Raw genomic sequence first — 57,671 nt, 5'->3', positions numbered from 1 at the left:
ACGTACTCGTCGCCGACCAGCACCGTCACCTCGGCCACCGGTTCGAGGAGATGGATCTTCGCGTCGGCCGCGGCCTCCCGCAGGGCGAGCGCGCCGGCCGTCTGGAACGCGGCGTCCGAGGAGTCCACCGAGTGCGCCTTGCCGTCCAGGAGTGTGACCCGGACGTCGATGAGCGGATAGCCGGCCGCGACTCCCCTGGCGGCCTGGGCCCGGATGCCCTTCTCCACGGACGGGATGAACTGCCGGGGCACCGCGCCGCCGACGACCTTGTCCACGAACTCGATGCCCGAGCCGCCCGGCAGCGGTTCGACCTCGATCTCGCAGATCGCGTACTGCCCGTGCCCGCCGGACTGCTTCACATGCCGGCCGCGCCCGCCGGACCTGGCCGCGAACGTCTCCCGTAGGGAGACCTTGTGCGCCACGACGTCGACCTGGACGCCGTACCGGCTGCGCAGCCGCTCCAGGGCGACGTCCGCGTGCGCGTCGCCCAGGCACCACAGGACGACCTGGTGGGTGTCCGGGTTCTGTTCGAGCCGCATGGTCGGGTCCTCGGCGACCAGCCGCGACAGGCCCTGCGAGAGCTTGTCCTCGTCCGCCTTGCTGTGCGCCTGGATGGCGAGCGGCAGCAAGGGGTCGGGCATCTCCCACGGCTCCATGAGCAGCGGGTCGTCCTTGCCCGAGAGCGTGTCGCCCGTCTCCGCGCGGTTGAGTTTGGCCACGCACGCGAGGTCGCCCGCGATGCAGTGGGTGAGCGTGCGCTGCTGCTTGCCGAAGGGGGCGGACAGGGCGCCGATCCGCTCGTCGACATCGTGGTCCTCGTGTCCGCGGTCGGCGAGGCCGTGTCCGGAGACATGGACGGTCTCGTCGGGTTTCAGCGTGCCGGAGAAGACGCGGACCAGCGAGACCCGGCCGACGTACGGGTCGGACGCGGTCTTCACGACCTCCGCGACCAGCGGGCCGTCCGGGTCGCACAGCTTCAGCGTGCGGGGCTTGCCGTCCGGGGTGGTGACCGAGGGGGCCTCACGCTCCAGGGGGGTGGGGAACCCGCGCGTGACCAGTTCGAGGAGTTCGACCGTGCCGAGGCCCTGGCGTGCGCCCTCGGCCGCGGGAGCGGCGGCCAGGACGGGGAAGAACACCCCGCGCGCGACGGCCCGCTCCAGGTCCTCCACGAGCGTCTTGAAGTCGATCGGTTCGCCGCCCAGATAGCGGTCCATGAGGGTCTCGTCCTCGCTCTCGGCGATGATCCCCTCGATCAGCCGGTTGCGGGCCTCCTCGATGCGCGGCAGTTGGTCGGGACCGGGCTCGGACTCCTTGCGCTCCCCGGAGGCGTAGTCGAAGAGCTTCTGCGACAGCAGCCCGACCAGACCGGACACGCTCGCGTGCCCGTCGGGTCCCCGCGCGCCGTGCAACGGCAGATACAGCGGCAGTACGGCGTCGGGGTCGTCCGAGCCGAAGGCCTCCGCGCAGGTCCGCGTCATCTCCTCGAAGTCCGACCGGGCGGACTCCAGGTGCGTGACGACGATCGCCCGCGGCATGCCGACGGCCGCGCACTCCTCCCACACCATGCGGGTCGAGCCGTCCACGCCGTCCGAGGCGGAGACAACGAAAAGGGCCGCGTCCGCCGCTCGCAGACCGGCCCTGAGTTCCCCGACGAAGTCGGCGTATCCGGGGGTGTCGAGGAGGTTGATCTTGAACCCGTCCCATTCGACGGGCACCAGGGAGAGCTGTACCGACCGTTGCTGCCGGTGCTCGATCTCGTCGTAGTCGGAGACGGTGCCGCCGTCCTCCACACGGCCCGCCCGGTTCACGGCCCCCGCGGTCAGCGCGAGAGCCTCCACCAATGTCGTCTTGCCCGATCCGGAGTGGCCGACCAGCACCACATTCCGTACGGACGCGGGGTGGTCGACCGTGGCTGCCCTGCCGGCGGCCCCGGGGTGTGCGTTCGCCTTGTCGCCCATGGCCTTGCCTCCCGTGCACGGTGAGGTCACTGTGGGCGCGGACACACGGATCCGCGTGCCGTGGCGGCTCCTATGACGCCCGCGGTTCTTCGAGCTTTCCACTCCCGTCACGGTGCGTCCATACAACGGACGCGATCCCGCCGCCCACCGTCGGTTGCCGCCCATCCGCCGGATCCAGGGCCTGCCCCCACGGGTGCCCGGCCGTCGCACACACGCGCGCGTGGCTACGATGGGCCAGCCGGTGGCCAGCAGGGGCCGCACGGCGACACCGACCCTCGGGAAGGCCATGCTGAACAAGTACGCGCGTGCATTCTTCACGCGTGTCCTCACACCGTTCGCCGCGTTTCTGATCAGGCGGGGCGTCAGCCCCGACACGGTCACGCTCCTCGGCACCGCAGGAGTGGTCGCGGGCGCGCTGGTCTTCTACCCCCGGGGGGAGTTCTTCTGGGGCACGGTCGTCATCACGCTGTTCGTGTTCTCGGACCTCGTCGACGGCAACATGGCCCGCCAGCTCGGCCGCTCCAGCCGCTGGGGCGCCTTCCTGGACTCCACGCTCGACCGGGTGGCCGACGGTGCGATCTTCGGCGGCCTCGCCCTCTGGTACGCGGGCAACGGCAACGACAACGTCCTGTGCGCCGTCTCGATCTTCTGCCTGGCCAGCGGCCAGGTGGTCTCGTACACCAAGGCCCGTGGCGAATCGATCGGTCTGCCCGTCGCGGTCAACGGGCTGATCGAGCGCGCCGAGCGCCTTGTGATCTCCCTCGTCGCCGCCGGTCTCGCGGGCCTGCACACGTTCGGGGTACCCGGCATCCAGTACCTGCTGCCCGTCGCCCTGTGGATCGTGGCCGTCGGCAGCCTGGTCACGCTGATCCAGCGGGTCGTCACGGTCCGTCGGGAGTCGGCGGAGGCGGACGCGGCGGCCGCTCAGGAGAGCGGCCGGCAGGAGAACACCCAGCAGGGGAGTGAGGCGGCGAAGTGACCGCGCAGGAGTGGCTGACCGACGCGCTCTACGGCGTGGGCTGGGGCACGGTGAAGAAGCTCCCCGAGCCGGTCGCCGTGCGCCTGGGCAACACGATCGCCGACCTCGCCTGGAAGCGACGCGGCAAGGGCGTCCAGCGGCTGGAGAGCAACTACGCGCGCGTGGTGCCCGACGCGAGCCCGGAGCGCCTCGCGGAGCTGTCCCGGGCGGGCATGCGGTCGTATCTGCGCTACTGGATGGAGTCCTTCCGGCTGCCCGCGTGGAGCGAGGAGCGCGTGAAGACGGGCTTCGACTGCAAGGACGTGCACCACCTCACGGACGGCATCGCCTCCGACCGCGGCGTGATCCTGGCGCTGCCGCACCTGGGCAACTGGGATCTGGCCGGAGCCTGGGTCACCACCAAGCTGGAGACCCCCTTCACGACGGTCGCCGAGCGCCTCAAGCCGGAGAGCCTCTACGACCGCTTCGTCGCCTACCGCGAGGGCCTCGGCATGGAGGTCCTGCCGCACAGCGGCGGCACCGCCTTCGGCACCCTGGCCCGGCGACTGCGCGACGGCGGCCTGGTCTGCCTGGTCGCCGACCGCGATCTGTCCGAGTCCGGTGTCGAGGTCAAGTTCTTCGGCGACACGGCCCGGATGCCGGCCGGACCGGCACTGCTCGCCCAGCAGACGGGTGCGCTTCTGCTGCCGGTGACACTCTGGTACGACGACTCACCCATCATGCAGGGGCGAGTGCATCCCCCGATCGAGGTACCCGAGACAGGTACACGGGCCGAGAAGACGTCTGTCATGACACAGGCGCTGGCCGACGCCTACGCCACGGGTATCGCCGAACATCCGGAGGACTGGCACATGTTGCAGCGCTTGTGGCTCGCAGATCTGGAACCCCGCCCCTCGGACGGGGAGCGCCCGTGAGGATCGGCATCGTCTGCCCGTACTCCTGGGACGTACCGGGTGGCGTCCAGTTCCACATCCGCGATCTCGCCGAGTACTTCATCCGTCTGGGACACGAGGTCTCCGTCCTGGCCCCCGCCGACGACGACACTCCTCTGCCGCCGTACGTAGTCTCCGCGGGCCGCGCGGTGCCGGTGCCGTACAACGGCTCGGTGGCCCGCCTCAACTTCGGCTTCCTGTCCGCGGCACGCGTGCGTCGCTGGCTGCACGACGGCGAGTTCGACGTGGTCCACATCCACGAGCCGTCCTCGCCCTCGCTCGGCCTGCTGGCCTGCTGGGCGGCGCAGGGCCCGATCGTGGCCACCTTCCACACGTCCAACCCGCGTTCCCGGGCCATGGTCGCCGCCTACTCGATCCTCCAGGCCGCCCTGGAGAAGATCAGCGCCCGGATCGCCGTGAGCGAGTACGCCCGCCGCACCCTCGTCGAACACCTCGGCGGCGACGCGGTGGTGATCCCGAACGGCGTCGACGTCGACTTCTTCGCCAAGGCCGAGCCCAAGCCCGAGTGGCAGGGAGAGACGATCGGCTTCATAGGGCGCATCGACGAGCCCCGCAAGGGCCTGCCCGTCCTGATGAAGGCCCTGCCGAAGATCCTCGCCGAGCGCCCCCAGGCCCGGCTCCTGGTCGCCGGACGCGGCGACGAGGAAGAGGCCGTGGAATCCCTCCCCGAGGAACTACGCCCGCGCGTCGAGTTCCTCGGCATGATCAGCGACGAGGACAAGGCCCGCTTCCTGCGCAGCATCGACCTCTACGTCGCCCCCAACACCGGCGGCGAGAGCTTCGGCATCATCCTCGTCGAGGCCATGTCGGCAGGCGCCCCCGTACTCGCCTCCGACCTGGACGCCTTCGCCCAGGTCCTCGACCAGGGCGCCGCGGGAGAACTGTTCGCCAACGAGGACGCGGACGCACTGGCCGAGGCGGCGGTACGGCTCCTGGGGGACCCGAAGCGCAGGGCCGAACTGCATGCGCGCGGCAGCGCCCACGTACGGCGCTTCGACTGGTCGACGGTCGGCGCGGACATCATGTCCGTCTACGAGACGGTGACGGACGGCGCGGCGGCGGTGGCGGCGGACGAACGGACGTCCACGGGGTTGCGGGCACGGTTCGGGTTGGCGCGGGACTGAGGGCGCGCCTCTTCAGCTGACGCTCGGTAAACCCAGCCCGTCCGGCGTTTGAGGACGAGGCCCCTTCAGGGCCGAAGGGGGGTCACGGGCCGCAGCCCCCAGGGACGACAACGCCGGTCACCCCGAGGGCCACGGCTGAACGAGCGTTGCGCCCCCGTAGGCTGCGGCCCGTGACCGCAACCTTGATCTGGATCCTCGTCGGCCTCCTGGCGATCGGGCTCTACCTGAGCTGGACCGCGGGCCGGCTGGACCGCCTGCACGTGAGGATCGACGCGGCCCGGGCCGCCCTGGACGCACAGCTGCTGCGCCGCGCCTCGGTGGCCCAGGAGTTGGCGACGGCCGGCGTCCTCGACCCGGCCGCCTCGATGGTCCTGTACGAGGCCGCACACGCGGCCCGGCAGGCCGAGGAGGAACAGCGGGAGGTCGCCGAGAGCGACCTGAGCCAGGCACTGAGGGCGGTGTTCGGGGAGGCCCCGCAGGTGGAGGCGGTACGCGAGGCCCCCGGCGGCGAGGCGGCCACGCGGGAGCTCACCGAGGCGGTCCGCAGGGTGCCGATGGCCCGGCGCTTCCACAACGACTCGGTGCGGGCGGCACGGGCTCTGCGCCGGCACCGCAAGGTCCGCTGGTTCCGCCTGGCGGGACACGCGCCGTTCCCGATGGCCTTCGAGATGGACGACGAGCCCCCGACGGCCCTGGTGGATCGGGCCGCGTAGGCAGCCGCTCCGCAAAACGAGCCACCGCCTTCCCATTGGCCCTTGCTGTGGCCTGGTCCTCTCGCGTTTCCTCGGTGTCTGCAGAAACCCTCTTTCACCGAGTGAGGTCACCCCGTGTCCAGCACGCTTCCCAACTCCGCCCAGACTCCCGAGACCGGCACCGCGCGCGTGAAGCGCGGCATGGCCGAGCAGCTCAAGGGCGGCGTGATCATGGACGTGGTCGACGCCGAGCAGGCGAAGATCGCGGAGGACGCCGGCGCTGTCGCCGTGATGGCCCTGGAGCGGGTCCCGGCCGACATCCGCAAGGACGGCGGCGTGGCCCGTATGTCGGACCCGAACATGATCGAGGAGATCATCGACGCGGTCTCCATCCCCGTGATGGCCAAGTCCCGCATCGGCCACTTCGTCGAGGCCCAGGTGCTGCAGTCCCTCGGCGTCGACTACATCGACGAGTCCGAGGTCCTCACCCCGGCCGACGAGGTCAACCACTCGGACAAGTGGGCCTTCACGACCCCCTTCGTCTGCGGTGCCACCAACCTGGGCGAGGCCCTGCGCCGTATCGCCGAGGGCGCCGCGATGATCCGCTCCAAGGGCGAGGCCGGCACCGGCAACGTCGTCGAGGCCGTGCGCCACCTGCGCCAGATCAAGAATGAGATCGCCAGGCTGCGCGGCTTCGACAACAACGAGCTGTACGCCGCCGCCAAGGAGCTGCGCGCCCCGTACGAGATCGTGCGCGAGGTCGCCGAGCTCGGCAAGCTGCCGGTCGTCCTGTTCTCCGCCGGCGGCGTCGCCACCCCCGCCGACGCCGCGCTGATGCGCCAGCTCGGCGCCGAGGGCGTCTTCGTCGGCTCCGGCATCTTCAAGTCCGGCGACCCGGCCAAGCGCGCCGCCGCCATCGTGAAGGCGACCACCTTCTACGACGACCCGAAGATCATCGCGGACGCGTCCCGCAACCTCGGCGAGGCCATGGTCGGCATCAACTGCGACACCCTCCCCGAGGCCGAGCGCTACGCGAACCGTGGCTGGTAGTCACCCATGAGCACCCCTGTCATAGGCGTCCTGGCCCTCCAGGGCGACGTACGGGAGCACCTCATCGCCCTGGCCGAGGCGGATGCCCTGGCCAGGCCGGTGCGGCGCCCCGAAGAGCTCGCCGAGGTGGACGGCCTCGTCATCCCCGGCGGCGAGTCCACGACCATCTCCAAGCTGGCCGTCCTCTTCGGCGTGATGGAACCGCTGCGCGCACGCGTGCGTGACGGCATGCCCGTCTACGGCACCTGCGCGGGCATGATCATGCTCGCCGACAAGATCCTCGACCCGCGCTCGGGCCAGGAGACGGTCGGCGGCATCGACATGATCGTGCGCCGTAACGCCTTCGGACGTCAGAACGAGTCCTTCGAAGCGACCGTCGACGTCAAGGGCGTCGAGGGGGATCCTGTGGAGGGCGTCTTCATCAGGGCCCCCTGGGTCGAGTCCGTCGGTGCCGACGTCGAAGTGCTCGCGGAACACGACGGTCACATCGTCGCCGTCCGTGAGGGCAACGCGCTCGCCACGTCGTTCCACCCGGAGCTGACCGGCGACCACCGCGTGCACGGCCTCTTTGTCGACATGGTCCGCGCGAACGGGGTGGCGTAGTCCTTGTAGGATCTCTGGGGTTCGTACAGAGTTGGGTAACGCGAAGGAGACAGGCAGATGTCCGGCCACTCTAAATGGGCTACGACGAAGCACAAGAAGGCCGTGATCGACGCCAAGCGCGGCAAGCTCTTCGCGAAGATGATCAAGAACATCGAGGTGGCCGCCCGCACGGGCGGCGCCGACCCGGCCGGCAACCCCACGCTGTTCGACGCCATCCAGAAGGCCAAGAAGAGCTCGGTCCCGAACAAGAACATCGACTCCGCGGTCAAGCGCGGCGCCGGCCTTGAGGCCGGTGGCGCCGACTACGAGACGATCATGTACGAGGGTTACGGCCCGAACGGCGTCGCGGTGCTCATCGAGTGCCTCACCGACAACCGCAACCGCGCAGCCTCGGACGTCCGCGTCGCCATGACGCGCAACGGCGGCAACATGGCCGACCCGGGCTCCGTCTCGTACCTCTTCAACCGCAAGGGCGTCGTCATCGTCCCCAAGGGCGAGCTGACCGAGGACGACGTCCTGGGTGCCGTCCTTGAGGCGGGCGCCGAGGAGGTCAACGACCTCGGCGAGTCCTTCGAGGTGCTCAGCGAGGCCACCGACCTGGTCGCGGTCCGCACCGCCCTCCAGGACGCCGGGATCGACTACGACTCCGCCGACGCCAACTTCGTCCCGACCATGCAGGTCGAGCTGGACGAAGAGGGCGCCCGGAAGATCTTCAAGCTGATCGACGCCCTGGAGGACAGCGACGACGTGCAGAACGTCTTCGCCAACTTCGACGTGAGCGACGAGGTCATGGAGAAGGTCGACGCGTAACGCTCCGCGTGTGCCGAGATTTCGGCGGGCCGGTGGGACACGTCCCACCGGCCCGCCGTCGTTGTCGGTGGCAGCGGATAGCCTGGCGTGAACCAAAGATCACCGTCCAAGGGCCGCAACCAATAATTGAGGTACCCCGACGGTGCTCAGCCAGATCCGCGAGAGCGGCGGCGGTTTAGCCGCAAAGAGGGGAGGGGCGGTGCGCGTACTCGGGGTGGACCCCGGTCTCACGCGATGTGGTGTCGGAGTCGTCGAAGGCGTCGCCGGGCGGCCGCTCACCATGGTCGGCGTCGGTGTCGTACGTACGCCCACGGACGCCGAGTTGGGGCAGCGCCTCGTCGTCATCGAGCAGGGCATCGACCAGTGGCTGGACGAGCACCGGCCCGAATTCGTCGCGGTGGAGCGGGTGTTCAGCCAGCACAACGTCCGTACGGTGATGGGCACGGCCCAGGCCAGCGCCGTCGCCATGCTCTGCGCCGCCCGCCGCGGCATCCCCGTAGCCCTGCACACCCCCAGCGAGGTCAAGGCCGCCGTCACCGGCAGCGGGCGCGCCGACAAGGCCCAGGTCGGCGCGATGGTCACGCGTCTGCTGCGGCTCGACGCCCCGCCCAAGCCGGCCGACGCCGCCGACGCCCTCGCGCTCGCCATCTGCCACATCTGGCGCGCCCCCGCGCAGAACAGGCTCCAGCAGGCCGTGGCCCTGCACGCATCGAAAGGCCGTACGGCATGATCGCCTTTGTCAGCGGCACGGTCGCCGCACTCGCTCCCGACGCCGCGGTGGTGGAGGTCGGCGGTGTCGGCATGGCCCTCCAGTGCACGCCGAACACGCTGTCCACGCTCCGTCTCGGCAAGCCGGCCAAGCTCGCCACCTCTCTCGTCGTACGCGAGGACTCACTGACCCTGTACGGCTTCGTGGACGACGACGAGCGCCAGATCTTCGAGCTGCTGCAGACCGCGACCGGTGTGGGCCCCCGACTGGCCCAGGCCATGCTGGCCGTCCACACGCCGGACGCCCTGCGCCGAGCCGTGACCGCGGGAGACGAGAAGGCGCTGATGGCCGTTCCGGGCATCGGCAAGAAGGGCGCGCAGAAGCTGTTGCTGGAGTTCAAGGACCGGCTCGGCGCTCCGATCGGCACCGCGGCGGTCGGCGCCCCGGTCACCAGCGGCTGGCGCGATCAGCTGCACGCCGCCCTGATCGGCCTCGGCTACGCCACGCGCGAGGCCGACGAGGCGGTCGCCGCGGTGACTCCGCAGGCCGAGGCCGCCGAGGGCACGCCACAGGTGGGCCAGCTGCTGAAGGCAGCCCTCCAGACCTTGAACCGCGCTCGCTAGGAGAACGTCAGTGAACTGGGACGACACGACCGAAGAGACCGCCCCCGAGCGGCTCGTCGGTGCGTCCGCCGACCGTGAGGACCAGGCCGTCGAGGCCGCCCTGCGCCCCAAGGACCTGGACGAGTTCATCGGCCAGGAGAAGGTCCGCGAGCAGCTCGACCTGGTCCTGCGCGCCGCACGCGCGCGTGGCGCCACCGCCGACCACGTGCTGCTCTCCGGCGCCCCAGGCCTCGGCAAGACCACCCTGTCGATGATCATCGCGGCCGAGATGAACGCCCCGATCCGCATCACCAGCGGCCCCGCCATCCAGCACGCCGGCGATCTCGCGGCGATCCTCTCCTCCCTCCAGGAGGGCGAGGTCCTCTTCCTCGACGAGATCCACCGCATGTCCCGGCCCGCCGAGGAGATGCTCTACATGGCGATGGAGGACTTCCGGGTCGACGTCATCGTCGGCAAGGGCCCCGGCGCCACCGCCATCCCCCTCGAACTGCCGCCCTTCACCCTGGTCGGCGCCACCACGCGCGCGGGCCTGCTGCCGCCCCCACTGCGCGACCGCTTCGGCTTCACCGCGCACATGGAGTTCTACGAACCCGTCGAGCTGGAGCGCGTCATCCACCGCTCAGCGAACCTCCTCGACGTCGAGATCCAGGCCGAGGGCGCCGCCGAGATCGCCGGCCGCTCCCGCGGCACGCCCCGTATCGCCAACCGTCTGCTGCGCCGCGTGCGGGACTACGCGCAGGTCAAGGCCGACGGCTTCATCACGCGCGAGATCGCGTCGGCTGCGCTGAAGGTCTACGAGGTCGACGCCCGCGGCCTCGACCGCCTCGACCGCGGCGTCCTCGAAGCCCTGCTCAAGCTGTTCGGCGGCGGCCCCGTCGGCCTGTCCACGCTCGCCGTCGCGGTGGGGGAGGAGCGCGAGACCGTGGAGGAGGTCGCCGAGCCGTTCCTCGTACGGGAGGGCCTGCTGGCCCGTACCCCGCGCGGCCGCGTCGCCACCCCCGCCGCATGGGCGCACCTCGGCCTCACCCCGCCCCGCTCGTCGACCGGTGGAAACGGACAAGGGGACCTGTTCGGGGCGTGACGGCGAGGGCACTGGCTGGGTCAGGAACCCCGGTGCCATGCTGAGCGTTGTTCCATCAGTGCGGACTCGCTTAGACTCCGCCGATGCCGCCTTTGTGGGCGGCGCCGACCACCCCCATCCACCAGGCCGCTCACCACCGCGGTTGTGCGAAGGAAACCCCGTCCCGTGAATATCCTGACCCTCCTCCCGTTCATCGTGCTCATCGGGGCCATGTTCCTGATGACCCGCTCGGCCAAGCGCAAGCAGACGCAGGCCGCGGAGATGCGGAACCAGATGCAGCCCGGTACCGGCGTCCGCACGATCGGAGGCATGTACGCGACGGTCAAGGAGGTCAACGAGGAGACGGTCCTCCTCGACGCCGGCCCCGGCGTCGATCTCCTCTTCGCGAAGAACGCCATCGGCGCCGTCCTCGGTGACGACGAGTACAACCGCATCGTCCACGGCGTCGAGCACGACCTGAAGTCCGACTCCGACATCGTCCCGGACGACGCCTCCTCCCTCACCGAGACCGACGAGCCCGCCGCCGACGCTTCCGACGCTTCCGACGACAAGCCCATCGACCTCGGCAAGAAGGACGCGGCCGAGGAGCAGGCGGACGAGCCCACCGAGGCCGACGAGCCCGCCGAGGCGAAGACGGACGAAGAGCCGAAGAAGACCGACGGCGACACCGACGCGAAGTAGTCACGTCCCGGGAGCACGGCGCGAACGCAACCCGCTCGCGCCCCGCGTCTCCCGGGCACGTGTGTTTCTCGCACGGGGTCCCGACACCATGTCATGGCCGCCGGCCGCGCTGACCCGGCGTGGGGCGGCCCGAGAGGGAGTACGAGAAGGTGGCAGCACCTAAGAAGGGCCGGAGCGCGAGCGCCCAGAGCAAGCCGGGGCGCTCGCTGGCCCTGATCCTGATCGCCATCGTGGCGCTCACCGGAGGCATGTTCGCCTCCGGGCACACCACTCCGCGTCTCGGCATCGACCTTGCCGGTGGTACGAGCATCACGCTCCGGGCGGTCCCCGAGGCCGGCCAGGAATCCGCGATCAACAAGACCAACATGGACACCGCGGTCGACATCATGAACCGCCGTGTCAACGGTCTTGGCGTCTCGGAGGCCGAGGTTCAGACCCAGGGCACCAAGAACATCATCGTCAACATCCCCAAGGGCACGAACTCCGAAGAGGCGCGGCAGCAGGTCGGCACCACCGCCAAGCTCTACTTCCGCCCGGTGCTCGCCACCGAGGTCTCCGGAGCCGCCGCGACGGCCAGCCCGTCGGCGAGCGCCTCCAGCAGCGCTTCCAGCAGTCCTTCGAGTGACTCCTCCGAGAAGGCGACCTCGTCCTCGACCCCGTCGGCGACCTCCACCACGCAGGGCCGCTCGGTCACGGACTCGCTGAAGGCCGACTCGACCCCGTCCGCGAGCAGCTCGGCCTCCGCGAGCGCTTCCGCCAGCGCCTCCGCGTCCGCGAGCAGCACCGCCAGCGCCGAGACAAGCAAGCTCGAAGCGGCGTACGCCGCGCTCGACTGCACCGACAAGGAAGCCCGGTCGACGGCCGGCAAGGGCGCCAAGGCCACCGACTCGACCGTGGCCTGCGGCCAGAACTCGTCGGGCCAGTGGCAGAAGTACGTCCTCGGCCCGGCCGAGGTCGACGGCACGGACGTCAAGAAGGCCGCGGCCGTCTTCAACACCACGACCGCCGCGGGCTGGACGGTCACCATGGACTTCACGTCCTCCGGCACCAAGAAGTTCGCCGACATCACCGGCAAGCTCGCCCAGAACACCACCCCGCAGAACCAGTTCGCCATCGTCCTGGACGGTGAGGTCGTCTCCGACCCGTACGTCAGCCAGGCGCTGACCGGCGGCAACGCGGAGATCTCCGGCAACTTCAACCAGGAGTCGGCCCAGAGCCTCGCCAACATGCTGTCGTACGGCGCCCTGCCGCTGACCTTCAAGGAGGACAGCGTCACCACGGTGACCGCCGCGCTCGGCGGCGAGCAGCTGCACGCCGGTCTGATCGCGGGCGCGATCGGCCTGGCGCTGGTCATGATCTACCTGCTGATCTTCTACCGCGGTCTGTCGGTCATCGCGATCCCCTCGCTGCTGGTCTCCGCGATCCTCACCTACGTGATCATGGCGCTGCTCGGCCCGGCCATCGGCTTCGCGCTGAACCTCCCGGCCGTCTGCGGTGCGATCGTCGCGATCGGTATCACGGCGGACTCGTTCATCGTGTTCTTCGAGCGCATCCGGGACGAGATCCGCGAGGGCCGCTCACTGCGTCCGGCCGTCGAGCGTGCCTGGCCGCGCGCCCGGCGCACCATCCTGGTCTCCGACTTCGTGACGTTCCTCGCCGCCGCGGTGCTGTTCATCGTCACCGTCGGCAAGGTCCAGGGCTTCGCGTTCACCCTCGGCCTGACCACCGTCCTCGACGTGGTCGTGGTCTTCTTCTTCACCAAGCCGCTGATGACGATCCTCGCCCGCAGGAAGTTCTTCGCGAACGGCCACAAGTATTCGGGCCTCGACCCGAAGGCTCTGGGCGCCAAGCCCCCACTGCGCCGTACGCGCCGTCCCTCCGGTCTTGCCGCCGGCCCTGTCGACACGAAGGAGGCGTGAGATGTCGAAGCTCGGCAACCTCGGCGCCCGACTGCACCGTGGCGAAGTCGGCTACGACTTCGTCGGCAACCGCAAGATCTGGTACGGCATCTCGATCCTGATCACCATCACGGCCATCGTCGGCCTGGCGGTGCGCGGCCTGACCATGGGCATCGAGTTCCAGGGCGGTGCCGTCTTCACCACCGAGAAGACCAGCGTCTCGGTCTCCCAGGCCGAGACGTTCGCGGAAGAGGCGTCCGGCCACGACGCGATCGTCCAGAAGCTCGGCAACGGCGGCCTGCGCATCCAGATCGCCGGCATCGACACCGACAAGTCCTCCCAGATCAAGGATGAGCTGGCCAAGGACCTGAGCGTCGACTCGGAGAAGATCAACGCGGACCTGGTCGGACCCAGCTGGGGTGACCAGGTCGCCAACAAGGCCTGGCAGGGTCTGGCGATCTTCATGGTCCTGGTCGCGATCTACCTGGCGATCGCGTTCGAGTGGCGCATGGCCGTCGCGGCGCTCGTCGCCCTGATCCACGACATCACCATCACGGTCGGTATCTACGCCCTCGTCGGCTTCGAGGTGACGCCGGGCACGGTGATCGGTCTGCTGACGATCCTCGGTTACTCGCTCTACGACACGGTCGTCGTCTTCGACAGCCTCAAGGAGCAGACGAAGGACCTCACCAAGCAGACCCGCTGGACCTACAGCGACGTCGCCAACCGCTCGATCAACAGCACCCTGGTCCGCTCCATCAACACCACGGTCGTCGCGCTGCTGCCGGTCGCGGGCCTGCTGTTCATCGGTGGCGGTGTCCTCGGCGCCGGCATGCTCAACGACATCTCGCTGTCGCTGTTCGTCGGCCTCGCGGCCGGTGCGTACTCCTCGATCTTCATCGCCACGCCGCTCGTCGCCGACCTCAAGGAGGCCGAGCCGCAGATGAAGGCGCTCAGGAAGCGCGTCCTCGCCAAGCGTGCCCAGGCCGCCGCGAAGGGCGACTCCCTGGATGCGCCGGAGTTCGCCGACGAGGCGCACGACCACGAGTCGGAGGAGGCCACCCACGCGGTGGTCGGCCCGCGCAACCAGCCCGCGTCCCGCACCCGGGGCCGCGGCCGACCGTCGGGCAAGCGCCGATGACCGGCATCGAGGAGTTGCTGCTCAGCCGTATCCGCGATGTGGCCGACTACCCGGAGCCGGGCGTGATGTTCAAGGACATCACCCCGCTCCTGGCGGACCCGGCGGCGTTCACCGCGCTCACCGACGCCCTGGCCGAGATCGCCGGGCGCCACGGTGCCACGAAGGTCGTCGGCCTGGAGGCCCGCGGCTTCATCCTGGGCGCCCCGGTCGCCGTCCGCGCCGGCCTCGGCTTCATCCCCGTACGCAAGGCGGGCAAGCTCCCCGGAGCCACCCTCAGCCAGGCGTACGACCTGGAGTACGGCTCGGCCGAGATCGAAGTGCACGCCGAGGACCTGAGCGCGGGCGACCGCGTCCTGGTCGTCGACGACGTCCTCGCCACCGGCGGCACAGCCGAGGCCTCGATCCAGCTGATCCAGCGGGCGGGCGCCGAGGTCGCGGGCGTGGCGGTCCTCATGGAGCTCGGCTTCCTCGGCGGCCGGGCCCGTCTGGAACCGGCCCTCGGAGGGGCCCCGCTGGAGGCACTGCTCAAGATCTGAGACACCGGGGCGCAAGCCCCCGGGCACCCGGGCAAAAGCCCCGGGAAACCCGTACGTCACCGCGCAGGCGGGCCCGGAGGAATCCGGCGCCCGCCTCTCGCGTTTCCCTGGTAGACGGCCCTCACAGTGGCCTGAAGGCGATCCCCGAGCTCAGGATCGCTACCATGGGGTCTCCGGAGCCTGACCGGGGGACCCGGATCGCGCACGAGGAGTCCTCTTGCCAGACGAGGCCCAGCCCCTTATCGCCGCCAAGCCCGAGCCCGCCTCGGACGCCGCGGCCAAGCCCGCGCCGAGCGTGTCGAACGCGAAGAACGACAGCCGCGGGCCGGTCGAGCACGCCCAGTCCGCGCCCGTCGAGAAGTCGGCCGAGCAGTCGCGCCCCAAGCCGGCACCGCCCGAGAGCTCCGAGAACCCCCCTGCCGGCCGCCCCAACGCCGGCCAGCCCGCCCGCACCGGCTCCTCCAACCGCGTCCGCGCCCGCCTCGCCCGCCTCGGCGTCCAGCGCTCCAACCCGTACAACCCGGTCCTGGAGCCCCTGCTGCGGATAGTGCGCAGCAACGACCCGAAGATCGAGACGGCCACGCTCCGCCAGATCGAGAAGGCCTACCAGGTCGCCGAGCGCTGGCACCGCGGCCAGAAGCGCAAGAGCGGCGACCCGTACATCACGCACCCGCTCGCCGTCACCACGATCCTCGCCGAGCTGGGCATGGATCCGGCCACCCTGATGGCGGGCCTGCTGCACGACACCGTCGAGGACACCGAGTACGGCCTCGACCAGCTCCGCCGTGACTTCGGCGACTCCGTCGCCCTGCTCGTCGACGGCGTCACCAAGCTCGACAAGGTCAAGTTCGGCGAGGCCGCGCAGGCCGAGACCGTGCGCAAGATGGTCGTAGCGATGGCCAAGGACCCGCGCGTCCTGGTCATCAAGCTCGCCGACCGGCTGCACAACATGCGCACCATGCGCTACCTCAAGCGCGAGAAGCAGGAGAAGAAGGCGCGCGAGACGCTGGAGATCTACGCGCCGCTCGCCCATCGCCTGGGCATGAACACCATCAAGTGGGAGCTGGAGGACCTCGCGTTCGCGATCCTCTATCCCAAGATGTACGACGAGATCGTACGGCTGGTGGCCGAGAGGGCGCCGAAGCGTGACGAGTATCTGGCCATAGTGACCGACGAGGTCCAGTCCGACCTGCGCGCGGCCCGCATCAAGGCGACCGTCACCGGCCGCCCGAAGCACTACTACAGCGTCTACCAGAAGATGATCGTCCGCGGCCGTGACTTCGCGGAGATCTACGACCTGGTCGGCATCCGAGTCCTGGTGGACACCGTCCGCGACTGCTACGCGGCCCTCGGCACGGTCCACGCCCGCTGGAACCCGGTTCCGGGGCGGTTCAAGGACTACATCGCGATGCCCAAGTTCAACATGTACCAGTCGCTGCACACGACGGTCATCGGCCCCAACGGCAAGCCGGTCGAACTCCAGATCCGTACGTTCGACATGCACCGCCGCGCCGAGTACGGCATCGCCGCGCACTGGAAGTACAAGCAGGAGGCCGTCGCCGGTACCTCCAAGGTGCGCTCGGACCAGCCGAGGACCACCGGCAAGGACGACCACCTCAACGACATGGCGTGGCTGCGCCAGCTCCTCGACTGGCAGAAGGAGACCGAGGACCCCGGCGAGTTCCTGGAGTCCCTGCGCTTCGACCTCTCGCGCAACGAGGTCTTCGTCTTCACGCCCAAGGGCGACGTCATAGCGCTGCCCGCGGGATCGACGCCGGTCGACTTCTCGTACGCGGTCCACACCGAGGTCGGCCACCGGACCATAGGGGCACGGGTCAACGGCCGTCTCGTACCGCTCGAATCCACCCTGGACAACGGCGACTTGGTCGAGGTCTTCACCTCCAAGGCGCCCGGCGCGGGCCCCTCCCGCGACTGGCTCGGCTTCGTGAAGTCGCCGCGCGCCCGCAACAAGATCCGGGCCTGGTTCTCCAAGGAGCGCCGCGACGAGGCGATCGAGCAGGGCAAGGACGCCATCGCCCGCGCGATGCGCAAGCAGAACCTGCCGATCCAGCGCATCCTCACCGGAGACTCCCTGGTGACGCTGGCGCACGAGATGCGCTACCCGGACATCTCCTCGCTCTACGCCGCGATCGGCGAGGGCCATGTCGCCGCGCAGAACGTCGTACAGAAGCTCGTCCAGGCCCTCGGCGGCGAGGAGGCCGCGACCGAGGAGGACGAGGCCGTACCGCCGTCCCACGGCCGCGGCCGCAAGCGGCGCAGCAACAACGACCCCGGTGTCGTCGTCAAGGGCGTCGACGACGTGTGGGTCAAGCTGGCCCGCTGTTGTACGCCCGTCCCCGGCGACCCGATCATCGGCTTCGTCACCCGCGGTAGCGGCGTATCGGTTCACCGCAGCGACTGTGTCAACGTGGAGTCACTGTCCCGCGAGCCCGAGCGCATCCTGGAAGTCGAGTGGGCGCCGACCCAGTCCTCGGTCTTCCTGGTCGCCATCCAGGTCGAGGCCCTGGACCGCTCCCGGCTCCTCTCGGACGTCACCCGGGTCCTGTCCGACCAGCACGTCAACATCCTCTCCGCGGCCGTCCAGACCTCCCGCGACCGCGTCGCCACCTCCCGCTTCACCTTCGAGATGGGCGACCCGAAGCACCTCGGGCACGTCCTGAAGGCGGTCAGGGGAGTGGAGGGCGTCTACGACGTCTACCGGGTGACGTCGGCGCGCAGCCGGTCGTAGGGCAGACGTCGTAGGGCAGACAAGGCATACGACGAGAAGGGCCCCGTACGCGATGTACGGGGCCCTTCTCGTCGTAGGAGTACCGGTGGCTAGCCGCCGAACTCCTGGAGGCCCTTGAGGGCCTGGTCCAGGAGTGCCTGGCGGCCCTCCAGCTCCTTCTGCAGCTTGTCGGCCCTGGCGTTGTTGCCCTGCGTCCGCGCCGACTCGATCTGGCCCTTCAGCTTGTCCACCGCCGCCTGGAGCTGGCCGGTCAGACCCTCGGCACGCGCGCGTGCCTCCGGGTTCGTCCGGCGCCACTCGGCCTCCTCGGACTCCTGCAGGGCCCGCTCGACCGTGTGCATCCGGCCCTCGACCTTCGGCCGCGCGTCGCGCGGCACATGGCCGATGGCCTCCCAGCGCTCGTTGATCGAACGGAAGGCGGCCCGCGCCGCCTTCAGGTCCGTGATCGGCAGGAGCTTCTCGGCCTCCTCGGCCAGCTCCTCCTTGAGCTTAAGGTTCTCGGTCTGCTCGGCGTCCCGCTCGGCGAAGACCGAGCTGCGGGCGGCGAAGAAGACGTCCTGGGCGCCGCGGAAGCGGTTCCACAGATCGTCCTCGTGCTCGCGCTGGGCACGGCCCGCGGCCTTCCACTCCGCCATCAGCTCGCGGTAGCGGGCCGCCGTCGGACCCCAGTCCGCCGAAGCGGACAGCGACTCGGCCTCCGCGACCAGCTTCTCCTTGGTCTTGCGGGCATCCTCGCGCTGCGCGTCCAGCGAGGCGAAGTGCGCCTTGCGGCGCTTGGAGAACGCCGACCGGGCGTGGGAGAAGCGGTGCCACAGCTCGTCGTCGGACTTGCGGTCAAGCCGGGGCAGACCCTTCCAGGTGTCCACCAGCGCGCGCAGCCGCTCACCGGCCGCCCGCCACTGGTCGGACTGCGCCAGCTCCTCGGCCTCGACGACCAGCGCCTCCTTGGCGTGTCGCGCCTCGTCGGACTGCTTGGCCCGCTGCTGCTTGCGCTCCTCACGGCGCGACTCGACCGTCTCCACGAGCTTGTCCAGCCGCTGCCGCAGCGAGTCCAGATCACCGACCGCGTGGTGGGCGTCCACCTGCTCGCGGATATGGCCGATGGCGGTCTGCGCGTCCTTCGCGGACAGGTCGGTGGTCTTCACTCGCTTCTCGAGGAGGCCGATCTCGACAACCAGGCCCTCGTACTTGCGCTCGAAGTAGGCCAACGCTTCCTCAGGGGAGCCGGCCTGCCAGGAACCGACGACCTGCTCGCCGTCGGCCGTACGCACGTACACGGTCCCCGTCTCGTCGACGCGGCCCCACGGGTCGCTGCTCACAGCGCCTCCTCCACATGATGCCTGCGGGGGGCCTCAGCACCCCCGGGCATCGTCCACAGTTTCGTCACGGCCAACATAGGCGACCGGCGGGTTGCCTGTCCGCATCCCGCGCGACCGAAGTTTCCCTGCTGGGGGTCAGGATTTGGTGACAGTTGCCTTGTTGATCACGACGGTCGCGTTGGGGGCTCCGTCACCCGCGCCGGTGCTCTCCCCGGCCGCCGCGATTTTCTTCAGAACCTTCATACCCGATGCGGAAACGGTACCGAACGGGGTGTAGCTGGGGGGCAGCTGACTGTCCTGGTAGACGAGGAAGAACTGGCTGCCGCCGGTGTGCGCCGTGCCGGTGTTCGCCATCGCGATCGTGCCCGCCGGATAGATGTTGTCCTTGAGGGTTTTGTCCTTCAGGTTCTCGTCCGGGATCGTGTAGCCGGGACCGCCGCTGCCACTGCCGGTCGGGTCGCCGCACTGCAGCACATAGATGCCGCTGGTGGTGAGCCGGTGGCACTTGGTGTGGTCGAAGTAGCCCTTGGCGGCGAGGAAGTTGAAGGAGTTCACGGTGTGCGGTGCGGCCGACGCCTTCAGATCGATGTCTATGTCGCCGCACGTCGTCGCGAGCTTCATCGTGTACTTCGCCGACTTGTCGATGGTGACCGCCGGCTCCTTCTTCCACGTCAGCGTCTTGACCTCGCCCGCGGCGGCCTTCTCGCACGGGTCGGGCGCCTTGCTGGTCGCCTCCGCGCTCGGGGTCGCCTCCGCACTGGCGTTGGCCTTGTCGTCGTCCTTGAGAACCCCGGTCGTGTACAAAGCCACGCTGCCGATAATGATCACGCCGAGCACCGACGCGATCACTGAGTTGCGCATGCGAGCCTTGCGTCGCGCGGACGTACGCCGCTGCTGCTGCCGCAAGAACTTCTCCCGGGCGAGCTGACGCTTCCGCTGTTCCTGGGTGACCACCGGGTTTTCTCCTCGTGCGTCTCGTACGTCGACTGGGACGCGTGCGTCTTGTGAGCCGACCGCCTGCGTGTGCCCCGTACCGTATATGGGTTCGCTGAGGAATCGGCAGCGCCGGTAGGCTCTGACCACAGGCGCAGCCGTTTCTCGGCCGCCCTCAAGCCGCCCGTATCGACACAACGAAGGACGATCGTGCTCATTGCCGGGTTCCCCGCCGGGGCCTGGGGGACGAACTGTTATCTCGTCGCCCCCGCCGCCGGTGAGGAGTGCGTGATCATCGACCCGGGCCATCAGGCCGCCGAGGGAGTCGAGGAAGCGCTGAAGAAGCATCGGCTCAAGCCCGTCGCCGTCGTCCTCACCCACGGCCACATCGACCACGTGGCCTCGGTCGTCCCGGTGTGCGGCGCGCACGGCGTACCGGCCTGGATCCACCCCGAGGACCGGTACATGATGACCGACCCGTCGATGGGTCTCGGCCGTTCCATCGGGATGCCGCTCATGGGCGAGCTGACCGTGGGGGAGCCGGACGACGTCAAGGAGCTGACCGACGGTGCGCGGCTGGAGCTGGCGGGCCTGGAGCTGTCCGTGGCCCATGCCCCCGGGCATACCAAGGGGTCGGTGACCTTCAGGATGCCCGAGACGGCGGAGATCCCGTCGGTGTTCTTCTCGGGCGACCTGCTGTTCGCCGGCTCCATCGGACGCACCGACCTGCCCGGCGGCGACATGGCCGAGATGCTCGACTCGCTGGCCCGCGTGTGCCTGCCGCTCGACGACTCGACCGTGGTGCTGTCCGGCCACGGCGCCCAGACGACCATCGGCCAGGAGCGCGCCACCAACCCGTATCTGCGGCAGGTGGCGGCCGGCCAGGGAGAGGGTTCGAACACCCCTCCCCGACGAGGAATGTGACGAGAGACCTTCCGTGAGCACCTTCAAGGCCCCCAAGGGCACGTACGACCTGATCCCGCCGGACAGCGCCAAGTTCCTGGCGGTCCGTGAGGCGATCGCCGCACCCCTGCGCAATTCCGGCTACGGCTACATCGAGACGCCGGGCTTCGAGAGCGTGGAGCTCTTCGCACGCGGTGTGGGCGAGTCGACGGACATCGTGACCAAGGAGATGTACGCCTTCGAGACCAAGGGCGGCGACAAGCTCGCCCTGCGCCCCGAGGGCACCGCCTCCGTCCTGCGCGCGGCGCTGGAGGCCAACCTGCACAAGGTGGGCAACCTCCCTGTCAAGCTCTGGTACTCCGGCTCGTACTACCGCTACGAGCGCCCGCAGAAGGGCCGTTACCGCCACTTCTCGCAGGTCGGCGCCGAGGCGATCGGTGCGGAGGACCCGGCGCTTGACGCCGAGCTGATCATCCTGGCCGACCAGGCGTACCGTTCGTTGGGGCTGCGCGACTTCCGCATCCTCCTGAACAGCCTGGGCGACAAGGAATGCCGGCCGGTGTACCGGGAGGCGTTGCAGAACTTCCTCCGAGGTCTGGACCTCGACGAGGAGACCCTGCGCCGAGCGGACATCAACCCCCTGCGCGTCCTGGACGACAAGCGCCCGGACGTCCAGAAGCAGCTGACCGACGCCCCGTTGCTTCGCGACTACCTCTGCGATGCCTGCAAGGCGTACCACGAGGAGGTCCGTGAGCTGATCACGGCGGCGGGCGTCTCCTTCGAGGACGACCCGAAGCTGGTCCGTGGCCTCGACTACTACACCCGTACGACCTTCGAGTTCATCCACGACGGTCTGGGCTCCCAGTCCGCGGTGGGCGGCGGCGGCCGCTACGACGGCTTGTCGGAGATGATCGGCGGCCCGGCGCTGCCGTCGGTGGGCTGGGCGCTGGGCGTCGACCGCACGGTCCTCGCCCTGGAGGCGGAGGGCGTCGAACTCGAACTCCCCTCCACGACCAGCGTGTTCGCGGTCCCGCTGGGCGAGGAGGCCCGCCGGGTCCTCTTCGCCAAGGTCACGGAGCTGCGCAAGCTCGGCATCGCGGCCGACTTCTCCTACGGCGCCAAGGGCTTGAAGGGCGCCATGAAGAACGCCAACCGCAGCGGCGCCCGCTACACGATCGTCGCCGGCGAACGCGACCTCGCGGAGGGCGTGGTCCAACTGAAGGACATGGAGTCCGGGGAGCAGACGGCGGTGGGCGTGAACGAGATCGTGGCGGAACTGGAGTCGAGGCTGGGCTGAGGGCTTTTTCGCCCCCGCCGCCCCTACCCGTCCCATCCCTGGGGGCTGCGCCCCCAGACCCCCCTTTCGGCCCTGAACGGGCCTCGTCCTCAAACGCCGGACAGGCTGAAAAAACCTAGCCCCTCCGGCGTTTGAGGAGCGGGGTCTGGGGCGGAGCCCCAGGGATGGGACGGGTAGGGGCGGCGGGGGCGAGGGACTTCAGTCCAGCAACCCGAACCTCATCGCACTCGTCACCGCCGCCGTCCGATCGTCCACCCCCAACTTCCCGAAGGCCCGCAGCAGATGGGTCTTCACCGTCGACTCACCGATGAACAGCCGCCGCCCGATCTCCGCGTTGGTGCACCCCTCCGCCACCAGCCGCAACACCGCCGTCTCCCGCTCGGACAACCGCGGCCGCTCCGGTTTCGTCCGCAGCTGATCCACCAGCCGCGCCGCGACGGACGGAGCCAGCACGGTCTCGCCGCGCGCGGCAGCCCGTACGGCATTGGCCAGTTCGCCCCGTGGCAGGTCCTTCAACAAATAGCCCGCCGCCCCTGCCTCCACGGCCCGCAGGATGTCCCGGTCCGTCTCATACGTCGTGAGGACGATCACCCGGCACGGCAACCCCGCCTCAGTCATCCGCACGATCGAGTCGACGCCCCCACCCTCCGGCATCCGCAGATCCATCAGCACGATGTCGGGCAACAGTTCCGCCGCCAACGCCTCCGCCCGCGGCCCACTGGACGCGTCGGCTACGACCTCCAGATCCGGCTCGGCGCTCAGCATCGCGCGCAGCCCCTCACGTACGACGGGATGGTCGTCGGCCAGGACGATCCGGATCACGGGAGATCACTCCTCACGGAGGGGACGGGCAGCCGGACGGTCACCGTCGTGCCGTCGCCGGGCGCGCTGCACACCTCGGCGCTGCCGCCCACCTCGGCGGCCCGGGCGCGCAGGCCCGCCAGACCGTAGCCCCCGGAGACGGCGACGGGATCGAAGCCGCAGCCGTCGTCCCGTACGGACACGGTGAGCGCGTCCGCAGCGTACGCCAGCGCGATACCTACGGAAGCCGAACTCCCCGCGTGCTTACGGGCGTTCGCCAGCGCCTCCTGGCAGGCGCGCAGGGCGACCACCTCGGGGCCGGCGGGCAGGGCGCGGACAGGGCCGCTGACGTCCAGCGAGGCCTCGTGCCGGTCGGCGAGCCGGCGCAGCGCGTCCGGCAGCGACGCGCCGTCGAGGTCGGCGGGCGCGCCGCCGGCGACCAACGCCCGTGCCTCGGCCAGGTTCTGGCGCGCTGTGGCATCCATCAGGGCCAAGTGACGGTGGGCCTGCGGGGGATCGCGGTCGAGTTCGATCTCGACGGCCTGGACCAGCATCAGGATGCTGGCGAAGCCCTGCGTCAGCGTGTCGTGGATCTCGCGTGCCATCCGCTCCCGCTCGGCCAGCGCCCCGTGCGCCGCGGACAGTCGGGAGACCTCGTGTCGGCTGGCATCGAGCTCGGAGATCAACTCGGCCCGCTCCTGGCTCTGTTCGATGATCCGGATGATCCAGCTCCCGATGGCCGCCGAGAACACGAGCGAGACCACGGCGAACAGCGCGTTGAAGAACACGTCCTGGTCGCTGGGCCACCACAGCAACGCCCAGCCCACCACCGGCGCGAGGTTGATGACCGCCACCGCTGTCATGGCCCAGCGCATCCGCAGCGTCATGAAGCACTGAGGGATGAGCGCGAACGTCATCAGCCGGGTCTCGCCGACCAGGATCGCCGACGCCAGGAACAGTGCCGTCGCCCCTGCCAGATAGCGCAGTGCCCGCAGTTCGTCGGGCGGATTGCCGCACAGGATGGGGCGCCCGACCCACACGTACAACGGAACGAGCGGGACGAGCAGCACGGCCCCGACCACCCGGACCGGCCACCCCGGATAGTCCGTGCTGAGCACGGACACCAGGGTGGCCACCCAGGTCAGCGCGAAGTACGTGTCCCAGAGCCGGAACGACCGGTCCCAGGTGTACGCGCCGCCCCCGGCTTCTGCCGGATCATTCATCCGTCGCGCCGGTTCTTCCACCGGAAGGTCAGCAGACACAGCGCCAATCCTCCGACGCACCATGCCCCCAGCACCAGGGCGATGCGCCCGAACTCCCAGTCCCCGGCCTGCTCCAGGACCTGCGCCGACTCGGGCAGGAACACCCCGCGCAGGCCCTGGCACATCCACTTCAGCGGGAACAGCGCGCCGATGTTCAGCATCCAGTCCGGGATGGTGTCGATGGCGATGTACACCCCGGAGATGAACTGCAGCACCAGGAACGGGAGTACGACCACGGAGGTCGCGCTCTTGCCGGACTTCGGGACCGAGCTGATCGCGATGCCGAGCATGGCGCACGCCGTCAGACCCAGGACGAAGATCCAGACGAAGTTGAACCACCTGCTCGCGTCCGAGGGCAGATCCACGTCGTACAGGGTCGTGCCGACGAGGAGCAGGATCACCGTCTCCAGCAGACCGGTGACCAGAACCAGCCAGATCTTGCCGAGGAAGTACGCCGCCGGCGGCATCGGCGTGCCGCGCAACCGCCGCAGCACCCTCTCGTCCCGCTCGATGGCGATCGAGATGCCGAGCGACTGGAAGCTGGTCGACATGATGCCGGCGGCCATCATCGCGGGGACGTACAGCTGCGAGGCGGTGATGCCGGCGCCCTCCACGTCGTCCTTGAAGATCGACGCGAAGAGGAACAGGAACACGACCGGGAAGGCGAAGGTGAACACCACCTGGTCGCGCTGCCGGAAGAACTGTTTGATCTCCAGGGCGCCCCGCTGGACCCCGAGCCCCCAGGCGCTGGGCAGCCGCTCGGCGGAGCTCTCGGCCAGGGCCCGTACCGCGGTCGTCGTGGTCATCGCACGTCCTCCTGTCCGGTCAGCCGGAGGTAGACGTCCTCCAGGGTGGGGCGGCTCACCCGCAGGCCCGGGATCTCGCCGTCGAAGCGGTCCGTGAGCTCGGCGACCGTGCGGGTGGGCGTCTCCGTGTGGGTGGCGCGCGGAGTGCCGTCGGGCTCCGTCCACTCGACGGTGGCCTCCGTGCCGTGCCGCTCCCGCAGGGCGGCCGGTTCGCCCTCGGCGACCACATGGCCCTCGGCGATGATGGCCAGCCGGTGTGCGAGCGCCTCCGCCTCCTCCAGGTAGTGCGTGGTCAGCAGGATCGTCGTGCCCTCGTCGGCCAGCTTGCGGATCAGGTCCCAGAACTGGCGCCGGGCCGCCGGGTCGAAGCCCGTCGTCGGCTCGTCGAGCAGCAGCAGTTCGGGGCCGCCGATCACGCCGAGCGCCACGTCGAGCCGCCGTCGCTGACCGCCCGACAGTGCCTTGATCCGGCTGCCCGCCTTCGCCTCCAGACCCACCAGACCGATGACCTCCTCGGGGTCCCGCGGCCTCGGGTAGTAGCGGGCGAAATGCCGCACGGTCTCCCGGACCGTCAACTCGGCGGGCGCGGATTCGTCCTGCCAGACGATTCCGACCCGAGAGCGCCACGCACGCGTGCCCGTCGCCGGGTCCGACCCGAGTACCGAGACCTCGCCCGCGTCCCTGCTCCGGTTGCCCTGAAGGATCTCCACCGTGGTGCTCTTGCCCGCGCCATTGGGCCCCAGCAGGCCGAACACCTCGCCCTTGCGGATGCCGAGATCGATGCCGTCCACGGCGGTCACGTCCCCGTACTGCTTGCGCAGCCCCCGTACGTCCACCGCGAGCTCTTTCGCGTGTGTTGTCATGGAGTCGAGCCTGGCCCCGAACCGAACGTTCCGGGACGACCGTGCGTACCTCCTTATGTCCACCGAACGGTGGACACCCGCGCGCGTGGGGCACAATGATCCATGCCCGAAGAAGGCCCAACTCTCAAGTGACGGAATCGGCGTGATGAGCAAGACGACAGTCAAAAGCGTCTCCACCGACCCCGAGCCGGAGCGCGACGACGCGCCCCGGTCGGTGGGTGGCAGCCGTGCCTTCGCCCTGCTGCTGGTGATCACCGGTGCGGCCGGGCTGCTCGCCGCGTGGGTCATCACGATCGACAAGTTCAAGCTGCTCGAGGCCAAGGTCGCCGGCACGTCGTTCACGCCGGGCTGCAGCCTCAACCCGGTCGTCTCCTGCGGCAGCGTCATGGAGAGCGACCAGGCCTCGGCCTTCGGGTTCCCCAACCCCATGCTCGGCCTCGTCGCCTACGGCATCGTCATCTGCGTCGGCATCAGCCTGCTCGCCCGGGCCAGCTACCCGCGCTGGTACTGGCTGACCTTCAACGCCGGCACCCTCTTCGGCGTCGGCTTCTGCGCCTGGCTGATGTTCCAGTCGCTGTACCGGATCAACGCGCTGTGCCTGTGGTGCTGCCTCGCCTGGGTCGCCACGATCATCATGTTCTGGTACCTGACCTCGTTCAACGTCAGGAACGGCTTCCTGCCCGCGCCGCACTGGCTCAAGAGCTTCTTCGGCGAGTTCACCTGGGTCCTGCCCGTGCTGCACATCGGCATCATCGGCATGCTGATCCTGACCCGCTGGTGGGACTTCTGGACCAGCTGACCGGCCGCCGGCCCCGAAATCCCGGGGCCGGACGGCGTTGTCAGTGCGGTGACATAGGGTTTTGAGCGTGGAGCCCGACCTGTTCACCGCCGCAGCAGAAGAACGCCAGGAGAAGGACCCGTCCAGCAGTCCCCTGGCGGTACGGATGCGCCCGCGCACCCTCGACGAGGTGGTGGGCCAGCAGCACCTGCTGAAGCCCGGATCACCCTTGCGCAGACTGGTCGGCGAGGGGAGCGGCGGCCCCGCCGGACCCTCCTCGGTGATCCTCTGGGGCCCGCCCGGCACCGGCAAGACGACCCTGGCGTACGTCGTCTCGAAGGCCACCAACAAGCGGTTCGTGGAGCTGTCGGCGATCACCGCGGGCGTCAAGGAGGTCCGCGCGGTCATCGACGGCGCCCGCCGCGCCACCGGCGGCTTCGGCAAGGAGACCGTCCTCTTCCTCGACGAGATCCACCGCTTCAGCAAGGCCCAGCAGGACTCCCTGCTCCCGGCGGTGGAGAACCGCTGGGTGACCCTGATCGCGGCGACCACCGAGAACCCGTACTTCTCGGTGATCTCCCCCCTGCTCTCCCGCTCCCTCCTCCTCACCCTCGAACCCCTCACCGACGACGACCTGCGCGGCCTCCTCCGCCGGGCCCTCACCGACGAGCGTGGTCTCAAAAGCGCCGTCACCCTCCCCGAGGACACCGAGAACCACCTCCTGCGGATCGCCGGCGGTGACGCCCGCCGTGCCCTGACCGCCCTGGAGGCCGCCGCCGGCGCCGCCCTCGACAAGGGCGAGGCGGAGATCGGCCTCCAGACCCTGGAGGAGACCGTCGACCGCGCGGCCGTCACCTACGACCGCGACGGCGACCAGCACTACGACGTGGCCAGCGCCCTGATCAAGTCCATCCGCGGCTCCGACGTCGACGCCGCCCTGCACTACCTGGCCCGGATGATCGAGGCCGGCGAGGACCCCCGCTTCATCGCCCGCCGCCTGATGATCTCCGCCAGCGAGGACATCGGCCTCGCCGACCCCAATGCCCTGCCGATAGCCGTGGCCGCCGCCCAGGCCGTCGCCATGATCGGCTTCCCCGAGGCCGCCCTCACTCTCAGCCACGCCACCATCGCCCTCGCCCTGGCCCCCAAGTCCAACGCCGCGACGATCGCGATCGGCGCCGCCATGGAGGACGTACGCAAGGGGCATGCGGGACCCGTGCCGATGCATCTGCGGGACGGGCACTACAAGGGCGCGGCCAAGCTGGGGCACGCGCAGGGGTACGTGTATCCGCACGACCTGGCCAACGGCATCGCCGAGCAGCAGTACGCCCCGGAGGAGCTGAAGAACCGGGAGTACTACACTCCGACCCGGCATGGCGCCGAGGCGCGGTACGCGGATGCCGTCGAGTGGACCAGGAAGCACCTCGGTCGGAAGCGGTCCTGAGCACCCTGTAGAATCTTTCGAAGTGTCGAGTCCCGCGCAGTCAGAGCGGGACAACCGGCCGGAACCCCCACTGGGGGTTCCAGGAGCGTCGCGCACCGTCGATTAGGTGTCGCGGGCAGCCCATCACCACCCGTCGTACGACGGGACCGGTCGATGGGCCACTCGTGTGCTGCACGTATGTGCCCAGATCAGGGGAGCGGCTGCCCACCCCGTCCAGCAGGACGAGGAGGGTTTCCCCGGCTGCGGATGCGACCTCCCCTCCACCCTGACAAGCCGTACGTAATACGACAAGGAAGCCATTGTGGCAAATCAGTCCCGCCCCAAGGTCAAGAAGTCGCGTGCCCTCGGCATCGCGCTGACCCCGAAGGCCGTCAAGTACTTCGAGGCCCGTCCCTACCCGCCGGGTGAGCACGGTCGTGGCCGCAAGCAGAACTCGGACTACAAGGTTCGTCTGCTGGAGAAGCAGCGTCTGCGCGCGCAGTACGACGTGTCCGAGCGCCAGCTCGTCCGCGCCTACGAGCGTGCCTCCAAGGTTCAGGGCAAGACCGGTGAGGCCCTGATCATCGAGCTGGAGCGTCGTCTCGACGCGCTGGTCCTGCGTTCGGGCATCGCCCGCACGATCTACCAGGCCCGCCAGATGGTCGTCCACGGCCACATCGAGGTCAACGGCGGCAAGGTCGACAAGCCGTCGTTCCGTGTCCGTCCCGACGACGTCGTGATGGTCCGCGAGCGCAGCCGTGAGAAGACGCTGTTCTCGATCTCCCGCGAGGGCGGCTTCGCCCCCGACGGCGAGACCCCGCGCTACCTCCAGGTGAACCTCAAGGCCCTGGCGTTCCGCCTGGACCGTGAGCCGAACCGCAAGGAGATCCCGGTGATCTGCGACGAGCAGCTCGTCGTCGAGTACTACGCCCGCTGATCAACCAGCAACGGACGTAGGGCCTGTCGTCACATTCCCGCCTGCCGCGCGACGCCATGCACGCTCCCCCACTGCCTAAAGGGCGTGGGAGGTGCCCCCACTCGCCGCACCGGGCGCGGACCCACGTACAACCAGTACGAGGGCCCACGCCCGGCACGCCGAGAGCACGCACCTGACGCCGCGCGGCCCGCCCTCCGGGCGGACGACGGGAATGTGACGACAGGCCCTCGCACCACCTGCGCCTCAGCCCGCCGTCTCCCCGCCCTTCCGGGTGGGCGAGGCGGCGGGCTTTCGCGACTCCAATGCGGCCCGCGTCTGCCGCACCACCCCGCGCGGCGCCGGCATCGCCTCCAGCGAGCGGGTCCGCGAGCCGCCCAGCGCCCGGGCCACCGCCGCCTCCCGGCCGAGCCGTGCCCCGTCCCGTACGCACTCCTCGTACGCCTCGCCCAGGCGCTCCCGGGCCATGGCCTCGCACAGCTCGTGCGGGGCGTTGTAGTAGGCCGAACCGAACAACGGCAGGCCCACCGAGGGCCACATCCCGACGGCGGCGCCCTGAAGGAGCGCGGCCTCGGCCGTGTCGCCCTCCGACGCCGTGACCAGGGCCAGCAGCTCCACGGCCAGCACCGAGCCGAGCAGGTCGTGGAAGGAGTGGGCGCTGCCCAGGCAGTCCGTCAGCAGCTCGCGGGCCCGGCCCAGATCACCCCCGCTCCAGGCGGCGTACGCCAGTACGTACAACGCGTAGGCGCGGGTCCACCGCTCGCCATGGTCGTCGCACACCCGCCGGACGTCCTCGCACAGCTTCACGGCCTCCGGCAGATCGCCCTGGAACGCCCGCGTCATCGCCAGCTCGACCTGGCCCATCAGCACGTTGCTGTTGAGTTCGCCGATCTCCTGATAGCGGTCGAGGGCCGAGCGCAGCAGCATCTCCGCGCGCTCCATGTCGTCGGTGACCAGGGCCAGACACCCGGTGCGGTGCTCCGCGTAGGCCGTCGCCGTGGCAGACGAGGTACGTTCCGCCTCCTCCCGGCACTCGTGGAGCGCGGCCAGCGCGGGCACCGTGTCGCCCTGGAGGATCGCCACATAGCCGAGCACCCACAGGGCCTTCAGCCGGGAGCGCACGCTCACCGCGTCCAGCTCCACGCTGCGCTCCAGCCAGTGCCGCCCCTCCGACAGACGCCCGCAGCCCGCCCAGTAGAACCACAGGGAGCCCGCGAGGTACTGGCCCAGATGTGCCTCGTCCGGCTCGGTCAGGCAGTACTCCAGCGCCCCGCGCAGATTCGGCAGCTCCGCCTCCACGCGCGCGGCCACCTCGCCCTGCCGCGGCGAGAACCAGTCCAGCTCGCACCAGGTGGCCAGGCCGAGATACCAGTCGCGGTGCCGGCGCCGCAGCCGGTCCGTGTCGCCCGTCGCCTCCAGCCAGTCGGCGCCGTACGCCCGGACGGTGTCGAGCATGCGGTAACGCCCGCCCGCCGGACTCTCCTCGCGCGTCACGACGGACTGCGCGAGCAGTTCCGTGAGGAGGTCGAGGACGCCCTCGGCGGGCAGACCGTCGCCGCTGCACACGTACTCGGCGGCCTCCAGGTCGAAGCGGCCCGCGAACACCGACAGCCGCGACCACAGCAACCGCTCCTCGGGCGTGCACAGTTCATGGCTCCAGCCGATCGCCGTCCGCAGCGTCTGATGCCGCGGCAGCGCGCTGCGCCCACCGCCGGTCAGCAGCCGGAACCGGTCGTCGAACCGGGCCAGCAACTCCCCGGGGGACAGCGCCCGCAGCCGCCCCGCGGCCAGTTCGACGGCGAGGGGGATCCCGTCCAGACGCCGGCACAGCTCCCGTACGTCCCGCTCGTCGCCCCCGACCGCCACCCCCTGCCGCGCGGCCCGCTCGGCGAGCAGTTCCACCGCCTCGTCCTCGCCCAGCGGTGCCAGCGGAAGCAGCCGCTCACCGGCCACCGACAGCGGCCTGCGGCCCACGGCCAGCACCCTGAGCCCCGGCACCTTCCCCAGCAGTTCGACCACCAGCCCGGCACACGCGTCCACCAGATGCTCGAACCCGTCCAGAACCAGCAGGAGTTGACGCTCGGCGAGAGAGCCGAGCAACGTCTCACGCGGCAGCCGCGTGGTGTGGTCCTTGAGCCCCAGCGCCTCTACGACCGCGTAGTCGACGAACTCCGGGTCACGCACCGGCGCCAGCTCCACCCGCCACACCCCGTCGCGCGGCGCCGACCGGGCCGCCGCGTGCGCCGCCAGCCGGGACTTGCCGACCCCGCCGACCCCGGTCACGGTCACCAGCCGCGCCTCACCCAGCGCCCGGTCCAGTTCGGCGAGTTCGCACGAGCGGCCCACGAACGCGTCGAGTTCGCACGGCAGGTTGCCGTCCAGGGCCCTGCCGGTGCGGTGAGTACCTCGCATGGGATCTCGCATGGAATACGGAGCGTACTGAACCGTATTCGGTCCGTACAATCGCTTCCCGCAACTGCCCACGCGCACGGGCGGTAATGCGGTACGGACCTCCACCCCCGGCGCGATAGGCTCACCGCACGACTTTTCAGATTCAGAAGCACGTTTCAGGGAGCGGGTGCACACAGTGTCCGGTGGAGAGGTGGCCGGGATCCTGGTGGCCGTCTTCTGGGCGATCCTGGTCTCCTTCCTCGCCGTCGCACTGGTGAGGCTGGCCCAGACGCTCAGGGCGACCACCAAGCTCGTCGCGGACGTGACCGACCAGGCCGTCCCGCTCCTGGCAGACGCCTCCGCCGCGGTGCGCTCCGCACAGACCCAGATCGACCGGGTCGATGCGATCGCCTCGGACGTCCAGGAGGTCACCTCGAACGCCTCCGCGCTCTCCACCACCGTTGCCTCCACCTTCGGCGGCCCCCTGGTCAAGGTCGCGGCCTTCGGCTACGGCGTGCGCCGGGCCATCGGCGGCCGCAAGGAGGACGTGCCCGCCAAGACAGCGAGGCGTACCGTGATCGTGGGCCGCACCGTCCCGGCAGCGCGGCGGGAGAAGCGGAACAACCGGAGCAAGAAGGACTGACCCAGCGATGTTCCGCCGTACCTTCTGGTTCACCACGGGCGTCGCCGCCGGTGTCTGGGCCACCACCAAGGTCAACCGCAAGCTCAGGCAGCTGACCCCCGAGAACCTCGCCGCCGCCGCGGCGAACAAGGCGATCGAGGCGGGCCAGCGGCTCAAGGACAACGCCGTGGGCTTCGCGCTCGACGTGCGCGCGGGCATGGCCCAGCGGGAGGCCGAGCTGGGGGAGGCGCTGGGGATCCACGAGAACCCCGAACTCCCCGCACCCCGGCGCGCACCCGCCATCGAGAACCGCAACGACCCCAAGACGTACGTCATCGACAGCACGACGTACTCGTACAACCGGAATGAGGACCACTGATGGAGTCGGCCGAGATTCGTCGCCGCTGGTTGAGCTTCTTCGAGGAGCGCGGGCACACCGTCGTCCCTTCGGCGTCGCTCATCGCGGACGACCCGACTCTGCTCCTGGTCCCCGCCGGCATGGTGCCCTTCAAGCCCTACTTCCTGGGCGAGGTCAAGCCCCCGTGGCCGCGCGCCACCAGCGTGCAGAAGTGCGTGCGCACACCCGACATCGAAGAGGTCGGCAAGACCACGCGCCACGGCACCTTCTTCCAGATGTGCGGCAACTTCTCCTTCGGCGACTACTTCAAGGAAGGCGCCATCAAGTACGCCTGGGAGCTGCTCACCACGCCCCAGGACAAGGGTGGTTACGGCCTGGAGCCGGAGAAGCTCTGGATCACCGTCTACAAGGACGACGACGAGGCCGAGCGCATCTGGCACGAGGTCGTCGGCGTGCCGAAGGAGCGCATCCAGCGCCTGGGCATGAAGGACAACTACTGGTCCATGGGCGTCCCCGGCCCGTGCGGCCCCTGTTCCGAGATCAACTACGACCGCGGCCCCGAGTTCGGAGTCGAGGGCGGCCCCGCCGTCAACGACGAGCGGTACGTGGAGATCTGGAACCTCGTCTTCATGCAGTACGAGCGCGGCGAGGGCATCGGCAAGGACAACTTCGAGATCCTCGGCGACCTGCCGAGCCAGAACATCGACACGGGCCTCGGCATGGAGCGGCTCGCCATGATTCTGCAGGGCGTGCAGAACATGTACGAGATCGACACCTCCATGGCCGTCATCAAGAAGGCCACCGAGCTGACCGGTGTCGAGTACGGCACCGCCCACGACTCCGACGTCTCCCTGCGCGTGGTCACCGACCACATGCGGACGTCCGTGATGCTCATCGGCGACGGCGTGACCCCCGGCAACGAGGGCCGCGGCTATGTCCTGCGCCGCATCATGCGCCGGGCCATCCGCAACATGCGGCTGCTCGGCGCCACGGGTCTGGTCGTCAAGGACCTGATCGACGTCGTGATCGAGATGATGGGCCAGCAGTACCCGGAGCTCGTCTCCGACCGCGAGCGCATCGAGAAGGTCGCCCTCGCCGAGGAGAACGCCTTCGTCAAGACGCTGAAGGCCGGCACCAACATCCTCGACACCGCCGTCACCGAGACCAAGCAGTCCGGCGGCACGGTCCTCGCCGGCGACAAGGCCTTCCTGCTCCACGACACCTGGGGCTTCCCGATCGACCTCACCCTGGAGATGGCCGGCGAACAGGGCCTGTCCGTGGACGAGGACGGTTTCCGCCGCCTGATGAAGGAGCAGCGGGAGCGCGCCAAGGCCGACGCCCAGGCCAAGAAGACCGGCCACGCCGGCGCCGGCGCCTACCGGGAGATCGCCGACAAGGCCGGTGAGACCGACTTCGTCGGCTACTCGGACACCGAGAGCGAGTCCACGATCGTCGGCATCCTCGTCGACGGTGCCTCCTCCCCGGCCGCCACCGAGGGCGACGAGGTCGAGATCGTCCTCGACCGGACCCCCTTCTACGCCGAGGGCGGCGGCCAGATCGGCGACACCGGCCGCATCAAGGTCGACACGGGTGCCGTCATCGAGATCCGCGACTGCCAGAAGCCGGTCCCGGGTGTGTACGTCCACAAGGGCGTCGTCCAGTTCGGCGAGGTCACCGTCGGCGCCAAGGCCCAGGCCTCGATCGACACCCGCCGCCGCACCGCCATCGCCCGCGCCCACTCGGCCACCCACCTCACCCACCAGGCCCTGCGCGACGCCCTCGGCCCGACGGCCGCCCAGGCCGGTTCCGAGAACCAGCCCGGCCGCTTCCGCTTCGACTTCGGTTCGCCGTCCGCCGTTCCTACGGCCGTGATGACCGACGTCGAGCAGAAGATCAACGAGGTGCTCGCCCGCGACCTGGACGTGCACGCCGAGATCCTGAGCCTCGACGAGGCCAAGAAGCAGGGCGCCATCGCCGAGTTCGGCGAGAAGTACGGCGAGCGCGTCCGCGTCGTCACCATCGGCGACTTCTCCAAGGAGCTGTGCGGCGGCACGCATGTGCACAACACCGCCCAGCTCGGCCTGGTGAAGCTGCTCGGCGAGTCGTCGATCGGCTCGGGTGTCCGCCGTATCGAGGCCCTCGTCGGCGTCGACGCCTACAACTTCCTGGCCCGTGAGCACACGGTCGTCGCCCAGCTCCAGGAGCTGATCAAGGGCCGCCCGGAGGAGCTCCCGGAGAAGGTCTCCGCCATGCTCGGCAAGCTGAAGGACGCCGAGAAGGAGATCGAGAAGTTCCGCGCCGAGAAGGTCCTGCAGGCCGCCGCCGGTCTCGTCGAGTCCGCCAAGGACGTACGCGGTCTCGCCCTGGTCACCGGCCAGGTCCCGGACGGCACGACCCCGGACGACCTGCGCAAGCTGGTGCTCGACGTGCGCGGCCGCGTCCAGGGCGGACGGGCCGCCGTGGTCGCCCTGTTCACCGTCAACAACGGCAAGCCGCTCACGGTCATCGCCACCAACGAGGCCGCCCGCGAGCGCGGTCTCAAGGCCGGCGACCTGGTCCGTACGGCCGCCAAGACCCTCGGCGGCGGCGGTGGCGGCAAGCCGGACGTCGCCCAGGGCGGTGGCCAGAACCCGGCCGCCATCGGCGAGGCCGTCGACGCCGTCGAGCGGCTCGTGGCGGAAACGGTCAAGTGACCGACGAAGGACAGGCCATGCGCCGCGGCCGTCGACTCGCGATCGACGTCGGGGACGCCCGTATCGGGGTCGCCTCGTGCGATCCCGACGGGATCCTCGCCACACCGGTCGAGACGGTGCCGGGACGTGATGTCCCGGCAGCTCACCGGCGGCTGAGGCAACTGGTCGAGGAGTACGAACCGATCGAGGTCGTCGTCGGTCTCCCTCGCTCCCTCAAGGGGGGCGAGGGCCCGGCCGCGGTCAAGGTCCGCGGCTTCGCCCAGGAGCTGGCCCGGGGGATCGCCCCGGTGCCGGTCAGACTGGTGGACGAGCGGATGACCACGGTGACGGCCAGTCAGGGACTGCGCGCCTCGGGCGTGAAGTCCAAGAAGGGGCGGTCCGTCATCGACCAGGCCGCCGCTGTGATCATCTTGCAGCAGGCGCTGGAATCCGAACGGGTGTCAGGTAAAGCACCCGGCGAGGGCGTCGAAGTGGTCATCTGATCGCGATACGGTAACGTTCCGCGCGACTGCGGCGCTGTTCGAACAGGTGCCGCACTGAGAGAGGCGGAACGGACGCGGAGCCGTAAGCCGTGCGACCGCCGCCTCGCGGCTCTAGGGGATCGATGACTGAGTATGGCCGGGGCCAAGGCTCCGAACCGTGGCATCCGGAGGACCCGTTGTACGGGGACGACGGATGGGGCGGACAGCAGGCCCAGGTGGGCCGGCAGTCCCCCTACGGCGGCCAGCCGCAGCACTATCCGCAGCAGCCGCAGCAGCCGCAGTACGGCGACTGGGGCAACGACGGCCAGCAGGCCGCGTACGGTCAGGCGCAGCAGCAGTACCAGCCCTACGACGATCAGAGCCAGCAGCAGTACAACGGCCAGAACGGCCAGCAGTACAACAATCAGCAGTACGACAACCAGAACCACCAGCAGTACGACAGCTACGCGGGTCAACCCCAGCAGTACCAGCAGGGCGGCTGGGACGGCACCGGCACGCATGCGCAGGTCCCCTACGCCGCGGACCCCGGTGACCCGTACGGCCAGCAGGCCGTCGCGTACGGCGGCGGACAGCCCGACTACTACGGCACCTCGGACGCCTACCCGCCCCCGGAGCCGCCGAGCCGGCGACAGGCCGAGCCCGAGCCGCGAACCGACTGGGACCCAGGCCCCGACCAGGGCGAACACGCCTTCTTCGCGGGCGGCGACGACGATGACGACTCCGATGACGACGAGCCGGGAAGCCGGCGCGGCGACCGGAAGGGCAAGGGCGGCAAGGGCGGCAAGAAACGACGCAGCGGCTGCGCGTGCCTGGTGGTCGTTCTGGTGTTCGGCGGCGGTCTCGCCGGAGTCGGATATTTCGGCTACCAGTTTTACCAGGATCGTTTCGCCGAGCCTCCCGACTACGCCGGCAACGGCACCAGTGCGACGGTTTCGGTCGTGGTCCCGACGGGCGCGGGCGGTGCGGAGATCGGGCGGCTGCTCAAGGAGGCGGGGGTCGTCAAGAGCGTCGACGCCTTCGTGTCCGCTCAGACGCAGAATCCCCAGGGCGACACGATTCAGGCCGGCGCCTATCTCCTGAACAAGGAGATGTCCGCCAAGAGTGCCGTGGCGCTGATGCTCGACCCCAAGAGCCAGAACAACCTCATCGTCTCCGAGGGCCTGCGCAACACGGCGGTCTACAAGCTGATCGACCAACGCGTCGGGGCGGCCGAGGGCACCACGGCGAAGGTCGCGAAGAAGGAGTACAAGGACCTCGGGCTGCCCGACTGGGCGCTGGACCACCCGAACCTGAAGGACCCGTTGGAAGGGTTCCTCTACCCCTCCAGCTACGCGGCCAGCAAGGGTCAGAAGCCGGAGACCATCCTGAAGGAGATGGTCGCCCGGGCGAACGACAAGTACGAAGAGCTCGGCCTGCAGAAGAAGGCCGAGGGTCTCGGCCTCGACGGCCCCTGGCAACTGCTCACCGTGGCGAGCCTGGTGCAGGCCGAGGGCACGAGCCACGACGACTACCGCAAGATGGCCGAGGTCGTCTACAACCGCCTCAAGCCCGGGAACCCCCAGACCTACGGCTCCCTGGAGTTCGACTCCACGTACAACTACGTGAAGAACCAGAGCAAGATCGACCTGACGATCGCCGAGCTGAAGCAGTACGACAACCCGTACAACACGTACTACGTCAAGGGACTGCCGCCGGGCCCCATCGACAACCCCGGCGAGGAGGCGCTCCGGGGCGCGCTCAACCCGACGAAGCAAGGCTGGTACTACTTCATCTCGCTGGACGGCAAGACCAGCAAGTTCACCAAGACGCTCGCCGAACACGAGAAGCTCGTCGACGAGTTCAACGCGTCGAGGGACTAGGACCGGCAACGGCTCGGCCCGGGGCGGATGTCCGCTCCGGGCAAAGCCGCTCGGCTGATCTGTCAGCAATGGTGATGTACGGAACCGGATCCGCGGCGGCGTACGCCGCATCCGCAAGGCTCAAGGACGCGCAATGACAGTTCGGGCAACTGACGCCCGCCGGGCCGCCGTACTCGGTTCGCCCATCGCCCACTCCCTCTCCCCGGTGCTGCACCGCGCCGCGTACCAGGAACTGGGGCTCGCGGACTGGTCGTACGACCGCTTCGAGATCGACGAGGCAGGACTGCCCGGGTTCTTCGCGGATCTCGGGCCGGAGTGGGCGGGGCTGTCGCTGACCATGCCGCTCAAGCGGGCCGTCATCCCGCTGCTCGACGAGATCAGCGAGACGGCGGCCTCCGTCGAGACGGTCAACACGGTCGTCTTCACCGAGGACGGGCGCCGCGTCGGCGACAACACCGACATCCCCGGCATGGTCGCCGCGCTGCGCGAGCGCGGGATCGAACAGGTCGACTCGGCCGCGATCCTCGGCGCCGGCGCCACCGCCTCCTCCGCGCTGGCCGCGCTGGCGCGGATCTGCACCGGCGAGGTCGTCGCCTACGTCCGCGGCGAGGCCCGCGCCGCCGAGATGCGCCAGTGGGGCGAGCGCCTCGACATCGAGGTGCGTACGGCGGACTGGGCGGACGCGGCCGACGCGCTGCGCAGCCCCCTGGTGATCGCGACGACCCCGGCCGGTACGACCGACGCACTCGCCGCCGAGGTGCCGGAGCGGCCCGCCACCCTCTTCGACGTGCTCTACGACCCCTGGCCCACCACCCTCGCGGCCCGCTGGTCGGCGTACGGCGGTGCTGTCGTCAGTGGTCTCGACCTGCTCGTGCACCAGGCGGTGCTGCAGGTCGAGCAGATGACGGGGCGAGCGCCCGCCCCCGTGGACGCGATGCGCAAGGCGGGCGAACACGCGCTCGCGGCCCGCTAGGACCTGCGGAGCTCCACGGCCGCCGTCCGTCTGATGGACCGGCGGCCGGGTTCGGGCCCCGGACGTGGGAGGATCGGGGTTGGCGGGCCAGGGCCGCGCACCCGGTCGCGCCGTCGCCGTACGCGAGGACGCGCGTACGCAGGGCAGTACGAGGGCGCGAGCATGAGGAGCACCGTTGAGCAGGTTGCGCTGGCTGACCGCGGGGGAGTCCCACGGTCCCGCACTTGTCGCGACGCTGGAGGGCCTTCCCGCCGGCGTGCCGATCACCACCGAGATGGTGGCCGACCATCTCGCGAGGCGGCGGCTGGGCTACGGTCGCGGCGCGCGGATGAAATTCGAGCGCGACGAGGTCACCTTCCTCGGCGGTGTCCGGCACGGTCTCACCATGGGTTCGCCGGTCGCGATCATGGTGGGCAACACCGAGTGGCCCAAGTGGGAGCAGGTCATGGCGGCCGACCCGGTCGACCCGGAGATCCTGGCCGGCCTCGCCCGTAACGCCCCGCTGACCCGGCCGCGCCCCGGCCACGCCGACCTGGCGGGCATGCAGAAGTACGGCTTCGACGAGGCCCGGCCGATCCTGGAGCGCGCCTCCGCACGTGAGACCGCGGCCCGTGTCGCGCTCGGCGCGGTGGTCCGCTCGTACCTCAAGGAGACGGCCGGTATCGAGGTCGTCTCGCACGTCGTCGAACTGGCCGGCGCGAAGGCACCGCAGGGTGTGTACCCCACGCCGGCCGACGTCGAGAGGCTCGACGCGGACCCGGTGCGCTGCCTGGACGCGGACGCGTCGAAGGCGATGGTCGCGGAGATCGACCAGGCCCACAAGGACGGCGACACCCTCGGTGGTGTGGTCGAGATCCTGGCGTACGGCGTTCCCGTCGGTCTGGGTTCGCACGTGCACTGGGACCGCAAGCTGGACGCCCGGCTGGCCGGTGCCCTCATGGGCATCCAGGCGATCAAGGGCGTCGAGATCGGCGACGGCTTCGAGCTGGCCCGGGTGCCCGGCTCGAAGGCGCACGACGAGATCGTCGCCACCGACGAGGGCATCAGGCGGGTCTCCGGCCGTTCCGGCGGTACCGAGGGCGGCCTGACCACGGGTGAGCTGCTGCGGGTGCGGGCCGCGATGAAGCCGATCGCGACCGTGCCGCGCGCCCTGCAGACCGTCGACGTGGCCACCGGCGAGGCCGCTCAGGCCCACCACCAGCGCTCCGACGTGTCCGCGGTCCCGGCCGCCGGCATCGTCGCCGAGGCGATGGTCGCGCTCGTCCTCGCGGACGCGGTCGCGGAGAAGTTCGGCGGCGACTCGGTGCGCGAGACCCGCCGAAACGTCCAGTCGTACCTCGAAAACCTGGCCATCCGGTGACCGCTCCGCAGATCGTGCTGGTCGGCCCGATGGGGGTGGGCAAGTCCACCGTCGGGCAGCTGCTCGCCGAGCGGCTCGGCGTCGGCTACCGGGACACGGACGACGACATCGTCGCGGCCGAGGGCCGTTCCGTCGCCGAGATCTTCGTGGACGAGGGCGAGCCGGTCTTCCGGGCCATCGAGAAGCGGGCGGTGCACCGGGCGCTGGCCGAGCACGAGGGCGTCCTCGCTCTCGGCGGCGGCTCGATCCTGGACGCGGACACGCGCGCGCTGCTCGCGGGGCACCGTGTCGTCTACCTCTCGATGGACGTCGAGGAGGCCGTCAAGCGCACCGGCCTCAACGCGGCCCGTCCGCTGCTGGCCATCAACCCGCGCAAGCAGTGGCGGGAGTTGATGGAGGCCCGGCGTGGCCTGTACGCCGAGGTAGCCGCCGCGGTCGTCGCGACCGACGACCGTACGCCGGAAGACGTCACCCAAGCCGTACTGGACGCACTGGAGTTGAAGGAAGCATGAGCGAGGCAGTGACGCGGATCCAGGTCGGCGGGACGGCGGGCAGTGAGCCGTACGAGGTTCTGGTGGGCCGTCAACTCCTGGGCGAGCTAGGCGGGTTGATCGGCGAGAAGGCCAAGCGGGTTGCCGTCATCCACCCCGAGGCGCTCGCCGACACCGGTGACGCGCTCCGCGCCGACCTGGCCGGGCAGGGCTACGAGGCCGTCGCCATCCAGGTGCCGAATGCCGAGGAGGCCAAGACCGCCGAGGTCGCCGCCTACTGCTGGAAGGCGCTCGGCCAGTCCGGCTTCACCCGCTCCGACGTCATCGTCGGCGTCGGCGGCGGCGCCACCACGGACCTGGCCGGGTTCGTCGCGGCGACCTGGCTGCGCGGGGTGCGCTGGATCGCCGTCCCGACGACCGTGCTCGCCATGGTGGACGCGGCCGTCGGCGGCAAGACCGGCATCAACACCGCCGAGGGCAAGAACCTCGTCGGCTCCTTCCACCCGCCGGCGGGCGTGCTCTGCGACCTGGCCGCGCTGGACTCCCTCCCGGTCAACGACTACGTCTCCGGGCTCGCCGAGATCATCAAGGCCGGCTTCATCGCCGACCCGGTGATCCTGGAACTCATCGAGTCCGACCCCGAGGCCGCCCGCACCCCGGCGGGCCCGCACACCGCCGAACTCATCGAGCGCTCCATCAAGGTCAAGGCCGAGGTCGTCTCGTCCGACCTCAAGGAGTCGGGCCTGCGGGAGATCCTCAACTACGGCCACACCCTCGCGCACGCCATCGAGAAGAACGAGCGCTACAAGTGGCGGCACGGCGCCGCGGTCTCGGTCGGCCTGCACTTCGCCGCCGAACTGGGCCGCCTGGCGGGCAGGTTGGACGACGCCACCGCCGACCGCCACCGCACGGTCCTCGAATCGGTCGGCCTCCCGCTGCACTACCGCCACGACCAGTGGCCCAAGCTGCTGGAGACCATGAAGGTCGACAAGAAGTCCCGCGGCGACCTGCTGCGCTTCATCGTGCTCGACGGCCTGGCCAAGCCCACCGTCCTGGAGGGCCCCGACCCGGCCGTCCTGCTCGCCGCGTACGGCGAAGTGGGCGAGTAAGTACCGGGGAGCTCCTTCCGCCCGTTTTGCCTTGTGGAGAAGGGCACTTCGGACCCGCCCCGGCCGTTCACCAAACGACGGCCGGGGACGGTACCGTTCGGTAGGGAGCGGGGTTCGCGACCCGCTGCCAGCGCCAATTGCCTGCCGGGAGTGAGCTGAAGGGACGCCCTGGGCGCCCGGAGGCGAGCGAGCCAGAAGACACGAGATGGAGTGGCACCGGATGCAGCACGCAGTGGGATCTCCGCTGCCGCCGCCCCACCAACCGGGGCACGGACCCGACGCCGGCTGGTCGCCGGACGCACAGCAGCCGGGTTCGCACCACCCGGGCGCCCATCAGGGATCCGCCCCGATACCCCCACCGCCTCCGGCACCGGGCTTCACCGCGCCGCCCCCGCCGCCGCATCCGGCCCAGCACCCCCCGGTTCCTCCGCACGCCCCGGCCGCCCCGGCACCCGACACCACGGGCCATGTGCCGTTGCCGCCCGGCGGCCCCGTCGGCATGCCCAGCACGCCGCCCGCCACGGCCGCCCCCGACCTGACGTCCACGACCCTCGCGGTGCTGCTCATCGGCCCGGCCGGCGCCGGAAAGACGAGCGTCGCCAAGTACTGGGCCGACCACCGCCGGGTCCCCACGGCCCACATCAGCCTCGACGACGTACGTGAGTGGGTCCGCTCGGGCTTCGCGGACCCACAGTCGGGCTGGAACGACCACTCGGAGGCCCAGTACCGCCTGGCCCGCCGCACCTGCGGCTTCGCCGCGCGCAACTTCCTGGCCAACGGCATCTCCTGCATCCTCGACGACGCCGTCTTCCCCGACCGCCCGGTGGTAGGCCTCGGCGGCTGGAAACGCCACGTGGGCCCCGGCCTCCTCCCGGTGGTCCTCCTCCCCGGCCTGGAAGTAGTCCTGGAACGCAACGCGGAACGCTCAGGCAACCGCCGCCTCACCGACGAGGAGGTGGCCCGCATCCACGGCCGAATGGCGGGCTGGTACGGCTCAGGCCTCCCGATCATCGACAACTCCCAACTGGACGTCCCCCAGACGGCAAAACTCCTGGACGACGTACTGGCAAGGTCAATAGCCAGCCCGCCGGCTTGGTAATCAGGGCTAGGCGGACATACCTAAGGGGCGCGGGGAACTGCGCGACAAGCCCCCACCGGCCTGCACTCGGCGCACAACAGAGATCCGCACCCCTGTCCCCCGAACGGCACCCTCCCAACCGGCACAATCCGGTCACCCCTCCTACGCTCATCTCATGCCAGAGGTGTACACAACCCGCCGAGCCAGACTGAGGGCCAGCTGCCAAGCCGGCGGCAGCCAGTCCGCCCTGGTCTCCCGCCCCGCCAACGTCCGCTACCTAGCGGGAGCGGCCCCGAAAGGCGCCGTACTCCTGCTGGGAAAGCGCGAGGACCTCCTTGTCTGCACAGGCCCACCGGACGACCGCCCCACCGAGGGCCGCCCTGACGAGGCACTGCGCATCCAGACCCTGCCCGGCCCCGGCGGCGACCCGGCCGTCGCGGCGGCCGACTTCGCCGCGGCCCAGGGGGCCGAATCCCTGGCCGTGGAGGAACACCACCTCACCGTGACCCGCCACCGAGCCATCCGCTCGGTGGCCCCCCGGCTGCGCCTCACAGACGTCGGCGGCGCTGTCGAACAGCTCAGGGTCGTCAAGGACGAGGAGGAGATCTCCTGTCTCCGCATCGGCGCGGAGATCGCCGACCAGGCCCTAGGTGAGCTGCTGGAGTCCATCCTCGTAGGCCGCACGGAGCGCCATCTCGCCCTTGAGCTGGAACGACGCCTCGTCGACCACGGCGCCGAGGGCCCCGCCTTCGCGACCTCCGTCGCCACCGGCCCCAACTCCGGCAGACGTGCTCACCGCCCCACGGACCGCCGGGTCGAGGAGGGAGACTTCCTCTCCGTGTGCCTCGGGGCGACCTACCGCGGCTACCGCTGCGAGATCGGTCGCACCTTCGTCATCGGTACGTCCCCGGCGGACTGGCAGATCGAGTTGTACGACCTCGTCTTCGCCGCCCAGCGTGCCGGACGGGAGTCCCTGGCACCCGGGGCCGCCTACCGTGACGTGGACCGCGCAGCACGTCAGGTACTGGACTCCGCGGGCTACACCGAGGGCCTCGCCCCCCTCACCGGACACGGTGTCGGGCTCGAAATCGACGAGGACCCGCAGCTGGCCCCCGCGGCCATGGGTAAACTGGACGCTTGCGTGCCGGTCACCGTCGAACCGGGGGTCCACCTCCCGGGCCGGGGCGGTGTCCGGATCGATGACACGCTCGTCGTACGCCCTGAGGCGGACGGCGGACCCGAGCTACTCACCATCACGACCAAGGAGCTGCTCGCGCTCTAGCCTAAGAGCTACGCGCGTGCCCCGGGGTCGTCCACGTCAGTCCAGGAGATTCCGCAACCGTGGCTTCCACGAACGACCTCAAGAACGGCCTGGTGCTCAAGCTCGAAGGCGGCCAGCTCTGGTCCGTCGTCGAGTTCCAGCACGTCAAGCCCGGCAAGGGCCCTGCCTTCGTGCGCACCAAGCTCAAGAACGTGCTCTCCGGCAAGGTCGTCGACAAGACGTTCAACGCCGGCGTCAAGGTCGAGACGGCCACTGTCGACAAGCGCGACATGCAGTTCTCGTACATGGACGGCGAGTACTTCGTCTTCATGGACATGGAGACCTACGACCAGCTCATGGTCGACCGCAAGGCCGTCGGCGACGCCGCCAACTTCCTGATCGAGGGCTTCACCGCCACGGTCGCGCAGCACGAGGGCGAGGTGCTCTTCGTCGAGCTGCCGGCCGCCGTCGAGCTCGTCGTCCAGGAGACCGAGCCGGGTGTCCAGGGCGACCGTTCCACCGGTGGCACCAAGCCCGCCACGCTGGAGACGGGCCACCAGATCCAGGTGCCGCTCTTCATCACCACCGGCGAGAAGATCAAGGTCGACACCCGCACGAGCGACTACCTCGGCCGGGTGAACAGCTAACCGTGGCTGCTCGCAACACGGCCCGCAAGCGCGCCTTCCAGATCCTCTTCGAGGGTGACCAGCGCAATGCGGACGTCCAGACGGTCCTCGCGGACTGGATCCGGCTCTCCCGGGCCGACACCCGGCAGCCGCCGGTGAGCGAGTACACGATGCAGCTGGTCGAGGGCTACGCGGAGCACGCGAAGCGCATCGACGAGCTGATCTCGCAGTACTCGGTCGGCTGGACGCTCGACCGTATGCCGGTCGTGGACCGCAACATCCTGCGCCTCGGCGCCTACGAGCTGATCTGGGCCGACGAGATCCCGGACGCCGTCGTCCTCGACGAGATGGTGCAGCTGGCGAAGGAGTTCTCCACGGACGAGTCGCCCTCGTTCGTCAACGGCCTGCTCGGCCGGCTGAAGGACCTGAAGCCCCAGCTCCGCCGCGACTAGCTCCGCTGGGAGAGCCGGGGATGGGGTCGTAGGTGGCCTGGGGGCCGTCTGTGGCTCGTCGCGCAGTTCCCCGCGCCCCTTAAGGGCGCGAACTTGCCGGAGGGCCCACAGCGGCACGCTGTGGGCCCTCCGGCATTCCTGGACCCCGGCGCCCCTCCAGGCCCGCAGAAAGCCGCCGGGGTGGTCGGAACCATGAAGTTCCGGCCACCCCGGCGGCAACGTTTCTGCTGAGTGCTGTCAGCTCTCCTCGTGGGAGACCGCGCGGCGCGCGTCCGCGTCGAGGACGCCCCAGCTGATCAGCTGCTCGGTGAGGACCGAGGGCGACTGGTCGTAGATGACGGCGAGTGTGCGCAGGTCGTCCTGACGGATCGACAGCACCTTGCCGTTGTAGTCACCGCGCTGCGACTGGATCGTGGCGGCGTACCGCTGGAGGGGGCCCGCCTTCTCGGCCGGCACGTGGGCCAGCCGCTCCAGGTCCAGAACCAGCTTCGGCGGCGGCTCGGCCGCTCCGCCCGGCGTGGTGCCCGGCAGCAGTTCCTGTACGGGAACGCCGTAGAAATCCGCCAGCTCGGCAAGGCGCTGTACGGTCACGGCGCGGTCGCCGCGCTCGTAGGACCCGACCACAACCGCCTTCCAGCGTCCCTGGGACTTCTCCTCGACACCGTGGAGGGAAAGGCCCTGCTGGGTGCGGATGGCCCGGAGCTTGGCCCCGAGCTGTTTGGCGTATTCGCTGGACATATAGCTCCCCGGCACTGTGTCAACGCGGCTGGGTGTTTTCCACGCCGCGCGGCTGGTAACTCACTGTGAGGTTACGCAGCGTTACTCTGCTGCGTCAAGCCGAATGGTCCGCACCGACTCTTCCGTGGGACCGGAGGCGGGTTCCGCCATACGGGTGATCTGGGGCGACAGTCCGGCCTGCTAACGTGGGTGGCGCAAATCCGACGTCCTTTAAGGTCCGTCCCGTGAGGCGGAGAAGGAGGTCCGTTTCGTATGGACACTGAGCAGGACAAGCAGCAGTACGAGTCCGATGCGCGGCCCGTTCTCGAAGGCCCCGACATCGCGCGGGTGTTGACCCGCATCGCCCACGAGATCGTCGAGCGCGCCAAGGGCGCCGACGACGTGGTGCTCCTCGGTATTCCGACCCGGGGCGTCTTCCTCGGCCGGCGGCTCGCCGCCAAGCTGGAGGAGATCACCGGCCGCAAGATCCCGGTCGGTTCGCTCGACATCACCATGTACCGCGACGACCTGCGCATGCATCCGCCGCGCGCGCTGGCCCGCACCGAGATCCCCGGTGACGGCATCGACGGCCGCCTGGTCGTCCTCGTCGACGACGTGCTCTTCTCCGGCCGCACCATCCGGGCCGCCCTCGACGCCCTGAACGACATCGGGCGTCCCCGCGCGGTGCAGCTCGCGGTTCTCGTCGACCGCGGCCACCGCGAACTGCCCATCCGCGCCGACTACGTCGGCAAGAACCTCCCCACGTCGCTGCGGGAGACGGTCAAGGTCCAGCTCGCCGAGGAGGACGGTCGCGACACCGTGCTGCTCGGTGTGAAGCGGACCTCCTCGGGCGAGCAGCAGTAGGACGTAGGCGTACGTCCTTGTCGTGCGCCCCGCTCCTGCGCCCCCGCGCGCCCGGAATCTCCCCAATGTCGTGAACTGCCTTACGGAGCCTGAAAGATGCAGCGTCATCTCATCTCGGCCGCCGACCTCACCCGCGACGACGCCGTCCAGATCCTCGACACCGCCGAGGAGATGGCCCGGGTCGCCGACCGGCCGATCAAGAAGCTGCCGACCCTGCGCGGCCGCACCGTCGTCAACCTCTTCTTCGAGGACTCGACCCGGACCCGGATCTCCTTCGAGGCCGCCGAGAAGCGCCTCTCCGCCGATGTCATCAACTTCACCGCCAAGGGGTCGAGCGTCTCCAAGGGCGAGTCCCTGAAGGACACCGCCCAGACCCTCGAAGCCATGGGCGTCGACGCCGTCGTCATCCGGCACGGCGCTTCCGGAGCCCCGTACCGCCTGGCCACCTCGGGCTGGATCGACGCCGCCGTCATCAACGCCGGCGACGGCACCCACCAACACCCCACCCAGGCTCTGCTCGACGCATTCACCATGCGGCGCCGACTCGTCGGCCGGGACGCCGGGATAGGGCAGGACCTGGCCGGCAAGCGCATCACGATCGTCGGCGACATCCTGCACAGCCGCGTCGCCCGCTCCAACGTGGACCTGCTGCACACCCTCGGCGCCGAGGTCACCCTCGTCGCCCCGCCGACCCTGGTGCCGGTCGGCGTCGAGTCCTGGCCCTGCGAGATCTCGTACGACCTCGACAGCACCCTGTCCAAGTCCGACGCCGTGATGATGCTGCGCGTGCAGCGCGAGCGGATGAACGCGGCGTTCTTCCCGACCGAGCGCGAGTACTCGCGGCGCTACGGACTCGACGGCGACCGCATGGCCCGGATGCCCGAGCACGCCATCGTGATGCACCCCGGCCCGATGGTCCGCGGCATGGAGATCACCGCCGAGGTCGCCGACTCCGAGCGCTGCACCGTCGTCGAGCAGGTCGCAAACGGAGTCTCCATCCGCATGGCCGTCCTGTACCTGCTTCTGGGTGGCAGCGAGCCCGCCGGGAGCCACACCCGTACCGAGGAGAAGTAAGACACATGAGCAAGATCCTGATCCGTGGTGCGAAGGTGCTCGGCGGCGAGGTGCAGGACGTCCTGATCGACGGTGAGCAGATCGCGGCCGTCGGCAGCGGGCTGTCGGCCGACGGGGCCGAGGTCGTCGAGGCCGACGGCAAGGTGCTGCTGCCGGGGCTCGTCGACCTGCACACCCATCTGCGCGAGCCCGGCCGCGAGGACTCCGAGACCGTGCTGACCGGCACGCGCGCGGCGGCCTCCGGCGGCTACACGGCCGTGTTCGCCATGGCCAACACCTTCCCGGTCGCCGACACCGCAGGTGTCGTCGAGCAGGTCTACCGGCTCGGCCAGGAGCACGGCTACTGCGACGTGCAGCCCATCGGCGCCGTCACCGTCGGCCTGGAGGGCAGGAAGCTCGCCGAGCTCGGTGCCATGCACGATTCCGCGGCCGGTGTCACCGTCTTCTCCGACGACGGCAAGTGCGTCGACGACGCAGTGATCATGCGGCGGGCGCTGGAGTACGTGAAGGCCTTCGGCGGAGTCGTCGCCCAGCACGCGCAGGAGCCGCGGCTGACCGAGGGCGCCCAGATGAACGAGGGCGTCGTCTCCGCCGAGCTGGGGCTCGGGGGCTGGCCGGCCGTCGCCGAGGAGTCGGTCATCGCGCGCGATGTGCTGCTCGCCGAGCACGTCGGGTCCCGCGTCCACATCTGCCACCTCTCGACCGCCGGGTCCGTCGAGATCGTGCGCTGGGCCAAGTCCCGGGGCATCGACGTCACCGCCGAGGTGACGCCGCACCACCTCCTCCTCACCGACGAGCTGGTGCGGACGTACAACCCGGTCTTCAAGGTCAATCCGCCGCTGCGCACCGAGCGGGACGTCCTCGCCCTGCGTGAGGCGCTCGCCGACGGCACGATCGACATCGTCGCCACCGACCACGCCCCGCACCCGCACGAGGACAAGGACTGCGAGTGGGCCGCGGCCGCCATGGGCATGGTCGGTCTGGAGACCGCGTTGTCAGTGGTCCAGGAGACGATGGTGGACACCGGGCTCCTCGACTGGGCCGGGGTCGCCGACCGCATGTCCGTCAAGCCCGCGCAGATCGGGCAGGCCAAGGGGCACGGCCGTCCCGTCTCGGCTGGTGAGCCCGCCAACCTCGTGCTCGTCGACACGGAATACCGTGGGTCCGTGGACCCCGCGGGCTTCGCCTCGCGCAGCCGGAACACCCCGTACGAGGGGCGCGAGCTGCCGGGCCGTGTCACGCACACCTGGCTCCGGGGCAAGGCCACGCTCGTCGACGGGAAGCTCACGTGACACCTGTAATCCTGCTGGCCGCAGAGAAGAAATCGGCCGAGGTCACCGACTGGGCAGCCCGTATCGGCTGGCTCGTCGGCCTCGCCCTGTTCATCGCGCTCGTCTACTGGCTGATGCGCGAGGGCTGGAAGTGGCGCGGCACGCTCCAGGGCGACCTGCCCGAGCTGCCCAGCGCGCCGGAGGACCCCGGCCCGGTGAAACTGAGGTTGAGCGGCCGCTACCACGGCTCCACCACCGCCGGGCAGTGGCTGGACCGCATCGTGGCGCACGGCCTGGGCACCCGCAGCCGGGTCGAGCTCACGCTGACGGACGCGGGCCTGGACGTCGTACGCCCCGGAGCTGCCGACTTCTTCGTCCCGGCCGCCGCGCTGCGCGAGGCCCGGCTCGACAAGGGCATCGCCGGCAAGGTGCTGACCGAGGGCGGCCTACTGGTCGTGACCTGGGCGCACGGCGAGCGGCTGATCGACTCCGGGTTCCGCTCCGACACCGCGGCCGAGCACAACGAGTGGGTCGAGACCCTGACCCACATGATCAACAAGACGGAAACGGAAGGCGCACGATGACGACCTCCACCCGGGGAGCCGACAGGGTTCCCGCCGTACTCGTCCTGGAGGACGGCCGGACCTTCCGCGGCCGTGCCTACGGGGCCATGGGGGTGACCTTCGGCGAAGCGGTGTTCTCCACCGGCATGACCGGCTACCAGGAGACCCTCACCGACCCGTCGTACCACCGCCAGGTCGTCGTGATGACCGCCCCGCACGTCGGCAACACCGGCGTCAACGACGAGGACCCCGAGTCCCAGCGGATCTGGGTCGCGGGCTATGTCGTACGGGACCCCGCCCGCGTGCCCTCCAACTGGCGCTCGCGCCGCTCCCTGGACGAGGAACTGCGCGGCCAGGGCGTCGTCGGGATCTCCGGTGTCGACACGCGCGCGTTGACGCGTCATCTGCGTGAGCGCGGCGCCATGCGCGTCGGCATCTTCTCCGGCAACGCGCTGCCCGACGAGGGCACCATGCTCGCCGAGGTGCGCCAGGCGCCCGAGATGCAGGGCGCCGACCTCTCCGCGGAGGTGGCCACCAAGGAGGCGTACGTCGTCCCCGCGATCGGGACGAAGAAGTTCACCGTCGCCGCCGTCGACCTCGGCATCAAGGGCATGACCCCGCACCGCATGGCCGAGCGCGGCATCGAGGTGCACGTGCTGCCGGCCACGGCGAGCGTCGAGGACGTGTACGCCGTCGAGCCCGACGGCGTGTTCTTCTCCAACGGGCCGGGCGACCCGGCCACCGCCGACCACGCGGTCGCGGTCATGCAGGCCGTTCTGGAGCGAGGCACGCCGCTGTTCGGCATCTGCTTCGGCAACCAGATCCTGGGGCGCGCGCTCGGCTTCGGCACCTACAAGCTGAAGTACGGCCACCGCGGCATCAACCAGCCGGTGCAGGACCGTACGACCGGCAAGGTCGAGGTCACCGCGCACAACCACGGCTTCGCCGTCGACGCCCCGCTCGACAAGGTCTCCGACACGCCGTTCGGCCGCGCCGAGGTCTCCCACGTCTGCCTGAACGACCAGGTCGTCGAGGGGCTGCAGCTCCTGGACCGGCCGGCCTTCAGCGTCCAGTACCACCCCGAAGCGGCAGCGGGCCCGCACGACGCCGCCTACCTGTTCGACCGCTTCGTATCTTTGATGGAGGGCCAGCGTGCCTAAGCGCACCGATATCCAGTCCGTCCTGGTCATCGGCTCCGGCCCGATCGTCATCGGCCAGGCCGCCGAGTTCGACTACTCCGGCACGCAGGCGTGCCGCGTCCTGCGCGCCGAGGGCCTCCGCGTCATCCTGGTCAACTCCAACCCGGCGACGATCATGACCGACCCGGAGATCGCCGACGCCACCTACGTCGAGCCGATCACCCCGGAGTTCGTCGAGAAGATCATCGTGAAGGAGCGGCCCGACGCGCTGCTGCCGACGCTGGGCGGCCAGACGGCGCTCAACACGGCGATCTCGCTGCACGAGAACGGCGTGCTGGAGAAGCACGGCGTCGAGCTGATCGGCGCCAACGTCGAGGCAATCAACAAGGGCGAGGACCGCGACCTCTTCAAGGGCGTCGTGGAAGCCGTCCACGCCAAGATCGGACACGGCGAGTCCGCCCGGTCGGTGATCTGCCACTCCATGGACGACGTGCTCCAGGGCGTCGAGACGCTCGGCGGCTACCCGGTCGTCGTCCGCCCGTCCTTCACCATGGGCGGCGCGGGCTCCGGCTTCGCGCACGACGAGGAGGAGCTGCGCCGCATCGCCGGCCAGGGCCTCACGCTCTCGCCGACCACCGAGGTGCTCCTTGAGGAGTCCATCCTCGGCTGGAAGGAGTACGAGCTGGAGCTGATGCGCGACAAGCACGACAACGTCGTGGTCGTCTGCTCCATCGAGAACTTCGACCCGATGGGCGTGCACACCGGTGACTCGATCACCGTCGCGCCGTCGATGACGCTCACCGACCGCGAGTACCAGATCCTGCGGGACATCGGCATCGCCGTGATCCGCGAGGTCGGGGTCGACACGGGCGGCTGCAACATCCAGTTCGCGGTGAACCCCGAGGACGGTCGCGTGATCGTCATCGAGATGAACCCGCGCGTGTCGCGCTCCTCGGCCCTCGCCTCCAAGGCCACCGGCTTCCCGATCGCCAAGATCGCCGCCAAGCTGGCCGTCGGGTACACGCTCGACGAGATCCCCAACGACATCACCGAGAAGACCCCGGCCTCCTTCGAGCCGACCCTCGACTACGTGGTCGTCAAGGCCCCGCGGTTCGCCTTCGAGAAGTTCCCGTCCGCCGACTCCACGCTGACGACGACCATGAAGTCGGTCGGCGAGGCCATGGCCATCGGCCGCAACTTCACCGAGGCCCTCCAGAAGGCGCTGCGGTCGCTGGAGAAGAAGGGCTCGCAGTTCACCTTCGTGGGCGAGCCGGGCGACAAGGACGGGCTGCTGGCTCAGGCCGTACGGCCCACCGACGGCCGTATCAACACGGTCATGCAGGCCATCCGCGCGGGCGCCACGCAGGAGGAGGTCTTCGAGGCCACCAAGATCGACCCCTGGTTCGTCGACCAGCTCTTCCTGATCAAGGAGATCGCCGACGAGCTGGCCGCGGCGGACAAGCTGGACCCCTCGCTCCTGGCCGAGGCCAAGCGGCACGGCTTCTCCGACGCCCAGATCGCCGAGATCCGCGGGCTGCGCGAGGACGTGGTGCGCGAGGTGCGGCACGCGCTGGGCGTGCGCCCGGTGTACAAGACGGTGGACACGTGCGCCGCCGAGTTCGCGGCCAAGACGCCGTACTTCTACTCCTCCTACGACGAGGAGACGGAGGTCGCCTCGCGCGAGAAGCCGGCCGTCATCATCCTCGGCTCCGGCCCCAACCGCATCGGCCAGGGCATCGAGTTCGACTACTCCTGCGTCCACGCCTCCTTCGCGCTCAGCGACGCGGGCTACGAGACCGTGATGGTCAACTGCAACCCCGAGACCGTCTCCACGGACTACGACACCTCCGACCGTCTGTACTTCGAGCCGCTGACGCTGGAGGACGTGCTGGAGATCGTCCACGCGGAGACGCTGGCCGGCCCGGTCGCGGGCGTCATCGTGCAGCTCGGCGGCCAGACCCCGCTGGGCCTGTCCCAGGCGCTCAAGGACAACGGCGTACCGGTCGTGGGCACCCCGCCCGAGGCGATCCACGCCGCCGAGGACCGCGGCGCCTTCGGCCGCGTCCTCGCGGAGGCGGGCCTGCCCGCCCCCAAGCACGGCACGGCCACGACGTTCGCGGGCGCCAAGGCCATCGCCGACGAGATCGGCTACCCGGTCCTCGTCCGTCCGTCGTACGTCCTGGGCGGACGCGGCATGGAGATCGTCTACGACGAGACGCGACTGGAGTCGTACATCGCCGAGTCGACCGAGATCAGCCCCTCGCGGCCGGTCCTGGTCGACCGTTTCCTCGACGACGCGATCGAGATCGACGTCGACGCGCTGTACGACGGCACCGAGCTCTACCTCGGCGGCGTCATGGAGCACATCGAGGAGGCCGGCATCCACTCCGGCGACTCGGCGTGCGCGCTCCCGCCGATCACGCTGGGCGGCTTCGACATCAAGCGGCTCAGGGCTTCTACGGAGGCCATCGCTCGCGGTGTCGGTGTCCGCGGCCTGATCAACATCCAGTTCGCGATGGCCGGCGACATCCTCTACGTCCTCGAAGCCAACCCGCGCGCCTCGCGCACCGTCCCCTTCACCTCGAAGGCGACCGCGGTGCCGCTGGCCAAGGCCGCCGCCCGGATCTCGCTGGGCGCGACCGTTGCCGAACTGCGCGCCGAGGGGCTGCTCCCGGCCCAGGGCGACGGCGGCGAGCTCCCGCTCGACGCGCCGATCTCCGTCAAGGAGGCAGTCATGCCCTGGTCGCGCTTCCGCGACATCCACGGGCGGGGCGTCGACACGGTCCTCGGCCCGGAGATGCGCTCCACCGGAGAGGTCATGGGCATCGACTCCGTCTTCGGAACCGCGTACGCCAAGTCGCAGGCGGGCGCGTACGGTCCGCTGCCGACGAAGGGCCGTGCCTTCATCTCGGTCGCCAACCGCGACAAGCGCTCGATGATCTTCCCGGCGCGTGAACTGGTCGCCCACGGCTTCGAGTTGCTCGCCACGTCCGGCACGGCCGAGGTGCTCAAGCGCAACGGCCTCAACGCGACGGTCGTGCGCAAGCAGTCCGAGGGCACCGGCCCGAACGGCGAGAAGACCATCGTCCAGCTCATCCACGACGGCGAGGTCGACCTCATCGTCAACACGCCCTACGGCACCGGCGGCCGCCTCGACGGCTACGAGATCCGTACGGCGGCCGTGGCGCGGTCCGTGCCCTGCCTGACGACGGTCCAGGCGCTCGCCGCCGCCGTCCAGGGCATCGACGCCCTCAACCACGGTGACGTGGGCGTGCGTTCGCTCCAGGAACACGCCGAGCATCTGACCGCGGCCCGCGACTAGCAGCCGACGAGGGGGATACCGGAAACGGTGTCCCCCTCTTCATGAGGCTCACGAGGCTTCGAAGGACACCTGAGACATGTACAAGCTTTTCTTCCGTCTGGTTTTCAAACGGATGGACCCGGAGCAGGCCCACTACCTGGCCTTCCGGTGGATCCGCCTCGCCGTCCGCATCCCCGTGCTGCGTACCTTCGTCGCGGCCACGCTCGCGCCCCGCTACAAAGAGCTGCGCACCGAGGCGTTCGGACTGCGCATGCACGGCCCGTTCGGGCTCGCCGCCGGCTTCGACAAGAACGCGATCGCGATCGACGGGATGTCGATGCTCGGCTTCGACCACGTCGAGATCGGCACGGTCACGGGGGAGCCGCAGCCGGGCAACCCCAAGAAGCGGCTCTTCCGGCTCGTGCCGGACCGGGCGCTGATCAACCGCATGGGCTTCAACAACGAGGGCTCCGCGGCCGTGGCGGCCCGTCTGGCGGGCCGTGAGGCGGTCTTCAAGACCGTTGTGGGCGTCAACATCGGCAAGACCAAGGTCGTACCGGAGTCGGAGGCCGTCGGCGACTACGTGAAGTCGACCGAGCGGCTCGCCCGGTACGCCGACTACCTGGTCGTGAACGTCTCCTCCCCGAACACCCCGGGCCTGCGCAACCTCCAGGCCACCGAGGCGCTGCGCCCGCTCCTGAGCGCCGTCCGCGAGGCCGCCGACCGCACCGTCACCGACCGCCGCGTCCCCCTGCTGGTGAAGATCGCGCCGGACCTCGCCGACGAGGACGTCGACGCGGTAGCCGACCTCGCCGTCGAACTCGGCCTGGACGGGATCATCGCCACCAACACGACCATCGGGCGCGAGGGGCTCGGTTTGAAATCCGAACCCTCATTGGTCAAGGAGGCGGGCGGGCTGTCCGGCGCCCCGCTGAAAGCACGCTCCCTGGAGGTCCTGCGCCGCCTCTACGCGCGCGTGGGCGATCGCATCACCCTGGTGGGCGTGGGCGGCATCGAGAACGCCGAGGACGCCTGGCAGCGGATCCTGGCCGGCGCCACGCTGGTCCAGGGCTACAGCGCCTTCGTCTACGAGGGACCGTTCTGGACCCGCGCCATCCACAAGGGCCTCGCCGCCCGCCTGCGCACCAGCCCGTACGCCACTCTCGCCGACGCGGTCGGCGCCGACGCAAGGAAGGCCGTATGAGCCTGGAACCCTTTGGCGCACGCCTGCGCCGTGCCATGGACGAGCGCGGCCCGCTGTGCGTCGGCATCGACCCGCACGCGTCCCTGCTCGCCGAGTGGGGCCTGAACGACGACATCGCGGGCCTGGAGCGCTTCAGCCGCACGGTCGTCGAGGCGATGGCCGACCGGGTCGCCGTCCTGAAGCCGCAGAGCGCCTTCTTCGAGCGGTTCGGCTCGCGCGGGGTCGCCGTCCTGGAGAAGTCGGTCGAGGAGGCGCGGGCGGCCGGTGCCCTGGTGGTGATGGACGCCAAGCGCGGCGACATCGGCTCGACCATGGCCGCGTACGCGGAGTCCTTCCTCCACAAGGACTCCCCGCTGTTCTCGGACGCGCTGACCGTCTCGCCGTACCTCGGCTACGGGTCGCTGAGCCCCGCCGTGGCGCTGGCGCGCGAGAGCGGCGCCGGCCTGTTCGTGCTGGCGCTGACCTCCAACCCGGAGGGCGGCGAGGTCCAGCACGCGGTCCGTGCGGACGGCCGGAACGTCGGAGCGACCATGCTGGCCCACCTGGCCGTCGAGAACGCGGGGGAGGAGCCCCTGGGTTCCTTCGGGGCGGTCGTCGGCGCCACGCTCGGCGACCTGTCGTCCTACGACCTGGACATCAACGGTCCCCTCCTCGCGCCCGGCATCGGTGCGCAGGGGGCCACTCCGGCCGATCTCCCCGGGGTCTTCGGGGCGGCGGTGCGCAATGTCGTACCGAACGTCAGCCGGGGAGTTCTGCGGCACGGTCCCGACGTCGGCGCCCTGCGCGAGGCCGCGGATCGCTTCGCGGAGGAAATCCGGGCCGCCGTGGACGCCGCCTGAGACTCCCGAAGCCTCCCGAACCGGAATGCGGAACCGGTTCGTACAGCTCGCACGAGACCTCCGATGAGTGGCCTCGTGAGCGCTTCCTGGCCGACTTGAGTCTGAATACATCCTCAAATCCGGGGCAGTATGTCGTAAATGTCCGTCTCCAGGGAGGCTGACCAGGACTTTTCCGCTGTTCTCGCTGACTCTGGCGGACTTGCCCGCTAGTCTCCGACGAGAGTCAACGGGCAAGCGTGTTGCTCGTGGCTCACCAGGTGTGGGGCGACTAGGTTCCTCACCGGTCCGTATCCGACAGTTCGACATCCGAGGTGACGTAGGCGTGGCTCTTCCGCCCCTTACCCCTGAACAGCGCGCAGCCGCGCTCGAAAAGGCCGCCGCGGCTCGCCGGGAGCGGGCCGAGGTCAAGAATCGACTCAAGCACTCCGGCGCCTCCCTTCACGAGGTCATCAAGCAGGGCCAGGAGAACGACGTCATCGGCAAGATGAAGGTCTCCGCCCTGCTTGAATCGCTGCCTGGCGTCGGCAAGGTCCGCGCCAAGCAGATCATGGAGCGACTCGGTATCTCCGAGAGCCGCCGTGTGCGTGGTCTCGGTTCCAACCAGATCGCCTCCCTGGAGCGCGAGTTCGGCAGCACCGGTTCCTGAGTCCCGGGGCGTCCGGGATTGCTGGAATAATCGCTGCATGAGTGAACGTCCGCGGCTGACCGTGCTCTCCGGCCCCTCCGGGGTCGGCAAGAGCACGGTCGTCGCCCATATGCGCAAGGAACACCCCGAGGTCTGGCTCTCGGTGTCGGCGACGACCCGCAAGCCCCGCCCCGGCGAGAAGCACGGAGTCCACTACTTCTTCGTCACCGACGAGGAGATGGACAAGCTGATCGCCAACGGCGAGCTCCTGGAGTGGGCCGAATTCGCCGGCAACCGGTACGGCACGCCGCGTGCGGCCGTGCTGGAGCACCTGGAGGACGGAGTTCCGGTCCTCCTGGAGATCGACCTCCAGGGCGCCCGGCAGGTCCGCGAGTCCATGTCGGAGGGCCGACTGGTGTTCCTGGCTCCTCCCTCCTGGGAGGAGCTGGTGCGCAGGCTCACCGGACGGGGCACCGAACCGCCCGAGGTCATCGAGCGCCGCCTGGACGCGGCCAAGATCGAACTGGCGGCCGAGCCCGAGTTCGACGTGACCCTGGTCAACACCTCCGTCGAGGACGTAGCGCGCGAGCTGCTAGCCTTGATGGAAGTTGTGTGATCGTTTTCGATCCCATCCCACCTTTCGGAAGGCAGAGCGTGTCCTCTTCCATCTCCACGCCCGAGGGCATCATCAACCCTCCGATCGACGAGCTCCTCGAAGCCACCGACTCGAAGTACAGCCTGGTGATCTACGCGGCCAAGCGTGCCCGCCAGATCAACGCGTACTACTCGCAGCTCGGCGAGGGCCTCCTTGAGTACGTCGGTCCGCTCGTCGACACCCACGTCCACGAGAAGCCGCTCTCGATCGCCCTGCGTGAGATCAACGCGGGTCTGCTGACGTCCGAGGCCGTCGAGGGTCCGGCTCAGTAGTATTTTCTGTTTGCAGTTGGCTTATCCACAGGCCCGGCAGCGCGACTGTCGGGCCTGTGGTGTGTCATGGACGTAGGTTGCCGAGGCCGGGGAGTAACGGTGGACAAGCCGAAGGTCGTTCTGGGGGTCAGTGGTGGGATCGCCGCGTACAAGGCGTGCGAGCTGCTGCGCAGACTGACCGAGTCCGGGCACGACGTCCGTGTGGTGCCGACAGACTCCGCCCTGCACTTCGTCGGCGCGGCCACCTGGTCGGCGCTCTCAGGCCACCCCGTCTCGACCGAAGTCTGGGACGACGTCCACGAGGTCCCGCACGTCCGGATCGGTCAGGCGGCCGACCTGGTCGTCGTGGCCCCCGCGACCGCGGACACGCTGGCGAAGGCGGCCCACGGCCTCGCCGACGACCTGCTCACCAACACCCTCCTCACCGCCCGCTGTCCGGTCGTCTTCGCACCTGCCATGCACACGGAGATGTGGGAGCACCCGGCG

At 69.8% G+C, this 57,671-nt stretch carries 54 protein-coding genes (2 of these 54 only partly in view); 45 read left to right on the top strand and 9 right to left on the bottom strand.

What is annotated here, in order from left to right; translation table 11 throughout:
* On the bottom strand, positions 1–1,958 hold the 5' portion of the coding sequence (locus AC5DRG_RS10105; protein WP_491809664.1) for an elongation factor G-like protein EF-G2. The gene continues 238 nt to the left of window position 1, outside the view; only the first 1,958 of its 2,196 coding nucleotides appear in the window; it begins with the start codon at positions 1,956–1,958; the stop codon falls past the left edge of the window.
* Positions 1,959–2,187: 229 nt separating this feature from the next.
* On the opposite strand from AC5DRG_RS10105, the gene pgsA reads away from it, so the two are divergent.
* The 15 genes from pgsA to AC5DRG_RS10030 all read left to right on the top strand — a co-directional run bounded on the left by pgsA (position 2,188) and on the right by AC5DRG_RS10030 (position 17,587).
* The gene (pgsA, locus tag AC5DRG_RS10100) at positions 2,188–2,937 is read left to right on the top strand and encodes a phosphatidylinositol phosphate synthase (RefSeq protein ID WP_491813005.1); all 750 of its coding nucleotides are present in this window, start codon (positions 2,188–2,190) and stop codon (positions 2,935–2,937) included.
* Complete coding sequence (locus tag AC5DRG_RS10095; protein ID WP_491809663.1) at positions 2,934–3,851, top strand: phosphatidylinositol mannoside acyltransferase; 918 nt, start codon at positions 2,934–2,936, stop codon at positions 3,849–3,851. Before pgsA ends, AC5DRG_RS10095 begins: the two co-directional genes overlap by 4 nt.
* Positions 3,848–5,014: a glycosyltransferase family 4 protein gene (locus tag AC5DRG_RS10090; protein ID WP_491809662.1), complete on the top strand. Its 1,167-nt coding sequence runs from the start codon at positions 3,848–3,850 to the stop codon at positions 5,012–5,014. The genes AC5DRG_RS10095 and AC5DRG_RS10090 overlap by 4 nt, the downstream gene beginning before the upstream one ends.
* 170 nt (positions 5,015–5,184) lie before the next feature.
* The gene (locus AC5DRG_RS10085; RefSeq protein WP_491809661.1) at positions 5,185–5,727 is read left to right on the top strand and encodes a hypothetical protein; all 543 of its coding nucleotides are present in this window, start codon (positions 5,185–5,187) and stop codon (positions 5,725–5,727) included.
* Between the two features lie 114 nt (positions 5,728–5,841).
* Positions 5,842–6,756 carry a pyridoxal 5'-phosphate synthase lyase subunit PdxS gene (gene pdxS / locus AC5DRG_RS10080; RefSeq protein WP_491809660.1) on the top strand — a complete coding sequence of 305 codons (915 nt, stop codon included), beginning with the start codon at positions 5,842–5,844 and terminating at the stop codon, positions 6,754–6,756.
* A gap of 6 nt (positions 6,757–6,762) precedes the next feature.
* Positions 6,763–7,359: a pyridoxal 5'-phosphate synthase glutaminase subunit PdxT gene (gene pdxT / locus AC5DRG_RS10075; protein ID WP_491809659.1), complete on the top strand. Its 597-nt coding sequence runs from the start codon at positions 6,763–6,765 to the stop codon at positions 7,357–7,359.
* A gap of 57 nt (positions 7,360–7,416) precedes the next feature.
* Entirely contained in the window at positions 7,417–8,169 is a 753-nt protein-coding gene (locus AC5DRG_RS10070) for a YebC/PmpR family DNA-binding transcriptional regulator (protein ID WP_491809658.1), read from the top strand.
* A gap of 199 nt (positions 8,170–8,368) precedes the next feature.
* Positions 8,369–8,899, top strand: coding sequence for a crossover junction endodeoxyribonuclease RuvC (gene ruvC / locus AC5DRG_RS10065; RefSeq protein WP_491809657.1), 531 nt, complete (start codon positions 8,369–8,371; stop codon positions 8,897–8,899).
* On the top strand, positions 8,896–9,501 hold the full coding sequence (ruvA, locus tag AC5DRG_RS10060) for a Holliday junction branch migration protein RuvA (RefSeq protein ID WP_491809656.1): 606 nt from the start codon (positions 8,896–8,898) through the stop codon (positions 9,499–9,501). Before ruvC ends, ruvA begins: the two co-directional genes overlap by 4 nt.
* A gap of 10 nt (positions 9,502–9,511) precedes the next feature.
* Positions 9,512–10,582 (top strand): Holliday junction branch migration DNA helicase RuvB, encoded by a 1,071-nt coding sequence (gene ruvB / locus AC5DRG_RS10055; protein ID WP_491809655.1) that lies wholly within the window; start codon positions 9,512–9,514, stop codon positions 10,580–10,582.
* A 165-nt stretch (positions 10,583–10,747) separates the two neighbouring features.
* Positions 10,748–11,263: a preprotein translocase subunit YajC gene (yajC, locus tag AC5DRG_RS10050; RefSeq protein ID WP_491809654.1), complete on the top strand. Its 516-nt coding sequence runs from the start codon at positions 10,748–10,750 to the stop codon at positions 11,261–11,263.
* Positions 11,264–11,412: 149 nt separating this feature from the next.
* The gene (secD, locus tag AC5DRG_RS10045) at positions 11,413–13,182 is read left to right on the top strand and encodes a protein translocase subunit SecD (RefSeq protein ID WP_491809653.1); all 1,770 of its coding nucleotides are present in this window, start codon (positions 11,413–11,415) and stop codon (positions 13,180–13,182) included.
* 1 nt (position 13,183) lies between these two features.
* Positions 13,184–14,302, top strand: coding sequence for a protein translocase subunit SecF (gene secF / locus AC5DRG_RS10040; RefSeq protein ID WP_491809652.1), 1,119 nt, complete (start codon positions 13,184–13,186; stop codon positions 14,300–14,302).
* Complete coding sequence (locus AC5DRG_RS10035) at positions 14,299–14,838, top strand: adenine phosphoribosyltransferase (protein ID WP_491809651.1); 540 nt, start codon at positions 14,299–14,301, stop codon at positions 14,836–14,838. Before secF ends, AC5DRG_RS10035 begins: the two co-directional genes overlap by 4 nt.
* Before the next feature lie 217 nt (positions 14,839–15,055).
* Positions 15,056–17,587 (top strand): RelA/SpoT family protein, encoded by a 2,532-nt coding sequence (locus tag AC5DRG_RS10030; protein ID WP_491809650.1) that lies wholly within the window; start codon positions 15,056–15,058, stop codon positions 17,585–17,587.
* 89 nt (positions 17,588–17,676) lie between these two features.
* Here the strand turns inward: AC5DRG_RS10030 and AC5DRG_RS10025 are convergent, their stop codons facing one another.
* Both AC5DRG_RS10025 and AC5DRG_RS10020 read right to left on the bottom strand, forming a co-directional pair.
* Entirely contained in the window at positions 17,677–18,906 is a 1,230-nt protein-coding gene (locus tag AC5DRG_RS10025; protein ID WP_491809649.1) for a DUF349 domain-containing protein, read from the bottom strand.
* A gap of 135 nt (positions 18,907–19,041) precedes the next feature.
* Positions 19,042–19,860 carry a peptidylprolyl isomerase gene (locus AC5DRG_RS10020; protein ID WP_491809648.1) on the bottom strand — a complete coding sequence of 273 codons (819 nt, stop codon included), beginning with the start codon at positions 19,858–19,860 and terminating at the stop codon, positions 19,042–19,044.
* A 189-nt stretch (positions 19,861–20,049) separates the two neighbouring features.
* Between AC5DRG_RS10020 and AC5DRG_RS10015 the strand changes: the two genes are divergently transcribed.
* Positions 20,050–20,763: an MBL fold metallo-hydrolase gene (locus tag AC5DRG_RS10015; RefSeq protein ID WP_491809647.1), complete on the top strand. Its 714-nt coding sequence runs from the start codon at positions 20,050–20,052 to the stop codon at positions 20,761–20,763.
* 13 nt (positions 20,764–20,776) lie between these two features.
* Entirely contained in the window at positions 20,777–22,039 is a 1,263-nt protein-coding gene (gene hisS / locus AC5DRG_RS10010) for a histidine--tRNA ligase (protein WP_491809646.1), read from the top strand.
* A gap of 198 nt (positions 22,040–22,237) precedes the next feature.
* Here the strand turns inward: hisS and AC5DRG_RS10005 are convergent, their stop codons facing one another.
* From AC5DRG_RS10005 to AC5DRG_RS09990, 4 genes are read right to left on the bottom strand one after another with little or no spacing between them, the layout of a single operon-like run.
* Positions 22,238–22,861 carry a response regulator gene (locus AC5DRG_RS10005; protein ID WP_491809645.1) on the bottom strand — a complete coding sequence of 208 codons (624 nt, stop codon included), beginning with the start codon at positions 22,859–22,861 and terminating at the stop codon, positions 22,238–22,240.
* Entirely contained in the window at positions 22,858–24,063 is a 1,206-nt protein-coding gene (locus AC5DRG_RS10000; protein WP_491809644.1) for a sensor histidine kinase, read from the bottom strand. The genes AC5DRG_RS10005 and AC5DRG_RS10000 overlap by 4 nt, the downstream gene beginning before the upstream one ends.
* Entirely contained in the window at positions 24,060–24,908 is an 849-nt protein-coding gene (locus AC5DRG_RS09995; RefSeq protein ID WP_491809643.1) for an ABC transporter permease, read from the bottom strand. Before AC5DRG_RS09995 ends, AC5DRG_RS10000 begins: the two co-directional genes overlap by 4 nt.
* Positions 24,905–25,771 (bottom strand): ABC transporter ATP-binding protein, encoded by an 867-nt coding sequence (locus AC5DRG_RS09990; protein WP_491809642.1) that lies wholly within the window; start codon positions 25,769–25,771, stop codon positions 24,905–24,907. The genes AC5DRG_RS09995 and AC5DRG_RS09990 overlap by 4 nt, the downstream gene beginning before the upstream one ends.
* A gap of 145 nt (positions 25,772–25,916) precedes the next feature.
* On the opposite strand from AC5DRG_RS09990, the gene AC5DRG_RS09985 reads away from it, so the two are divergent.
* The 3 genes from AC5DRG_RS09985 to rpsD all read left to right on the top strand — a co-directional run bounded on the left by AC5DRG_RS09985 (position 25,917) and on the right by rpsD (position 28,909).
* Positions 25,917–26,570: a vitamin K epoxide reductase family protein gene (locus AC5DRG_RS09985; RefSeq protein WP_491809641.1), complete on the top strand. Its 654-nt coding sequence runs from the start codon at positions 25,917–25,919 to the stop codon at positions 26,568–26,570.
* Positions 26,571–26,637: 67 nt separating this feature from the next.
* Positions 26,638–27,993 carry a replication-associated recombination protein A gene (locus AC5DRG_RS09980; RefSeq protein WP_491809640.1) on the top strand — a complete coding sequence of 452 codons (1,356 nt, stop codon included), beginning with the start codon at positions 26,638–26,640 and terminating at the stop codon, positions 27,991–27,993.
* Between the two features lie 301 nt (positions 27,994–28,294).
* Positions 28,295–28,909: a 30S ribosomal protein S4 gene (rpsD, locus tag AC5DRG_RS09975; RefSeq protein WP_491809639.1), complete on the top strand. Its 615-nt coding sequence runs from the start codon at positions 28,295–28,297 to the stop codon at positions 28,907–28,909.
* A gap of 243 nt (positions 28,910–29,152) precedes the next feature.
* On the opposite strand, the gene AC5DRG_RS09970 is transcribed toward rpsD, so the two are convergent.
* Positions 29,153–31,318 (bottom strand): ATP-binding protein, encoded by a 2,166-nt coding sequence (locus AC5DRG_RS09970; protein WP_491809638.1) that lies wholly within the window; start codon positions 31,316–31,318, stop codon positions 29,153–29,155.
* A gap of 166 nt (positions 31,319–31,484) precedes the next feature.
* On the opposite strand from AC5DRG_RS09970, the gene AC5DRG_RS09965 reads away from it, so the two are divergent.
* The 13 genes from AC5DRG_RS09965 (at position 31,485) to nusB (ending at position 44,661) form a co-directional block, all read left to right on the top strand.
* Complete coding sequence (locus AC5DRG_RS09965; protein WP_491809637.1) at positions 31,485–31,940, top strand: DUF948 domain-containing protein; 456 nt, start codon at positions 31,485–31,487, stop codon at positions 31,938–31,940.
* 7 nt (positions 31,941–31,947) lie between these two features.
* Positions 31,948–32,298 (top strand): hypothetical protein, encoded by a 351-nt coding sequence (locus tag AC5DRG_RS09960; RefSeq protein ID WP_491809636.1) that lies wholly within the window; start codon positions 31,948–31,950, stop codon positions 32,296–32,298.
* Positions 32,298–34,970 (top strand): alanine--tRNA ligase, encoded by a 2,673-nt coding sequence (alaS, locus tag AC5DRG_RS09955; RefSeq protein WP_491809635.1) that lies wholly within the window; start codon positions 32,298–32,300, stop codon positions 34,968–34,970. The genes AC5DRG_RS09960 and alaS overlap by 1 nt, the downstream gene beginning before the upstream one ends.
* A 17-nt stretch (positions 34,971–34,987) precedes the next feature.
* Positions 34,988–35,452 (top strand): Holliday junction resolvase RuvX, encoded by a 465-nt coding sequence (ruvX, locus tag AC5DRG_RS09950; protein ID WP_127182916.1) that lies wholly within the window; start codon positions 34,988–34,990, stop codon positions 35,450–35,452.
* A 122-nt stretch (positions 35,453–35,574) separates the two neighbouring features.
* Positions 35,575–37,311, top strand: a complete 1,737-nt coding sequence (gene mltG, locus AC5DRG_RS09945) for an endolytic transglycosylase MltG (protein WP_491809634.1) — start codon at positions 35,575–35,577, stop codon at positions 37,309–37,311.
* 133 nt (positions 37,312–37,444) lie between these two features.
* Positions 37,445–38,284, top strand: a complete 840-nt coding sequence (locus AC5DRG_RS09940) for a shikimate dehydrogenase (RefSeq protein WP_491809633.1) — start codon at positions 37,445–37,447, stop codon at positions 38,282–38,284.
* Positions 38,285–38,459: 175 nt separating this feature from the next.
* Positions 38,460–39,644 (top strand): chorismate synthase, encoded by a 1,185-nt coding sequence (aroC, locus tag AC5DRG_RS09935; protein WP_491809632.1) that lies wholly within the window; start codon positions 38,460–38,462, stop codon positions 39,642–39,644.
* The gene (locus tag AC5DRG_RS09930) at positions 39,641–40,156 is read left to right on the top strand and encodes a shikimate kinase (RefSeq protein WP_491809631.1); all 516 of its coding nucleotides are present in this window, start codon (positions 39,641–39,643) and stop codon (positions 40,154–40,156) included. Before aroC ends, AC5DRG_RS09930 begins: the two co-directional genes overlap by 4 nt.
* Positions 40,153–41,244, top strand: a complete 1,092-nt coding sequence (gene aroB / locus AC5DRG_RS09925) for a 3-dehydroquinate synthase (protein ID WP_491809630.1) — start codon at positions 40,153–40,155, stop codon at positions 41,242–41,244. Before AC5DRG_RS09930 ends, aroB begins: the two co-directional genes overlap by 4 nt.
* Positions 41,245–41,464: 220 nt before the next feature.
* Entirely contained in the window at positions 41,465–42,343 is an 879-nt protein-coding gene (locus tag AC5DRG_RS09920; protein WP_491809629.1) for a Pro-rich N-terminal domain-containing protein, read from the top strand.
* Between the two features lie 154 nt (positions 42,344–42,497).
* On the top strand, positions 42,498–43,604 hold the full coding sequence (locus AC5DRG_RS09915) for an aminopeptidase P family protein (protein WP_491809628.1): 1,107 nt from the start codon (positions 42,498–42,500) through the stop codon (positions 43,602–43,604).
* Positions 43,605–43,663: 59 nt separating this feature from the next.
* Positions 43,664–44,230, top strand: coding sequence for an elongation factor P (gene efp, locus AC5DRG_RS09910; RefSeq protein WP_037742222.1), 567 nt, complete (start codon positions 43,664–43,666; stop codon positions 44,228–44,230).
* 2 nt (positions 44,231–44,232) lie between these two features.
* On the top strand, positions 44,233–44,661 hold the full coding sequence (gene nusB / locus AC5DRG_RS09905) for a transcription antitermination factor NusB (protein ID WP_491809627.1): 429 nt from the start codon (positions 44,233–44,235) through the stop codon (positions 44,659–44,661).
* Between the two features lie 237 nt (positions 44,662–44,898).
* On the opposite strand, the gene bldD is transcribed toward nusB, so the two are convergent.
* On the bottom strand, positions 44,899–45,399 hold the full coding sequence (bldD, locus tag AC5DRG_RS09900; RefSeq protein ID WP_003956405.1) for a transcriptional regulator BldD: 501 nt from the start codon (positions 45,397–45,399) through the stop codon (positions 44,899–44,901).
* Between the two features lie 252 nt (positions 45,400–45,651).
* Here bldD and pyrR point away from each other — a divergent pair, with 252 nt between their 5' ends.
* The 12 genes from pyrR to coaBC all read left to right on the top strand — a co-directional run.
* Entirely contained in the window at positions 45,652–46,242 is a 591-nt protein-coding gene (pyrR, locus tag AC5DRG_RS09895) for a bifunctional pyr operon transcriptional regulator/uracil phosphoribosyltransferase PyrR (protein WP_491809626.1), read from the top strand.
* Between the two features lie 96 nt (positions 46,243–46,338).
* Positions 46,339–47,316: an aspartate carbamoyltransferase catalytic subunit gene (locus AC5DRG_RS09890; RefSeq protein WP_491809625.1), complete on the top strand. Its 978-nt coding sequence runs from the start codon at positions 46,339–46,341 to the stop codon at positions 47,314–47,316.
* 5 nt (positions 47,317–47,321) lie between these two features.
* A complete protein-coding gene (locus AC5DRG_RS09885; protein ID WP_491809624.1) occupies positions 47,322–48,608 on the top strand; it encodes a dihydroorotase in 1,287 nt (428 codons plus the stop codon).
* Positions 48,605–49,171 carry a PH-like domain-containing protein gene (locus AC5DRG_RS09880; protein WP_491809623.1) on the top strand — a complete coding sequence of 189 codons (567 nt, stop codon included), beginning with the start codon at positions 48,605–48,607 and terminating at the stop codon, positions 49,169–49,171. The genes AC5DRG_RS09885 and AC5DRG_RS09880 overlap by 4 nt, the downstream gene beginning before the upstream one ends.
* Positions 49,168–50,310, top strand: a complete 1,143-nt coding sequence (carA, locus tag AC5DRG_RS09875) for a glutamine-hydrolyzing carbamoyl-phosphate synthase small subunit (RefSeq protein WP_491809622.1) — start codon at positions 49,168–49,170, stop codon at positions 50,308–50,310. Before AC5DRG_RS09880 ends, carA begins: the two co-directional genes overlap by 4 nt.
* The gene (carB, locus tag AC5DRG_RS09870) at positions 50,303–53,611 is read left to right on the top strand and encodes a carbamoyl-phosphate synthase large subunit (RefSeq protein ID WP_491809621.1); all 3,309 of its coding nucleotides are present in this window, start codon (positions 50,303–50,305) and stop codon (positions 53,609–53,611) included. Before carA ends, carB begins: the two co-directional genes overlap by 8 nt.
* Positions 53,612–53,687: 76 nt before the next feature.
* Positions 53,688–54,794, top strand: coding sequence for a quinone-dependent dihydroorotate dehydrogenase (locus tag AC5DRG_RS09865; protein WP_491809620.1), 1,107 nt, complete (start codon positions 53,688–53,690; stop codon positions 54,792–54,794).
* A complete protein-coding gene (gene pyrF / locus AC5DRG_RS09860) occupies positions 54,791–55,633 on the top strand; it encodes an orotidine-5'-phosphate decarboxylase (protein ID WP_491809619.1) in 843 nt (280 codons plus the stop codon). Before AC5DRG_RS09865 ends, pyrF begins: the two co-directional genes overlap by 4 nt.
* A gap of 322 nt (positions 55,634–55,955) precedes the next feature.
* The gene (locus AC5DRG_RS09855; RefSeq protein ID WP_003977346.1) at positions 55,956–56,279 is read left to right on the top strand and encodes an integration host factor; all 324 of its coding nucleotides are present in this window, start codon (positions 55,956–55,958) and stop codon (positions 56,277–56,279) included.
* Between the two features lie 37 nt (positions 56,280–56,316).
* Positions 56,317–56,874 (top strand): guanylate kinase, encoded by a 558-nt coding sequence (gene gmk / locus AC5DRG_RS09850; RefSeq protein ID WP_491809618.1) that lies wholly within the window; start codon positions 56,317–56,319, stop codon positions 56,872–56,874.
* Positions 56,875–56,912: 38 nt separating this feature from the next.
* The gene (rpoZ, locus tag AC5DRG_RS09845; RefSeq protein ID WP_006382157.1) at positions 56,913–57,185 is read left to right on the top strand and encodes a DNA-directed RNA polymerase subunit omega; all 273 of its coding nucleotides are present in this window, start codon (positions 56,913–56,915) and stop codon (positions 57,183–57,185) included.
* A 99-nt stretch (positions 57,186–57,284) separates the two neighbouring features.
* Positions 57,285–57,671 carry the beginning of a bifunctional phosphopantothenoylcysteine decarboxylase/phosphopantothenate--cysteine ligase CoaBC gene (coaBC, locus tag AC5DRG_RS09840; protein ID WP_491809617.1) on the top strand. The gene runs 816 nt beyond the window's last position, so only the first 387 of its 1,203 coding nucleotides appear in the window; its start codon is at positions 57,285–57,287; the stop codon falls past the right edge of the window.

The organism is Streptomyces sp. JLBG701 (assembly GCF_058544905.1).
The sequence above is the reverse complement of the archived record's forward strand: the minus strand, read 5'-3'. Positions and strand labels throughout refer to the sequence as shown.

What these genes read in the sequence shown, in the direction of transcription:
- AC5DRG_RS09970 (WP_491809638.1), bottom strand. Translation starts at nt 31,318, where the DNA reads ATGCGAGGTACTCACCGCACCGGCAGGGCCCTGGACGGCAACCTGCCG.
- ruvX (WP_127182916.1), top strand. Translation starts at nt 34,988, where the DNA reads ATGCGCCGCGGCCGTCGACTCGCGATCGACGTCGGGGACGCCCGTATC.
- pyrF (WP_491809619.1), top strand. Translation starts at nt 54,791, where the DNA reads ATGAGCCTGGAACCCTTTGGCGCACGCCTGCGCCGTGCCATGGACGAG.
- gmk (WP_491809618.1), top strand. Translation starts at nt 56,317, where the DNA reads ATGAGTGAACGTCCGCGGCTGACCGTGCTCTCCGGCCCCTCCGGGGTC.
- AC5DRG_RS09995 (WP_491809643.1), bottom strand. Translation starts at nt 24,908, where the DNA reads ATGACCACGACGACCGCGGTACGGGCCCTGGCCGAGAGCTCCGCCGAG.
- secF (WP_491809652.1), top strand. Translation starts at nt 13,184, where the DNA reads ATGTCGAAGCTCGGCAACCTCGGCGCCCGACTGCACCGTGGCGAAGTC.
- AC5DRG_RS09915 (WP_491809628.1), top strand. Translation starts at nt 42,498, where the DNA reads ATGCCAGAGGTGTACACAACCCGCCGAGCCAGACTGAGGGCCAGCTGC.
- alaS (WP_491809635.1), top strand. Translation starts at nt 32,298, where the DNA reads ATGGAGTCGGCCGAGATTCGTCGCCGCTGGTTGAGCTTCTTCGAGGAG.
- carA (WP_491809622.1), top strand. Translation starts at nt 49,168, where the DNA reads ATGACGACCTCCACCCGGGGAGCCGACAGGGTTCCCGCCGTACTCGTC.
- aroB (WP_491809630.1), top strand. Translation starts at nt 40,153, where the DNA reads ATGAGCGAGGCAGTGACGCGGATCCAGGTCGGCGGGACGGCGGGCAGT.
- AC5DRG_RS09990 (WP_491809642.1), bottom strand. Translation starts at nt 25,771, where the DNA reads ATGACAACACACGCGAAAGAGCTCGCGGTGGACGTACGGGGGCTGCGC.
- AC5DRG_RS10035 (WP_491809651.1), top strand. Translation starts at nt 14,299, where the DNA reads ATGACCGGCATCGAGGAGTTGCTGCTCAGCCGTATCCGCGATGTGGCC.
- AC5DRG_RS10000 (WP_491809644.1), bottom strand. Translation starts at nt 24,063, where the DNA reads ATGAATGATCCGGCAGAAGCCGGGGGCGGCGCGTACACCTGGGACCGG.
- pyrR (WP_491809626.1), top strand. Translation starts at nt 45,652, where the DNA reads ATGGACACTGAGCAGGACAAGCAGCAGTACGAGTCCGATGCGCGGCCC.
- pdxT (WP_491809659.1), top strand. Translation starts at nt 6,763, where the DNA reads ATGAGCACCCCTGTCATAGGCGTCCTGGCCCTCCAGGGCGACGTACGG.
- AC5DRG_RS09920 (WP_491809629.1), top strand. Translation starts at nt 41,465, where the DNA reads ATGCAGCACGCAGTGGGATCTCCGCTGCCGCCGCCCCACCAACCGGGG.
- AC5DRG_RS09865 (WP_491809620.1), top strand. Translation starts at nt 53,688, where the DNA reads ATGTACAAGCTTTTCTTCCGTCTGGTTTTCAAACGGATGGACCCGGAG.
- AC5DRG_RS09960 (WP_491809636.1), top strand. Translation starts at nt 31,948, where the DNA reads ATGTTCCGCCGTACCTTCTGGTTCACCACGGGCGTCGCCGCCGGTGTC.
- AC5DRG_RS10070 (WP_491809658.1), top strand. Translation starts at nt 7,417, where the DNA reads ATGTCCGGCCACTCTAAATGGGCTACGACGAAGCACAAGAAGGCCGTG.
- pgsA (WP_491813005.1), top strand. Translation starts at nt 2,188, where the DNA reads ATGGGCCAGCCGGTGGCCAGCAGGGGCCGCACGGCGACACCGACCCTC.
- AC5DRG_RS09940 (WP_491809633.1), top strand. Translation starts at nt 37,445, where the DNA reads ATGACAGTTCGGGCAACTGACGCCCGCCGGGCCGCCGTACTCGGTTCG.
- AC5DRG_RS09885 (WP_491809624.1), top strand. Translation starts at nt 47,322, where the DNA reads ATGAGCAAGATCCTGATCCGTGGTGCGAAGGTGCTCGGCGGCGAGGTG.
- mltG (WP_491809634.1), top strand. Translation starts at nt 35,575, where the DNA reads ATGACTGAGTATGGCCGGGGCCAAGGCTCCGAACCGTGGCATCCGGAG.
- AC5DRG_RS09890 (WP_491809625.1), top strand. Translation starts at nt 46,339, where the DNA reads ATGCAGCGTCATCTCATCTCGGCCGCCGACCTCACCCGCGACGACGCC.
- bldD (WP_003956405.1), bottom strand. Translation starts at nt 45,399, where the DNA reads ATGTCCAGCGAATACGCCAAACAGCTCGGGGCCAAGCTCCGGGCCATC.
- AC5DRG_RS09985 (WP_491809641.1), top strand. Translation starts at nt 25,917, where the DNA reads ATGAGCAAGACGACAGTCAAAAGCGTCTCCACCGACCCCGAGCCGGAG.
- ruvA (WP_491809656.1), top strand. Translation starts at nt 8,896, where the DNA reads ATGATCGCCTTTGTCAGCGGCACGGTCGCCGCACTCGCTCCCGACGCC.